General features: G+C 60.4%; 43 protein-coding genes, 1 tRNA gene and 1 riboswitch (1 of these 45 only partly in view). Of the genes, 30 read left to right on the forward strand and 14 right to left on the reverse strand.

Features of this window, described 5'->3' with window-relative positions:
- On the reverse strand, positions 1-76 hold the beginning of the coding sequence (gene purN / locus ACWNZ1_RS16905; protein WP_135846752.1) for a phosphoribosylglycinamide formyltransferase. It extends 575 nt beyond the left edge of the window; the window shows 76 of its 651 coding nt (coding positions 1-76); its start codon is at positions 74-76; its stop codon lies beyond the left edge, outside the window.
- Positions 76-1,134 (reverse strand): phosphoribosylformylglycinamidine cyclo-ligase, encoded by a 1,059-nt coding sequence (purM, locus tag ACWNZ1_RS16910; protein WP_135846751.1) that lies wholly within the window; start codon positions 1,132-1,134, stop codon positions 76-78. The genes purN and purM overlap by 1 nt, the downstream gene beginning before the upstream one ends.
- A 364-nt stretch (positions 1,135-1,498) precedes the next feature.
- Between purM and ACWNZ1_RS16915 the strand changes: the two genes are divergently transcribed.
- The 5 genes from ACWNZ1_RS16915 to ACWNZ1_RS16935 all read left to right on the forward strand — a co-directional run bounded on the left by ACWNZ1_RS16915 (position 1,499) and on the right by ACWNZ1_RS16935 (position 6,091).
- Complete coding sequence (locus ACWNZ1_RS16915; RefSeq protein ID WP_135846750.1) at positions 1,499-2,557, forward strand: DUF2066 domain-containing protein; 1,059 nt, start codon at positions 1,499-1,501, stop codon at positions 2,555-2,557.
- A gap of 33 nt (positions 2,558-2,590) precedes the next feature.
- Positions 2,591-3,664 (forward strand): AI-2E family transporter, encoded by a 1,074-nt coding sequence (locus ACWNZ1_RS16920; RefSeq protein WP_135846749.1) that lies wholly within the window; start codon positions 2,591-2,593, stop codon positions 3,662-3,664.
- Positions 3,665-3,845: 181 nt separating this feature from the next.
- Entirely contained in the window at positions 3,846-4,550 is a 705-nt protein-coding gene (hda, locus tag ACWNZ1_RS16925; protein ID WP_003178999.1) for a DnaA regulatory inactivator Hda, read from the forward strand.
- 212 nt (positions 4,551-4,762) lie between these two features.
- Positions 4,763-5,389, forward strand: a complete 627-nt coding sequence (locus ACWNZ1_RS16930; protein ID WP_135846748.1) for a C40 family peptidase — start codon at positions 4,763-4,765, stop codon at positions 5,387-5,389.
- Between the two features lie 165 nt (positions 5,390-5,554).
- Complete coding sequence (locus ACWNZ1_RS16935) at positions 5,555-6,091, forward strand: C40 family peptidase (RefSeq protein WP_135846747.1); 537 nt, start codon at positions 5,555-5,557, stop codon at positions 6,089-6,091.
- Positions 6,092-6,184: 93 nt separating this feature from the next.
- Here ACWNZ1_RS16935 and ACWNZ1_RS16940 read toward each other — a convergent pair whose 3' ends face one another.
- Together ACWNZ1_RS16940 and ACWNZ1_RS16945 are read right to left on the reverse strand one after the other, a co-directional pair.
- On the reverse strand, positions 6,185-7,495 hold the full coding sequence (locus ACWNZ1_RS16940) for a PQQ-dependent sugar dehydrogenase (protein ID WP_135846746.1): 1,311 nt from the start codon (positions 7,493-7,495) through the stop codon (positions 6,185-6,187).
- A 131-nt stretch (positions 7,496-7,626) separates the two neighbouring features.
- A complete protein-coding gene (locus ACWNZ1_RS16945; RefSeq protein ID WP_256453605.1) occupies positions 7,627-8,211 on the reverse strand; it encodes a hypothetical protein in 585 nt (194 codons plus the stop codon).
- 152 nt (positions 8,212-8,363) lie between these two features.
- Positions 8,364-8,572, forward strand: a riboswitch (cobalamin riboswitch).
- Between the two features lie 81 nt (positions 8,573-8,653).
- Between ACWNZ1_RS16945 and cobO the strand changes: the two genes are divergently transcribed.
- The 13 genes from cobO (at position 8,654) to ACWNZ1_RS17010 (ending at position 23,907) form a co-directional block, all read left to right on the forward strand.
- Entirely contained in the window at positions 8,654-9,280 is a 627-nt protein-coding gene (gene cobO, locus ACWNZ1_RS16950) for a cob(I)yrinic acid a,c-diamide adenosyltransferase (RefSeq protein WP_135846744.1), read from the forward strand.
- Positions 9,277-10,677, forward strand: a complete 1,401-nt coding sequence (locus tag ACWNZ1_RS16955; RefSeq protein WP_135846743.1) for a cobyrinate a,c-diamide synthase — start codon at positions 9,277-9,279, stop codon at positions 10,675-10,677. The genes cobO and ACWNZ1_RS16955 overlap by 4 nt, the downstream gene beginning before the upstream one ends.
- Positions 10,674-11,324, forward strand: coding sequence for a 5,6-dimethylbenzimidazole synthase (bluB, locus tag ACWNZ1_RS16960; RefSeq protein WP_256453604.1), 651 nt, complete (start codon positions 10,674-10,676; stop codon positions 11,322-11,324). Before ACWNZ1_RS16955 ends, bluB begins: the two co-directional genes overlap by 4 nt.
- A complete protein-coding gene (cbiB, locus tag ACWNZ1_RS16965) occupies positions 11,321-12,229 on the forward strand; it encodes an adenosylcobinamide-phosphate synthase CbiB (protein ID WP_135846741.1) in 909 nt (302 codons plus the stop codon). The genes bluB and cbiB overlap by 4 nt, the downstream gene beginning before the upstream one ends.
- Positions 12,222-13,214, forward strand: a complete 993-nt coding sequence (gene cobD, locus ACWNZ1_RS16970; RefSeq protein ID WP_456027754.1) for a threonine-phosphate decarboxylase CobD — start codon at positions 12,222-12,224, stop codon at positions 13,212-13,214. Before cbiB ends, cobD begins: the two co-directional genes overlap by 8 nt.
- Complete coding sequence (locus ACWNZ1_RS16975; RefSeq protein ID WP_265072328.1) at positions 13,211-14,662, forward strand: cobyric acid synthase; 1,452 nt, start codon at positions 13,211-13,213, stop codon at positions 14,660-14,662. Before cobD ends, ACWNZ1_RS16975 begins: the two co-directional genes overlap by 4 nt.
- Positions 14,663-14,794: 132 nt before the next feature.
- Positions 14,795-15,316 carry a bifunctional adenosylcobinamide kinase/adenosylcobinamide-phosphate guanylyltransferase gene (cobU, locus tag ACWNZ1_RS16980; RefSeq protein WP_135846738.1) on the forward strand — a complete coding sequence of 174 codons (522 nt, stop codon included), beginning with the start codon at positions 14,795-14,797 and terminating at the stop codon, positions 15,314-15,316.
- Positions 15,313-16,368 (forward strand): nicotinate-nucleotide--dimethylbenzimidazole phosphoribosyltransferase, encoded by a 1,056-nt coding sequence (gene cobT, locus ACWNZ1_RS16985; RefSeq protein WP_135846737.1) that lies wholly within the window; start codon positions 15,313-15,315, stop codon positions 16,366-16,368. Before cobU ends, cobT begins: the two co-directional genes overlap by 4 nt.
- Positions 16,365-16,940, forward strand: coding sequence for an alpha-ribazole phosphatase family protein (gene cobC, locus ACWNZ1_RS16990; protein WP_135846736.1), 576 nt, complete (start codon positions 16,365-16,367; stop codon positions 16,938-16,940). Before cobT ends, cobC begins: the two co-directional genes overlap by 4 nt.
- 2 nt (positions 16,941-16,942) lie before the next feature.
- Positions 16,943-17,674 (forward strand): adenosylcobinamide-GDP ribazoletransferase, encoded by a 732-nt coding sequence (locus ACWNZ1_RS16995; RefSeq protein ID WP_135846735.1) that lies wholly within the window; start codon positions 16,943-16,945, stop codon positions 17,672-17,674.
- A 191-nt stretch (positions 17,675-17,865) separates the two neighbouring features.
- A complete protein-coding gene (locus tag ACWNZ1_RS17000) occupies positions 17,866-19,881 on the forward strand; it encodes a hypothetical protein (RefSeq protein ID WP_256453603.1) in 2,016 nt (671 codons plus the stop codon).
- 244 nt (positions 19,882-20,125) lie between these two features.
- Positions 20,126-22,339 carry an autotransporter outer membrane beta-barrel domain-containing protein gene (locus ACWNZ1_RS17005; protein WP_456027755.1) on the forward strand — a complete coding sequence of 738 codons (2,214 nt, stop codon included), beginning with the start codon at positions 20,126-20,128 and terminating at the stop codon, positions 22,337-22,339.
- Between the two features lie 101 nt (positions 22,340-22,440).
- The gene (locus ACWNZ1_RS17010) at positions 22,441-23,907 is read left to right on the forward strand and encodes a hypothetical protein (RefSeq protein WP_256453601.1); all 1,467 of its coding nucleotides are present in this window, start codon (positions 22,441-22,443) and stop codon (positions 23,905-23,907) included.
- Between the two features lie 345 nt (positions 23,908-24,252).
- Here ACWNZ1_RS17010 and ACWNZ1_RS17015 read toward each other — a convergent pair whose 3' ends face one another.
- Complete coding sequence (locus ACWNZ1_RS17015; protein WP_265072324.1) at positions 24,253-29,202, reverse strand: RHS repeat domain-containing protein; 4,950 nt, start codon at positions 29,200-29,202, stop codon at positions 24,253-24,255.
- A gap of 704 nt (positions 29,203-29,906) precedes the next feature.
- Here ACWNZ1_RS17015 and ACWNZ1_RS17020 point away from each other — a divergent pair.
- Together ACWNZ1_RS17020 and ACWNZ1_RS17025 are read left to right on the forward strand one after the other, a co-directional pair.
- Positions 29,907-30,110, forward strand: a complete 204-nt coding sequence (locus tag ACWNZ1_RS17020; protein WP_456027756.1) for a hypothetical protein — start codon at positions 29,907-29,909, stop codon at positions 30,108-30,110.
- A gap of 10 nt (positions 30,111-30,120) precedes the next feature.
- A complete protein-coding gene (locus ACWNZ1_RS17025) occupies positions 30,121-31,425 on the forward strand; it encodes an RHS repeat-associated core domain-containing protein (RefSeq protein WP_456027757.1) in 1,305 nt (434 codons plus the stop codon).
- 227 nt (positions 31,426-31,652) lie between these two features.
- On the opposite strand, the gene ACWNZ1_RS17030 is transcribed toward ACWNZ1_RS17025, so the two are convergent.
- Positions 31,653-31,928 (reverse strand): helix-turn-helix transcriptional regulator, encoded by a 276-nt coding sequence (locus ACWNZ1_RS17030; protein WP_135846725.1) that lies wholly within the window; start codon positions 31,926-31,928, stop codon positions 31,653-31,655.
- 315 nt (positions 31,929-32,243) lie between these two features.
- Between ACWNZ1_RS17030 and ACWNZ1_RS17035 the strand changes: the two genes are divergently transcribed.
- From ACWNZ1_RS17035 to ACWNZ1_RS17045, 3 genes are all read left to right on the forward strand, one after another.
- The gene (locus ACWNZ1_RS17035) at positions 32,244-32,648 is read left to right on the forward strand and encodes a MarR family winged helix-turn-helix transcriptional regulator (protein ID WP_256453594.1); all 405 of its coding nucleotides are present in this window, start codon (positions 32,244-32,246) and stop codon (positions 32,646-32,648) included.
- A 52-nt stretch (positions 32,649-32,700) separates the two neighbouring features.
- A complete protein-coding gene (locus ACWNZ1_RS17040) occupies positions 32,701-33,909 on the forward strand; it encodes an MFS transporter (protein ID WP_135846723.1) in 1,209 nt (402 codons plus the stop codon).
- A 183-nt stretch (positions 33,910-34,092) separates the two neighbouring features.
- Complete coding sequence (locus ACWNZ1_RS17045) at positions 34,093-34,644, forward strand: glutathione peroxidase (RefSeq protein ID WP_135846722.1); 552 nt, start codon at positions 34,093-34,095, stop codon at positions 34,642-34,644.
- An 89-nt stretch (positions 34,645-34,733) separates the two neighbouring features.
- Here the strand turns inward: ACWNZ1_RS17045 and ACWNZ1_RS17050 are convergent, their stop codons facing one another.
- The 3 genes from ACWNZ1_RS17050 to ACWNZ1_RS17060 all read right to left on the reverse strand — a co-directional run bounded on the left by ACWNZ1_RS17050 (position 34,734) and on the right by ACWNZ1_RS17060 (position 37,135).
- Positions 34,734-36,008, reverse strand: a complete 1,275-nt coding sequence (locus ACWNZ1_RS17050; protein ID WP_265072320.1) for an OmpP1/FadL family transporter — start codon at positions 36,006-36,008, stop codon at positions 34,734-34,736.
- A gap of 145 nt (positions 36,009-36,153) precedes the next feature.
- Positions 36,154-36,636: a hypothetical protein gene (locus ACWNZ1_RS17055; RefSeq protein ID WP_135846720.1), complete on the reverse strand. Its 483-nt coding sequence runs from the start codon at positions 36,634-36,636 to the stop codon at positions 36,154-36,156.
- A 274-nt stretch (positions 36,637-36,910) separates the two neighbouring features.
- Positions 36,911-37,135 (reverse strand): hypothetical protein, encoded by a 225-nt coding sequence (locus ACWNZ1_RS17060; protein WP_007898912.1) that lies wholly within the window; start codon positions 37,133-37,135, stop codon positions 36,911-36,913.
- A 908-nt stretch (positions 37,136-38,043) separates the two neighbouring features.
- Between ACWNZ1_RS17060 and ACWNZ1_RS17065 the strand changes: the two genes are divergently transcribed.
- Together ACWNZ1_RS17065 and rmuC are read left to right on the forward strand one after the other, a co-directional pair.
- Positions 38,044-38,367 carry an SEL1-like repeat protein gene (locus ACWNZ1_RS17065; RefSeq protein WP_135846719.1) on the forward strand — a complete coding sequence of 108 codons (324 nt, stop codon included), beginning with the start codon at positions 38,044-38,046 and terminating at the stop codon, positions 38,365-38,367.
- 175 nt (positions 38,368-38,542) lie between these two features.
- Entirely contained in the window at positions 38,543-39,931 is a 1,389-nt protein-coding gene (rmuC, locus tag ACWNZ1_RS17070; protein ID WP_178084327.1) for a DNA recombination protein RmuC, read from the forward strand.
- Between the two features lie 133 nt (positions 39,932-40,064).
- Here the strand turns inward: rmuC and ACWNZ1_RS17075 are convergent, their stop codons facing one another.
- Positions 40,065-43,535 (reverse strand): hybrid sensor histidine kinase/response regulator, encoded by a 3,471-nt coding sequence (locus ACWNZ1_RS17075; RefSeq protein WP_256453591.1) that lies wholly within the window; start codon positions 43,533-43,535, stop codon positions 40,065-40,067.
- 177 nt (positions 43,536-43,712) lie between these two features.
- Entirely contained in the window at positions 43,713-44,252 is a 540-nt protein-coding gene (locus tag ACWNZ1_RS17080; RefSeq protein WP_135846716.1) for a TetR/AcrR family transcriptional regulator, read from the reverse strand.
- A 104-nt stretch (positions 44,253-44,356) separates the two neighbouring features.
- Between ACWNZ1_RS17080 and ACWNZ1_RS17085 the strand changes: the two genes are divergently transcribed.
- The 4 genes from ACWNZ1_RS17085 to ACWNZ1_RS17100 all read left to right on the forward strand — a co-directional run bounded on the left by ACWNZ1_RS17085 (position 44,357) and on the right by ACWNZ1_RS17100 (position 49,139).
- The gene (locus tag ACWNZ1_RS17085) at positions 44,357-45,550 is read left to right on the forward strand and encodes an MFS transporter (RefSeq protein WP_456027758.1); all 1,194 of its coding nucleotides are present in this window, start codon (positions 44,357-44,359) and stop codon (positions 45,548-45,550) included.
- A 70-nt stretch (positions 45,551-45,620) separates the two neighbouring features.
- On the forward strand, positions 45,621-45,932 hold the full coding sequence (locus ACWNZ1_RS17090; RefSeq protein WP_178084275.1) for a cupin domain-containing protein: 312 nt from the start codon (positions 45,621-45,623) through the stop codon (positions 45,930-45,932).
- A gap of 103 nt (positions 45,933-46,035) precedes the next feature.
- A complete protein-coding gene (locus ACWNZ1_RS17095) occupies positions 46,036-47,184 on the forward strand; it encodes a TDT family transporter (RefSeq protein WP_135846714.1) in 1,149 nt (382 codons plus the stop codon).
- Between the two features lie 80 nt (positions 47,185-47,264).
- Complete coding sequence (locus ACWNZ1_RS17100; RefSeq protein ID WP_135846713.1) at positions 47,265-49,139, forward strand: MFS transporter; 1,875 nt, start codon at positions 47,265-47,267, stop codon at positions 49,137-49,139.
- A 131-nt stretch (positions 49,140-49,270) separates the two neighbouring features.
- Here ACWNZ1_RS17100 and sugE read toward each other — a convergent pair whose 3' ends face one another.
- From sugE to rdgC, 3 genes are all read right to left on the reverse strand, one after another.
- Positions 49,271-49,585, reverse strand: coding sequence for a quaternary ammonium compound efflux SMR transporter SugE (gene sugE, locus ACWNZ1_RS17105; protein WP_256453589.1), 315 nt, complete (start codon positions 49,583-49,585; stop codon positions 49,271-49,273).
- Positions 49,586-49,702: 117 nt separating this feature from the next.
- A complete protein-coding gene (locus ACWNZ1_RS17110; RefSeq protein WP_456027759.1) occupies positions 49,703-50,668 on the reverse strand; it encodes a bile acid:sodium symporter family protein in 966 nt (321 codons plus the stop codon).
- Positions 50,669-50,858: 190 nt separating this feature from the next.
- Complete coding sequence (gene rdgC, locus ACWNZ1_RS17115) at positions 50,859-51,779, reverse strand: recombination-associated protein RdgC (RefSeq protein ID WP_135846711.1); 921 nt, start codon at positions 51,777-51,779, stop codon at positions 50,859-50,861.
- A 160-nt stretch (positions 51,780-51,939) separates the two neighbouring features.
- Here rdgC and ACWNZ1_RS17120 point away from each other — a divergent pair.
- Positions 51,940-52,012: transfer RNA gene (locus ACWNZ1_RS17120), tRNA-Val, on the forward strand.
- The last annotated feature ends 2 nt before the right edge of the window (positions 52,013-52,014 follow it).

A 52,014-nucleotide genomic window follows, 5' to 3' on the forward strand; every position in this document is an offset into this window, starting at 1 on the left:
GTGTGCTGTCGATCAGGGCCTGCAAGTTGCTGCCGGTGCCAGACAGCAGCACCACCACGTCACAGGTTGCGGACATCAGTGCGCCTTAAGGTTTTTCAGCTCGACCTGGGCAGCGCCTTCGGCGGCGGTGGCGATCTGGCCGATGACCCAAGGCTGCTCGCCGGCTTCACGCAGTACCTTCAGGGCCGTCTCGACGTGCTCCTGGGCCACGCAGATGACCATGCCCACGCCGCAGTTCAGCACGCGGTGCATTTCGGTTTCATCAACGTTGCCTTTCTCTTGCAGCCAGTCGAACACCGCCGGGCGGGTCCAGCTTGCTACGTCGACCACCGCCTGGGCGCCTTTTGGCAGTACGCGCGGGATGTTGTCCAGCAGGCCGCCACCGGTGATGTGGGCCATGGCCTTGACGGCGCCGGTGTCCTTGATCAGCTTGAGCAGCGGCTTGACGTAGATGCGGGTCGGAGCCATCAGCAGGTCGGCCAGTGGCTTGCCGTCGAGCTGGGTGTTCTCGATGTCGGCACCCGAGACTTCGATGATCTTGCGGATCAGCGAGTAGCCGTTGGAGTGCGGGCCGGAGGACGGCAGGGCGAGCAGGGCGTCGCCAGCGGCGACTTTCGAGCCGTCGATGATCTCGGCCTTCTCCACGACGCCGACGCAGAAACCGGCCAGGTCGTAGTCTTCGCCTTCGTACATGCCCGGCATTTCAGCGGTTTCGCCGCCGACCAGGGAGCAGCCGGACAATTCGCAGCCGGCGCCGATGCCGGTCACTACCTGGGCGGCGGTGTCGACGTTGAGTTTGCCGGTGGCGTAGTAGTCGAGGAAGAACAGCGGCTCGGCGCCGCAGACCACCAGGTCGTTCACGCACATGGCCACCAGGTCGATGCCGATGCTGTCGTGCTTGTTCAGGTTCAGTGCCAGGCGCAGCTTGGTGCCGACGCCGTCGGTGCCCGAGACCAGCACCGGTTGCTTGTAGCCGGCCGGGATCTCGCAGAGGGCGCCGAAACCGCCCAGGCCGCCCATGACTTCCGGACGCGCAGTGCGCTTGGCGACGCTCTTGATGCGTTCGACCAATGCTTCACCGGCGTCGATGTCTACACCGGCGTCCTTGTAGCTCAGGGAGGGTTGCTTGCTCATGATCCAGGCCTTTAGGGGGGATTTCTGGGTAACGACCGACGCCGGGGCCATTGAATAACCGTTGTACGAATTATTCCGGGTGCCCAGCCATTGCCGGTCTGCGAAGGCGCGCGATTTTATCAGGCTTGAGGGGCAGCGGCCATCCTCGCGCCGACGGGCAGGGACATATCCACGGAAAAAAACCGATATTTCTTATATTGGTACTGTGTAGCGCGTCTGTATAAGGTGTAGCGGTAACCGGTTATGGTGATGACAGGGCGAAACTTCCATCGGGCGTGTGAATGTTTTGCCGGGTGCTGTGGTCACAGCCATGCTCAATCTTCTTCACGCGGCCTGTTCCAGCCGTTATGTCCGGGAATCTTCCATGCGTTTGTTCAAATTCTTGTCTGTGGGCTGCTTGTCGCTGATCAGCCTGGCGAGCCATGCCGAAACCCTCAATGGCCTTTATCAAGTGCTTGAGCCAGTCAGCAACCAGGCCCCGGAGGAGCGTAACCAGGCGACCCTGCGCGCCCTGGACACCCTGGTTCTGCGCCTGACCGGCGACGCCAAGGCCGCCCAGAATCCTGGCCTGGCGGCGGTCCGCAAGGACCCGCAACAGATCATTCTTCAATATGGCTACGACGCCGGCCCACCGGAAAGCCTCAAGGTCGACTTCGACCCGGTGAGCACTGATCGGGCCTTGCGCACGGCAGGGTTGTCACTGTGGGGGGCGAACCGGCCGTCGATCCTGGGCTGGTGGCTGAACGATTCGACCGAGGGTTCCAGCCTGGTGGGCGATGGCCAGGCCAGCGCCGCGCCATTGCGCCGCGCCGCCCAGCACCGGGGCCTGCCGCTGCGGCTGCCGTTGGCTGACTTGAGCGAGCAGATCGTCGCCACCGCGCCGAACCTGGAGGGCAACGATCCCGCTCCGCTGCGGGATGCCTCGGAGCGCTACGCGGCGGACGCCTTGCTGGCAGTCCACGCCAAGGAAGAGGGCGGTCAGTGGCAGGGGACCTGGCGCTTGTGGCTGGGGGATCAGCGCGAGCAGGGCACAGCCCAGGGCGCCGATCCTGCCGCCCTGGCCGATGCGGTGATGTTGGCGGTGAGCCAGCGCCTGGCGCCGCGCTTCGTCGCCAAGCCGGGCGTGGCCACCGAACAATTGTTGGAAGTGCAGGGCATGAACCTTGAGCGTTATGCGGCGCTTGGGCGTTTGCTCGAGCCGTTTGGTGGGCAATTGCAGCGGGTTGAAGGTGACCGGATCGTCTATCGGGTCAACGGCAGCGCCGAGCAGTTGAAAGCGCAACTGGCCCTGGCGAAATTGCAGGAAGTTCCGCCCGGTGAGGCCGTCGCGCCGGAGCCGGCTGCCCAACCAGTTGCTGATGGTTCGGCGCCGGTCGCAGCGCCAACGCCTGCGCCGATTCCCAGCCTGCGCTTCCGCTGGTAGGTTTTCTTTCTTTTATATAGCTAGGAGTGGTTCATGGGCGATACGCGGCGTTGGTTCTGGTTGGGTGGGGTCGCCCTACTGTTTGCGCTTATCTATTTGCTGCATCCGATCCTCACGCCGTTCCTGGTTGCGTTGCTGTTGGCCTACCTGTTCGATCCGGTGGTGGATCGCCTGGAAAAACTCGGTCTGTCGCGGACTTGGGGCGTGGTGGCGGTGTTTGCGCTGTTCACGCTGATTGTGAGCGCCCTGTTGCTGGTGTTGATACCGATGCTCGCCAAGCAACTGGTGCGTCTGTATGAGCTGGCGCCGCAGATGCTCGATTGGTTGCAGCACAGCGCGGTGCCGTGGGTGCAATCGAAGTTGGGCTTGGCGGACGGTTTCTGGAAGTTCGACAAGGTCAAGGCGGCCATCAGCGAGCACATGGGCCAGACCACTGACATCGTTGGCGTGGTATTGAGCCAGGCCACGGCCTCGGGCTTGGCGTTGATGGGATGGCTGGCGAACCTGGTGCTGATTCCGGTGGTGGCCTTCTATCTGCTGCGGGATTGGGACCTGATGATGGCCAAGATCCGCAGCCTGCTGCCACGGCACCGTGAAGAACGCATCATGACCCTGACCGGCGAATGTCACGAAGTGCTCGGGGCGTTCGTACGCGGGCAGTTGCTGGTGATGGTGGCGCTGGGCTTTATCTACGCGGCCGGGTTGATGCTGGTGGGGCTGGAGTTGGGCCTGCTGATCGGCATGATCGCCGGGCTGGCGGCCATCGTGCCGTACATGGGGTTTGTGATCGGGATTGGCGCGGCGTTGGTCGCCGGGTTGTTCCAGTTCGGTGGCGATTTTTACCCGATGATTGGCATTGTGGCGGTGTTCATGGTTGGCCAGGCCCTGGAGGGCATGGTGCTGACGCCGTTGCTGGTGGGCGATCGCATCGGCCTGCACCCGGTGGCGGTGATCTTCGCGATCCTGGCGGGCGGCGAGTTGTTCGGTTTCACCGGAATCCTGCTGGCGCTGCCAGTGGCGGCGGTCATCATGGTGCTGGTGCGCCATATGCACGATCTGTACAAGGATTCGGACATCTATAGCGGCGCCGAAGACCCTGATCTGTAGGGCGAGTGGCAGGCGTGGCAGTTGCCCCAGCGTCAGGGAAACTGCCGCGCCGCTGTCCTGGCGCTGCAAACCTTTGATTTTGCTCGTGGTCCGGCGCATTGTGCGGTCCGCGCCACGGGTATAAACTTTGCACACTTTACACAGAGGCCACTAACGGTTCCTTTGGAACTGTTCAGTCAGCATGAAACCGATTCAGCTGCCCCTAGGTGTGCGTCTGCGTGATGACGCCACCTTTATCAACTACTACCCAGGCGCCAATGCCGCTGCACTCGGCTATGTCGAGCGGCTTTGCGAAGCCGACGCCGGCTGGACCGAGAGCCTGATTTACCTGTGGGGCAAGGATGGGGTAGGGCGCACGCACTTGTTGCAGGCGGCTTGCCTGCGCTTCGAGCAGTTGGGCGAGCCGGCGGTGTATCTGCCGTTGGCGGAGTTGCTGGATCGCGGCGTTGAAATCCTCGACAACCTTGAGCAGTACGAACTGGTCTGCCTGGACGATCTCCAGGCGGTGGCCGGCAAGGCTGATTGGGAAGAGGCGCTGTTCCACCTGTTCAACCGGTTGCGCGACAGCGGTCGGCGCTTGCTGATCGCCGCCTCGACCTCGCCGCGGGAACTGCCGGTGAAGCTGGCGGACCTCAAGTCCCGTCTCACCCTGGCGCTGATTTTCCAGATGCGCCCGCTGTCCGACGAAGACAAACTCCGTGCATTGCAGCTGCGCGCTTCCCGGCGTGGCCTGCACCTGACCGATGAAGTCGGGCATTTCATTCTCACCCGTGGCACCCGCAGCATGAGCGCATTGTTCGAATTGCTCGAACGTCTCGACCAGGCCTCACTTCAGGCCCAGCGCAAGTTGACTATTCCTTTTTTGAAAGAAACCCTGGGCTGGTAGAACCGTTGCAAATAGTGGCTCATAGCCTTGTCTGGGCGCGGCGAAGCCCGCGGCGCTGCTAGGCTGCAGGCTGCGTGACGTTCAAAACGGGCTTAAGCGCTTAGATGTAAACGTAAAACCGAGAAGTCACATTTGCATCGATTGAATTTGCAAATGAGGTTGATAGAAGGCATAGTCTCGCCATCTTTACTACTTCAGCCACGGTCGTGCCCATGCTAAATCGCTTCGCACCCCTCGTGCCTCTCGCACTCGTTACCCTGTTGTTCGGTTGCGCTGCCCACTCTCCAGTGTCCCAGCAAGCACCACAACCACAGGTCCAGAATTCCGTTACCGCCCAGTCTTCCTCCGTTGCGTTCCAGGAAGAAATGGCCTCCGACAAAGAACTGGCAGCCTTCGCCGGCAGCAAGCCTTATCAACTTCCAGTGCTGGCCGACAGCATCCTGGAACGTGGCATGTCGTTGATCGGTACCCGCTACCGTTTTGGCGGTACCTCTGAAGCCGGCTTCGATTGCAGTGGTTTCATCGGTTACCTGTTCCGCGAAGAGGCCGGCATGAACCTGCCGCGCTCCACTCGCGAAATGATCAACGTGAACGCCCCGTTGGTAGCTCGCAATCAACTGGAGCCCGGTGACCTGCTGTTCTTCAGCACCAACGGTCGTCGTGGTCGCGTCAGTCACGCCGGGATCTACCTGGGTGACAACCAGTTCATCCATTCCAGCAGCCGCCGCAGCGGTGGCGTGCGCATCGACAGCCTGGGCGACAGCTACTGGAACAAGACCTTCATCGAAGCCAAGCGTGCCCTCGCCATGGCACCGACTGTGATCACTGCTCGCAAGTAAGCACACAGTTTGTAAGGCAAACTTAAAGTCTTACTTGAAGTTTGCCGCATAGTCGCTAGAATCCTTGATCATTGATTGATGGCAATCCGCCTGCGTACTACGCAGGCGGATTTGTTTTCATGCCCACGGCAGAAAAGCCGCATCCAGATCAGGATTGTTCTGCATATGTCGACGTCGGCCCGCCTCGCTCTCATCTGTCTCGCCGCGCTGCTCAGCGCCTGTGCCAGCCGTACACCACCGCCACCCGCGCCGGTACGGGCTCCGGTAGTCTTTGCGCCCTCGCAAGCCTTTTCCCCGGCCGCCGAAGATGTGCTCTTCCGTGCCTTGGGGTTGGTGGGCACGCCGTATCGCTGGGGCGGAAATACACCGGACTCGGGTTTTGATTGCAGTGGCCTGATTGGCTACGTCTACCGTGACGCCGCCGGCATTTCCTTGCCGCGTTCCACCCGCGAAATGATCGGCATGCGCGCCCCGAGCGTTGGCAAGGAGGCCTTGCAAACGGGTGATCTGATCTTCTTCGCCACCAACGGCGGCTCCCAGGTCAGTCATGCCGGGATCTATGTCGGGGAGGGCCGCTTTGTCCATGCGCCGGCCACCGGCGGTACGGTCAAGCTCGACAGCCTGTCCAAGGCCTATTGGCAGAAAGCCTATCTGAGCGCCAAGCGGGTGTTGCAGCCGGAGCATCTGGCGCGTAATCCCTGACCATTAAATATATGCGCCGCTAGAAAACCCTTGTGGCGAGGGAGCAAGCTCCCTCGCCACAAGTTTCAGTGTCTGCTCAGCTTTTTCGGTAGGTCATTTAGTCGACACCCGCCAAATCTTGTTCCCCACATCATCGGCCACCAACAACCCGCCCTGTTTATCGATCACCACGCCTACCGGCCGGCCCTGGGCTTTTTCGTCGGCGTTCAGGAACCCGGTCAATACATCCACGGGCTGGCCCACCGGTTTGCCGCCGTTGAACGGTACGAAAATCACTTTATAACCACTGTGGGGCTTGCGGTTCCATGAGCCGTGCTGCCCGATGAACGCGCCTTCGGTAAACGGCGCGGGTAAGGCGCTGCCTTCGGCGAAAGTCAGGCCCAGTGAGGCGGTGTGGGGGCCGACGGCGTAGTCCGGGGCGATGGCCTTGGCCACCAGCGCCGGGTTCTGCGGTTCGACGCGGACATCGACATGCTGCCCGTAATAGCTGTAGGGCCAGCCATAGAACGCGCCGTCCTTGACCGACGTGATGTAGTCCGGCACCAGGTCGCTGCCGAGCTCGTCCCGCTCGTTCACTGCCGTCCACAGCGCCCCACTGCGGGGCTCCCAGGCCAGGCCGTTGGGGTTGCGCAGGCCCGAGGCGAAGATGCGGTGATGACCGCTGGCGCGGTCCACTTCCCAGATGGCGGCGCGGCCTTCTTCAGCCTCCATGCCATTTTCCGCGACGTTGCTGTTGGAGCCGGTGGTGACGTACAGCTTGCTGCCGTCGCGGCTGGCGATGACGTTTTTGGTCCAGTGATGGTTCAGCGTGCCGCCCGGCAAATCGACGACCTTGGTCGGTTGCGCCTTGATTTGCGTGTCCCCCTCCTTGTAAGGGAAGCGGATCAGCCGGTCGGTGTCGGCCACGTACAGGTCATTGCCCACGAGGGTCATGCCAAACGGCGAGTTGAGGTTCTCCAGGAACACCGTTCGGGTTTCAGCGACGCCGTCGTGATTGGTGTCGCGCAGCAGCGTGATGCGGTTGGGGCTGGGCACGCCGGCACCGGCGCGGCCCATGACTTTCTTCATCACCCAGCCACGGATGCCCTTGGCATCATCCGGCTTGGGCGGGGCGTTGGTTTCGGCCACCAGCACATCGCCGTTGGGCAGAACGTAGAGCCAGCGTGGATGGTCCAGGCCTTCGGCGAAGGCGCCCACTTGCAGGCCCTCGGCTGGGGTGGGCTTGGCACCTTCCGGCCAGCCGATCGCTTCGGCGATGTTGACGGTCGGGACCAGGGTCTTGTTCGGTTCGGGCAGCTTCGGCGCAGGACCGGTGCCGTCGGACACTTGCAAGGTGGAAGACTCGCCACAAGCGACAAGCCCGGCGGCAAGGGCGACGATCAGAAGGTGCGGTGGCTTGAGCATGCTGGCTTCCCTATGAATGCATGTAGTTATTCATAGAGAAGCGTAGACAGGCGATGGTTCAACTGCAGGCGCGTGTCAGCAGGTAAGCCCACCTGTGGGAGCGAGCTCCCACAGTTCTAGCGTGGATTGAGTCAGCCGTGGGCCTGTTTGAACAGCACCGCAATGCCAGGATGGTAGTGACCGGCCTCGTTGCGCAACTTGCGGTAGGCGTAAGGGAAATACCAGGCCACGGCGCAGGTGTTCTCCTTCTGCAAGTCGTCGATCATGTCCTGCAATTCTTCGGGCGTGGCACTCTGCTGGGCTTTTTGCGGGGCGACGAACAGGCAGCCCAGCTTCAGGTCACTGGAATAGCTGAGGCGTTTGGCATCGCTGGCGGCCTCCGACAGGGGTTGGGTCAGGTTCAGGTTGTTGACCTTGGGCCAGCGTTGGGTGGCCTGGATGAAGGCGCGTTCGTCGGTGCTGGCGATGAACAAATCGGCGCTGACGTTGCGTTCGCCTTCTTCATTCTGCTTGCGGGTCGGGGTGCTTTGCAGTGTGACCATCTCGGCCATCCAGGCGGCAGCCGACAGCAAGCCGAGGTTGGCTTTTTCATCGAACCAGTAAGGCGTGTCGTTATCACCGCGCACGGCATTGTAGCGATCGATGCAGTCAAACCAACGTTCCAGCACCGGGCGCAGGAATTCCAGTTTTGGATTGCTGATGATCATCCCTTGCATGCTTTGCCCTCTTGTTTTTGTGATATCGGGTCGTAGTGTCGCTTTGATATCACTTGCTGCAGGATCACACAAGATTGGCGTCACTTTATTGATGGGGCCAATGCTTGCCCCGACAGGCGGCTTTAATTGACGCTCCACCCCCAACCCTCTAACCTTCGCCGCTTGTTTCAGGTGCTCTGTGATTGCGATCGACAGAGTGAAACAGGGAAGCCGGTGAGTGCACACGAACCCGGCGCTGCCCCCGCAACGGTAAATGAGTCAACGCTGTGCTTAAGCCACTGTGTCGCAGACATGGGAAGGCGCACAGACCGGCATTGCGCCGCTCATGAGCCCGGAGACCGGCCTGATTCATCCAACGGCATCACGGTGGGCGATGCCAGGCTTGTTGCCGTCTTTTCTTGTGCCCGCCCGCCGTTATCCAGTCCCCAACGGAGGCTTCCCCATGACCGACTCCCCTACCAGCAATGCATCTGATCGCGACGAACGCCACCTGGCGCGCATGCTGCGCAAAAAAGCCGTGATCGACGAGCGCATCGCCAACTCGCCGAACGAATGCGGCCTGCTGCTGGTGCTGACCGGCAACGGCAAGGGCAAGAGCAGCTCGGCGTTCGGCATGCTGGCGCGGTCCATGGGTCACGGCATGCAATGCGGCGTGGTGCAGTTCATCAAGGGCCGCAGCAGCACCGGTGAGGAGCTGTTTTTCCGCCGCTTCCCGGAGCAGGTGCGCTTTCACGTCATGGGCGAAGGCTTCACTTGGGAAACCCAGGATCGCCAGCGCGACATCGCCGCCGCCGAAGCCGCCTGGGCTGTATCGCGGCAATTGCTCAGCGATCCGTCCATTGGCCTGGTGGTGCTCGATGAACTGAACATCGCCCTCAAGCACGGCTACCTCGACCTCGATCAGGTGTTGAGCGATCTGCAAGCCCGTCCACCGATGCAGCATGTGGTGGTGACCGGGCGTGGCGCCAAGCCGGAGATGATCGAGCTGGCCGATACCGTCACTGAAATGGGCATGATCAAGCACGCGTTCCAGGCCGGCATCAAGGCGCAGAAAGGCGTCGAACTGTGAGTGATGCTCGCCACTGCCCGGCGGTGCTGATCGCCGCCCCGGCCTCGGGGCAGGGCAAGACCACCGTCACCGCCGCCCTGGCGCGCTTGCATCGCAACCAGGGACGCAAGGTGCGCGTCTTCAAATGCGGTCCGGACTTCCTCGACCCGATGATCCTCGAACGGGCCAGCGGTGCGCCGGTCTATCAATTGGACATGTGGATGGTCGGCGAGCAGGAAAGCCGCCGGCTGTTGTGGGAAGCCGCCGCCGAGGCGGACCTTATCCTGATTGAAGGGGTGATGGGGTTGTTCGACGGCACGCCGTCCAGCGCCGATCTGGCGCGGCATTTTGGCGTGCCGGTGCTGGCGGTGATCGACGGCACGGCCATGGCCCAGACCTTCGGCGCCCTGGCCTTGGGCCTGGCGCGTTATCAGCCGGACTTGCCGTTTGCCGGGGTCTTGGCCAACCGCGTCGGCACCTTGCGCCACGCGCAATTGCTTGAAGGCAGCCTGACCGAAGGTCTGCGTTGGTACGGCGCGCTGTCCCGGGAAACCGGTATCGAATTACCCAGCCGTCATCTAGGGTTGGTCCAGGCCAGCGAATTGAATGACCTCGACCTGCGCCTCGACGCGGCAGCCGAGGCCTTGGCCGGCAGTTGTGAAGTGGCGCTGCCGCCGGCGGTGGCGTTCGCCGCGCCTGAGCTGATTACCCCGCAGCCGTGGCTCGACGGTGTGCGTATCGCCGTGGCCCGGGACGAAGCGTTTGCCTTCACCTACGGCGCGAGCCTCGATCTGCTGCGGGCCATGGGCGCGCAATTGAGCTTCTTTTCGCCGATCCATGACACCCAACTGCCCGAGGCGGACAGCCTCTATCTACCCGGCGGTTATCCGGAATTGCACCACGTTGCGTTGGCCCGGAACGCGCCGATGCTGGCGGCAATCCGGGCTCACCATGCTGCCGGCAAGCCGTTGCTCGCCGAATGCGGTGGCATGCTGTATCTGCTCGATTCATTGACTGACGTCGACGGCACCCGCGCCGAACTGTTGGGTTTGCTCGCTGGTGATGCGCAGATGCAAAAGCGTCTGGCGGCCCTGGCGTTGCAAGCGGTGGAGTTGCCGGAAGGTGCCTTGCGTGGGCATACCTATCATCATTCCCTGACTAGCACTGAACTTGAACCGATAGCCCGTGGGCATAGCCCCAATGGCGGGCGAGGGGCGGAGGCGGTGTTCCGGCAGGGGCGGATGACGGCTTCTTATGTGCATTTCTATTTTCCGTCGAATCCGCGGGCGATTGCCGGGCTGTTTGCACCTGACCTTGAGGCCGCCTTCGCGAGCAAGCCCGCTCCCACAGGGGATTGTGTGATCTCAAGTGCAGCGCCAGCCAGTGTGGGAGCGAGCTTGCTCGCGAAGAGGCCATGACAGACACCGCTTTCTCCCAGGCCGAACGCGACGCCATTTATCGCGCCATCGCCGAACGCCGTGACATGCGCCACTTCACTGGCGGCACGGTCGAACCGGCCTTGCTGCGCCGTCTGCTGGAAGCCGCGCACCAGGCCCCCAGCGTCGGCCTGATGCAACCCTGGCGGTTCATCCGCATCAGCGACCGCGCCTTGCGCGGGCAGATCCGCCAACTGGTGGAGCAGGAGCGCATCCGCACCGCCGAGGCCCTGGGCGAGCGCAGCGATGAATTCATGAAGCTCAAGGTCGAAGGCATCAACGACTGCGCCGAGGTGCTGGTGGCGGCATTGATGGAGGATCGCGAGCGGCACATCTTCGGTCGCCGGACCTTGCCGGAAATGGACCTGGCTTCGCTGTCCTGCGCGATCCAGAACCTCTGGCTGGCTTCCCGCGCCGAAGGGTTGGGGATGGGTTGGGTGTCGTTGTTCGAACCCCAGGCTTTGGCCGACTTGCTGGGCCTGCCCGACGGTGCCAAGCCACTGGCGATTCTCTGCCTGGGCCCGGTCGAGGCTTTTTACCCGGCGCCGATGCTCGCCCTGGAAGGCTGGGCGCAACCGCGTTCGCTGAATGAACTGCTGTATGAAAACCATTGGGGAGTGAGCCCATGAGTGTGGCGTTGCTCAGTGCCGCCGCGGTGGCGCTGGATGCGCTGTTGGGCGAGCCCCGGCGCTGGCATCCGCTGGTGGCATTCGGCGGCTTTGCCGACCGTATCGAACAACGCTTCAATTCCGGCGGCCGTGGCTGGCGCAGCCACGGGGTGACGGCGTGGATCATCGCTGTGGTGCCGTTGACCTTGCTGGTCACAGCCCTGTCCTGGGCACCGATGGTGGGCTGGCTGGTGGAAATCCTCGCGTTGTATTGCGCCCTAGGCCTGCGCAGCCTCGGTGAACATGTCGAGCCGGTGGCCCGGGCGTTGCGCGGCGGCGATCTGGACGAGGCGCGCAAGCGTGTTGGCTATCTGGTCAGCCGCGAAACCGCTGAACTGGATGAAACCGCCGTGGCCCGCGCCGCCACCGAGTCAGTGCTGGAAAACGGCAGCGACGCGGTGTTTGCCGCGCTGTTCTGGTTCGCCGTGGCCGGTGCGCCCGGCGTGGTGCTCTACCGGCTGAGCAATACCCTCGACGCCATGTGGGGCTATCGCAACGAACGCTTCGAGCGTTTCGGCTGGGCTGCGGCGAAAATCGACGACGTGCTCAACTACATTCCGGCGCGCCTGGTGGCGTTGACCTACGCCGTGCTCGGCCAAACTCGCCTGGCGCTCAAATGCTGGCGCAGCCAGGGCCCGACCTGGGACAGCCCCAATGCCGGGCCGGTGATGGCCGCCGGTGCTGGCGCATTGGGCGTCGAGCTGGGCGGCGCGGCGGTGTATCACGGCGAACTGCACCAACGTCCACCGCTGGGCGAGGGCGTGCCGGCGAGTGCCGATTCCATTGATCGCGGCTGGCAATTGGTCCAGCGCGGGGTATGGTTGTGGTTGCTGATTCTCTGCCTGGGAGCTGAGTTTTATGCTTGAGCACGGTGGACGCCTGCGCAACGCGGCCCGGCAATACGGGATTGCCGAGGCCGACTGGCTCGACTTGTCCAGCGGCCTGGCGCCTTGGCCATTCGACGTCCCGGCGATTCCCCTGCGAGCCTGGGCGCGCCTGCCGGAAACCGATGATGGTTTGGAGCAGGCTGCCTGCGACTACTACGGTGCGTTGAATGTGCTGCCAGTGGCCGGTTCACAGATGGCCATCCAGTTGTTGCCACGCCTGCGTCGGGCCGGCAAGGTCGGCGTGCTCTCGCCGTGTTACGCCGAGCACGCCGAAGCCTGGCGCCGCAGTGGTTACATCGTGCGCGAAGTGCTGGAGCCGGAAGTGGATTTCTTCCTCGATAGCCTCGACGTACTGGTGGTGGTCAACCCGAACAACCCCACCGGCCTGAATCTGACCCCCGAACGCTTGCTGGACTGGCATGCGCGCCTGGCCCAGCGCGGCGGCTGGCTGGTGGTGGATGAGGCCTTCATGGACATCACGCCGCAGTTGAGTCTGGCGGCTCACACCCATCAGGTCGGGCTGATTGTGCTGCGTTCGTTCGGCAAGTTTTTTGGCTTGGCCGGGGTTCGCCTGGGGTTTGTCCTGGCCGAGCGGCGGTTACTCAAGTTGCTTGCTGAGCAGGTCGGGCCGTGGGCCGTGAGCGGACCCACCCGGGTGCTGGGCCAAACCTGTCTGCTGGACACCGGGGCCCAGGTCCGACAGCGCCAACGCTGCGAAGCCACCAGCCAACGCCTGGCGCTGACTCTGGAACGCCATGGCTTCAAACCCCAGGGCGGCTGCGGATTGTTCCAATGGCTGGTCACCGAGCACGCTGTGGGGCTTCACGATTTTATGGCCCATCGCGGCATTCTCCTGCGGTTGTTTGTGAACAACAGCAGCCTGCGCTTCGGGCTCCCGGCGGATGACGCGGAGTTCCTGCGTCTGGAACAGGCGCTTGAGGCTTACACCAAGGACATTCAATGACCACAGTGATGGTGCAAGGCACCACGTCCGATGCCGGCAAAAGTACCCTGGTCACGGCGCTGTGCCGCTGGGTCAGGCGCCAGGGTGTGAGCGTGGTGCCGTTCAAGCCGCAGAACATGGCCCTCAACAGCGCGGTGACCGCCGACGGCGGCGAAATCGGCCGCGCCCAAGCCGTGCAGGCCCAGGCCGCCGGGCTCGAACCGCACACCGACATGAACCCGGTGCTGCTCAAGCCCAACAGTGATACTGGCGCTCAAGTCATCATCCATGGTCGCGCCGTCACCACCATGAACGCCGTGGCTTATCACGATTACAAAGCCATCGCGATGCAAGCGGTGCTGGCCTCGCACCAACGCTTGAGCGCCGCATATCCCGTGGTGATGGTGGAGGGCGCCGGGTCGCCGGCAGAGATCAATCTGCGTGCCGGTGACATCGCCAACATGGGCTTTGCCGAGGCGGTGGACTGCCCGGTGCTGCTGATCGCCGATATCAATCGCGGCGGGGTGTTCGCCCATCTGGTCGGAACCCTGGAGTTGCTTTCACCCAGCGAGCAGGCGCGGATCAAGGGCTTCATCATCAATCGTTTTCGCGGCGACATCGCCTTGCTGCAACCGGGCCTGGACTGGCTGGAGGCGCGCACCGGCAAACCGGTGATCGGCGTGTTGCCCTACGTGATGGACCTGCACCTGGAAGCCGAGGACGGCCTCGACCAACGCCAGATCGACAAGGTCGAGCAGGTACTCAAAGTAGTGGTGCCGGTGTTGCCGCGCATCAGCAACCACACCGATTTCGATCCGCTGCGCCTGCACCCGCAGGTTGACCTGCAATTCATCGGCCCCGGCCAAACCATCCCGCCGGCCGACCTGATCATCCTGCCCGGTTCGAAAAGCGTGCGCAGCGACCTGGCCTACTTGCGCGCCAACGGTTGGGACACGGCGATCCAGCGTCACCTGCGCTACGGTGGCAAGTTGCTGGGCATCTGCGGTGGTTTGCAGATGCTTGGCCAGCAGGTTCACGACCCGCTGGGGCTGGAAGGCGCGGCGGGCTCCAGTGCCGGGCTGGGCCTGCTGGCTTTCGAAACGACCCTGGAACACGAGAAGCAACTGCGCAATGTGCGCGGGCGATTGGCCTTGGAAGAGGCTGAGGTTAGCGGCTACGAAATTCACGCGGGCGTGACCACAGGCCCGGCCCTGGAACACCCGGCGGTGCATCTGGAGGACGGCCGTTGCGACGGCGCCCAGAGCCTCGACGGGCAGATTTTCGGCACCTACCTGCATGGCCTGTTCGAATCGCCTCAGGCCAGCAGTGCGTTGTTGCGGTGGGCCGGGTTGCAGTCTGTGCAGACGGTGGATTACCACGGCTTGCGCGAGCGGGATATCGAGCGGTTGGCGGATCTGGTGGAGCGGCATTTGGATACCGTGGTGTTGCGTGAACTCTGTGGGATTTAGGTCGATTCGGCTGGCGCCATCGCGAGCAAGCTCGCTCCCACATTGGATCTGCGGTGTACATAAGTCCCCTGTGGGAGCGAGCTTGCTCGTGATGGGGCCATCAGCAACACCGCCATTTGAAAGGTAAACAACATGCTGCAACTAATCCTCGGCGGCGCCCGCTCCGGCAAGAGTCGCCTGGCGGAAAAGCTCGCCACGGACACTCGACTGCCGGTGACCTACATCGCCACCAGCCAACCCCTGGACGGCGAGATGAACGAGCGAGTCGCCCAGCACCGCGCCCGCCGTCCGGCCGAATGGGCGCTGGTGGAGGAGCCCTTGGCCCTGGCCCGAGTGCTGCGGGAAAACGCCGCTCCCGGGCAATGCCTGTTGGTGGACTGCCTGACCCTCTGGCTGACCAACCTGCTGATGCTCGACGATCCCGAGCAACTGCATACCGAACGCGAAGCACTGCTGGACTGCCTGGCCGCGTTGCCCGGTGAAGTCATTTTTGTCAGCAACGAGACCGGAATGGGTGTCGTGCCGCTGGGCGAGTTGACTCGCCGTTACGTCGATGAAGCCGGTTGGCTGCATCAAGCCTTGGCCGAACGTTGTCAGCGCGTCGTGCTGACCGTCGCCGGCCTGCCCCTGACTCTCAAAGGTACTGCGTTATGAATCACCGCTGGTGGCTGGACCCATGCAAGCCCCTCGACACCCAGGCTTTGGAGCAGGCCACGGCCCGTCAGCAACAACTGACCAAACCCGCCGGTTCATTGGGCCGACTGGAATCGGTGGCGGTGCAACTGGCGGGCCTGCAAGGGCAGGTCAAGCCGAGCCTGGATCAACTGTGGATCGCCATTTTCGCCGGCGATCATGGCGTGGTGGCCGAAGGCGTATCGGCCTATCCCCAGGAAGTCACTGGGCAGATGCTGCTCAACTTCGTCAGCGGTGGCGCGGCCATCAGCGTCCTGGCGCGGCAACTGGGCGCGTCCCTGGAAGTGGTGGACCTGGGCACCGTGATGCCTTCGCTGGCCCTGCCCGGTGTGCGCCATCTGAATGTCGGCCCCGGTACGGCGAACTTCCTCCAGGGCCCAGCGATGAGCGCGTCCCAGGGCGAACAAGCCTTGCACGCCGGCCGCGACAGCGTGGCCCGGGCCGTCGCTACTGGGGCGCAACTGTTCATCGGCGGCGAGATGGGCATTGGCAATACCACGGCCGCTAGCGCCCTGGCCTGCGCCTTGCTCGATTGCCCAGTGGCGCATCTGGTGGGGCCGGGCACGGGGTTGGACGCGGCGGGTGTCAGCCGCAAGGCCCAGGTCATCGAACGTGCCCTGGCGCTGCACGCTGCCCAGCACAACGACCCGTTGCAGACCTTGTTCAACCTCGGTGGTTTTGAAATCGCAGCCTTGGTCGGTGCTTATCTGGCCTGTGCCCAGCAAGGCGTCGCGGTGCTGGTGGATGGTTTTATCTGCAGTGTTGCGGCCCTGGTGGCCGTGCGGCTCAATCCCGCGTGCCGGCCATGGTTGCTGTTCGGCCATCGCGGCGCCGAACCCGGCCATCGCCACGTGCTGGAAACCCTCAACGCCGAACCTCTGTTGGACCTGGGCCTGCGCCTGGGCGAGGGCAGTGGCGCGGCGCTGGCGGTGCCGCTGTTGCGCCTGGCCTGTGATCTGCACGGGCAGATGGCGACGTTCGCCGAAGCGGCCGTGGCGGATCGCCCGGCATGACCTTGCGCCTGGACCTGCTGCGTCACGGCGAAACCGAACTGGGCGGCGGACTGCGTGGCAGCCTCGACGACGCCTTGACCGCCAAGGGTTGGGAACAGATGCACGCAGCGGTGGAGCAGGGCGGACCGTGGGATCGCTTGGTCAGTTCACCGTTGCAGCGTTGCGCCCGCTTCGCTGAACAACTCGGCGCCCAACTCGGCGTGCCGCTGCACCTGGACAACGACCTGCAAGAACTGCATTTCGGTGCCTGGGAAGGCCGCAGCGCGGCGGCATTGATGGACACCGACGCCGAAGCCTTGGGCCGGTTCTGGGCCGATCCCTACAGCTTCACGCCACCCGATGGCGAACCGGTGCTGGCGTTTTCCAACCGCGTGCTGGCAGCGGTCGAACGCCTGCACGCGGCCTACGCCGGGCAACGTATCTTGCTGATCAGCCATGGCGGCGTGATGCGTTTGCTGCTGGCCCGGGCCCGAGGCCTGCCTCGGGAACAATTGCTCAACGTCGAAGTCGCCCACGGCGCGCTGTTTTCTCTGCAAGTGTCGTCCGACGCCGTGCTGACAGAGGTTGGCTGAAGATGCTGCCATTCTGGATCGCCCTGCAATTTCTCAGCAGCCTGCCGGTACGCCTGCCGGGCATGCCCGAGCCTGAGCAACTGGGCCGTTCGCTGCTGTTCTATCCGTTGGTGGGGCTGTTGTTCGGTGTTTTGCTGTGGGTGCTCAACGCTCTGCTGCTAGGCGCGCCGCCGTTGCTGCACGCCGCGTTGTTGCTGACGGCGTGGGTATTGCTCAGCGGCGGCCTGCACCTGGATGGTCTGGCCGACAGCGCGGACGCCTGGCTGGGCGGCTTCGGCGATCGCGAGCGCACGCTGTTGATCATGAAGGATCCACGCAGCGGGCCGATTGCCGTCATCACGCTGGTGTTGGTGCTGTTGCTCAAATTCACCGCGCTACTGGCGTTGATCGAGCAAGGGCAGGGCGTGATGTTGATCATCGTGCCGGTGTTGGGGCGTGCCGCGTTGCTTGGGCTGTTCCTGACCACGCCTTATGTGCGTGCCGGTGGTTTGGGTCAGGCACTTGCCGATCACTTGCCCCGGCGTGCGGGGTGGCAGGTGTTGTGGGTGTGCGCGCTGGGCTGTGTGCTGGTGGTGGGCTGGGCTGGCGTCGTTGCGCTGCTGGTCGCCGCGGCGGTGTTTATCGGCTTGCGCCAGATGATGCTGCGCAGGCTCGCGGGGTGCACCGGGGATACCGCCGGGGCCTTGCTGGAATTGCTGGAGATGGCGGTGTTGCTGGGGGTGGTGTTGCTCTGAACGGGCGGTAGCACCTGTCAACTCTGACAGTATCGCCTCGTTAAAAACCGGTGCTTAATTCGCTCAAGGCCTTGGCTGCCACGCAGAGCGATGGGAAGCGTTGTGTAGTGTCCGGTGTTATCGATCTGCCAAAAAACTGGATGGCCGTGGGTGTCTCAACGGCTGAACGTTGTCAATGGGAGAGCGATAACATGGCAAATGCGGATAAAAAACTGGCGCGACGTGAGGCAAACAGCGCATATCTCAGGGAGCGCACCGAGCACCAGTCGAGGTTGGGCAACCAATACATCATCATTGATCATCCTATAGTGGACATCGCCACAGGTCTGCTCAGCGGCCCCGAACTGAAGGACGGGTTGAAGGTGCAAATTCGTAAGTGGGATGCCCTACCACCTGTGGGCGTACCGGAGAAAATCCAGGTCATGTTCGATCGTACTGGCAATGGTCGTTTTGAGATCGTGGCAGAACATGAGTTTGTAATACCCGTGGGTGGTAGCGACTTTCCGGAAACCTTCCCCTACCCGATGCTCATCGGGGTCGAGGCTCTTCCGCAAAACTCTCCGTGCCGCGTTAGATATGACCATTGGATCTATAATGCAGAGGTACCAGACGAATCTCCGATAACTCCGCTCATTTGCGACCGCTTGCCACCCTATGATCGTGCCCCGCCGGATGCACTGACCTTTGCAACCACCTACTTCGATGACAGCAACCTGGCCCCCGGCAGCAAGTTGAAGGCCACGATTCCTGGTTATGATGATTGGCAAGCGACTGATCAAATCGCCGTTTATCTGGTGGACGCTGCCCATATTCCTGACGAGCCGACTGGGCTCATCCCGATTTTCTTCGACTATGTCCCCGCCCCGGGCATCTCGGACACCGAGATAGAAATCGATGGCGACCGTGTTCGTGAGTTTGGCGATGCCGAATGCGTGTTCATCTATGTCTTGATCGACAAGGCGACCAATCCCAGCGTTCTGTCGCTTTGGCAGAAAATAAGCCTCACCTTCGGACGGCTACCGACCAACCTGCAAGCACCGGAGGTCCCCCAAGCGGACCCGGGGCCGTTGGTGGTCGAGCATGCTTTGTCGGGGGTGAGTGTCTGGATTCCCCTGTATGACAATCACAAGAGTTATGACTTCATTCGATTGAAGTGGGGGAGCAAGACGCTGGAGGACGTTGCTGTTGGGCCTAACCCGCCGGCCAGGATCGAGATCCCGGTGGAACCGAAACTCCTCATGCTCGAGGAATACGGCGAAAACACCACTGGCGACAAGGTGACCAACATCAGTTATCACGTCGTGCGTAAAAACCGGCTATTCGGACCTGAAGACCTCGATATCGACGTCAACTTCGAGGTGCCGATCCCCTGGGTCCCCTGGCCGTTTCCCGGCTGGCCCAATCCGGTGCATCCAAGCTTGACGATAGGTGTCGTTACGAATTGGGATGGTAGCCGGACCAACCAGTTGACGCGGGACGACAAGGACAAGGCGGCGGATTTCACCTTTACCTGGTACGACGAGGCGGTTGACGGCCATGTCATCGATTTTTTCTGGAATGGCACTCGTGTCGTTGAGGCCCAGATCACCTTCGATGATACGCAGCATACACCTGGCGACGACGAAACCGTCGAGATCCCTTGGACTTACATCAAGAACGGCGGCAATGGCACCAAGGTACCGGTGCACTATCAGTTGAGCGCGCCAGGCATTGAGAATGACCTGGAATCCATCCCAACCGAGGTCAACGTCAATGCCATAGCCGTTGAACTGCCACCTGCGAGTTTTCCTACCATCTCTACCCCTTATCCAGGCTGCTCGGTGCTGGATGACGATGGCGCGCTCCAGGTCGCCATCCCTGACCTCACCGGCGTGCTCGAGGATGGTGACGAAATCAATTTCGTCTTCACCCCCATGAGAGGGGAGTTCCTGAGCGACCCTGAAGATCCGATCACCGCCGCGATATTCAGGCAAGACTACGTGTTGGGCGCTGCCGGTACACCTCTGACCGGCTTCATCATTCGAGTGGCACCTTATGCGGACCATATCCTGCCGCTTTATACCGAGAACGCAGGAACGAATCACAGGGGCCGGGCGAAGATCCAGTATTTCCACGATGACGGCTCGGAAATACTTGAATCGACACCGCACACAACCATCACCGCCTTCCACATGCCGGACACGCCGTGCGAGATCCCAAGGCCTTAGCCTGGAAGCATGCACCCGGGCGTTTGTTGCCCGGGTGTGCATGTTGACGCTCCCTCATGGAGGGACCTCTACATCGATATTTCACACCGAAGCAATGAGAAAAATCTCACGAACACAGGGATAAGTCCTACATATCTTCCGGAAACGAGTGCTTAGGATTGCCGCCTTTTGATCGTCCAGAGCAAGGCAGCAAGGCGCCAGGCAAGGGCGATTGCCAGACAGCTTGTTCACCCAGGAGTTACTCATGTCCGTCAGCCACTCATTCTCCATCACGCCGCTTGCGCGCGTTCTCAAACTTGTGACCCTCGCGCCATTGTTTCTACTGAGTCCGACCGGCCTGGCACAGACGCTCATCGAAAACGGTGCGTCCAAGACCATCGATGCCACCACCACGACTGACGATTACCTGGTGGAGACCGAAAGCAAGCTGACGGCCAATGGCGCCACGACTTACCAGATCCATGCGTCCGGCGGGTCGACGATCAATTTGAGCGATACCCAGGTCACCGCTCAAGGCAATGCCAACGGCGTCAATTTAGTTGGCAGCGAAGCGACCATCGCCAACGGCAGCAAAGTCGTCAGCAGCAACGTCGGGCTGCGCCTGGCAAACTCGGCCGCCGGTGGATCTACCGCGGTGGTCAGCGACAGCGAGATCGTGGGTGGGCGAGCGGGAGCAGTCCTCAGTGCCCGCAGCCAACTGATACTCGAGGCCGGTTCCACCGTGACTGCCAGCAACGCCAATGGCGTCGGCGTACAAAGTTTCGGCGGCAAGATTTCCGCCACCGACAGCACCATCGTTGGGGGGCTCAACGGCGTGTACCTGTATGCCGACCTCAACCTGTCCGCCGACAACGCATTGATCCTGGATAACTCCCGCGTCGAAGGCTTGACCGGTTCGGCGATCGTTGTCGATGGCCAGACCCAGACCAACACCGAGCGGGTGAATATCGAAGTCAACAACGGTTCTACCCTGGTGGGCGGCAACGGCACGCTGCTGGAAGTCGTCAATGGCTCTTCGGCGAACTTCAGCGTCGATAACAGCCAACTGGTCGGCGACATCATCGTGGAAGCAGGCAGCAGCGCCAACGTGGTGCTCGACAACTTCGCGACGCTCACCGGTCGCCTGGAAAACGTCGAGAGCCTGGCCATCAACAACGAAGCCCGGTGGGTGATGGTCGGTGATGGCGAGGTCGAGAAGCTGGACATGAACGGCGGTGGTATTCAGTTCGGCAACCCGGGCGAATTCTACAAATTGACCGTGGGCGAGCTGTCGGGCAACGGCACGTTCTACATGCACACCAACTTCACCACGGGCCAGGTCGATACGCTGACGGTGACCGGCACGGCCACCGGTAATCATCTGGTGGCGCTCGACAGCAGTGGCACCGAGCCGGGGGCTGCGAGCTCCATTCCGGTGGTTCACATCGGCGGTGGCGATGCCCAGTTTTCCTTGCTGGGTGGGGAAGTGGACCTGGGGGCTTTCTCCTACAACCTGATCAAGCAAGGCGACAATGACTGGTACCTGAATACCGCTTCAAAAGTCATCAGTCCCGGTACCCGATCAGTGCTGGCGCTGTTCAATGCCGCACCGACGGTCTGGTACGGCGAACTCAGTACCTTGCGCAGCCGCATGGGCGAAGTGCGCAGAGACACAGGCAAGGCCGGTGGCTGGATGCGTGCCTATGGCAACAAGTTCGATGTCGGCGCAAGTGCTGGCGTGGCTTACAAACAGACCCAGCAGGGCCTGTCGTTGGGTGCCGATGCACCGTTGCCGGTCGGTGATGGGCAGTGGTTGGTGGGGGGGCTGGGTGGCTACAGCAAGTCTGATCTGGACCTTAGCCGTGGCACCACGGGCGAAGTCGACAGTTACTACCTGGGTGCCTACACCACGTGGCTGGATGACGAGAGCGGCTACTACTTCGACGGTGTGCTCAAGTTCAACCGCTTCCAGAACGAGTCCTCGGTCCAATTGAGCGATGGCCGTAAAACCAAGGGCCGCTATGACAGCCACGGCGTCGGTGCATCCCTGGAGTTCGGTCGTCACCTCAAGCTGGCCGACGACTACTTTGTCGAACCCTACACCCAGCTCTCGGGTGTGATCATCCAGGGCAAGGACTATCGCCTGGATAACGGCTTGGCTGCCGAAGGTGACCGCACGCATTCGCTGTTGGGCAAGGTCGGCGCGACAGTCGGACGCAACTTCGACATAGGCGAAGGTTACGTGTTGCAGCCGTACCTGCGTGCAGCGTATGTGCACGAGTTCGCCAACAACAACGAAGTGAAAGTGAACGACAACAAGTTCAGCAATGATCTCTCGGGTTCGCGCGGCGAGTTGGGTGCGGGTGTCTCTGTGACACTGACCGACAAGGTGTCGGTCCACGCCGATTTTGATTACAGCAACGGCAATAAGATCGAGCAACCGTGGGGGGGCAACGTGGGCGTGCGCTATCTCTGGTAATTCAATGGGCTGACGCTGCACGACGCGTTCAATGTTCTTTACACGCTGCGAGGATAACGGCCACGGTCATTGTCCTCGCGCTTCTTTAAGGAGTCTTGTTCATGAGCGAGTCAACGAATACGTCGTCTTCCGATAGCCCTAAAGAGCTGCTTGCACCCAGCGTGGAGGAACTGCTCGATAACATTCCGGGTGGTGAACCCAATTTGCTCCCGGAAGCCGCCACGCACGACGACCTGAAGGTCTGGTTTGAGTTGTGGGAGCACTCTGATCCTAAGCTGGGTGAAGAGTCGGTTGAACTGTTTCTTGACGACAACCCGGACCCGGTAGATCGCCGTACCTGGGAGGGAGCAGATATTGAGCCATCCGACCAGTATGTGACCTTGTTTCAACGATTTCTGCGCGGTAATGACGGGCGTCATCGGTTGCATTACAAGACGCAGGGTTATAACCATGAGACTGATACATCCGCCGTGTTGGTGATCACGCTCGATACCACCGCGCCGATTCTGGCGGTGAATAGTCAATTACTGATCGACCCGGACATCCTCCAGAACGGCCTCTCCGAGCAGTACCTCATCGACCATGGCGGGGTCGTTACCGTGAGGGTTCCTCCTTATACGGAGCCCAATCCCGGCGATAAAATCACGGCAAAATGGCTGAATGAAAACAACGGTCAGTACGAAGAGGTTATCAAGGACCTTACACGGGATGACTATGAAGACCCCATATTCATTGATTTCCCTGAAGCGCTGATCCGTATCGTGGGCGATGGCATGCGCTCGATTTCCTACCACGTGGCCGACAGGGCCGGTAATGAAACAGCCGAGTCCACGGCGGTTTCGTTTCAAGTAGCGGTGGTGCGCGCGCCGCATTACGTGCCTCATCCGTGGATCATCGAGGCTGAAGGAAGCCCCGCGGAGTATGCCGACCTGAACCCACAGAACGTAATAGTCGGTGCCACGGCGAAAATCCCTGACGATGCCGTCTATTACAATGACGATATCGTCCATATGCAGTTTGGTGAGCCAGGTACGGTGGGGGCCATCCCCATTCCCGTGCCCTGGGGCACAAAACAAGTGCGCGTACCACCGGCCAATATTGCGGCGATGTTCCAAAAGCGCGTGACGGTTTATTACGATCTGGTCCTGGCAGACTCCTCGAACAAACAGTCCAGGACCCTGACGGTAGCGATTGGCTCGTACCCTGTGTATCGATTCCACGTGCCTCAGCTTGAGTCCCCTTTTACCGACCCTGTCTCTAAAGCGAGTATTACCGATGCGGGAGTGCCCGTTTATCAACGTGCATGGGCCTTTATCAGCGAGGCGTGCCTGGTGACCATTACGGTGTTGGGTAAGAATGCCCAGGCTCAAAACGTGAGCGAAATTGTGTTGAATGAGCATCGGGTTCAACAGGCGGAAGTCACGGCAGGGATACGTGTCCGGCTGCCGAAGGCCTTTATGTCGTCTCTGATGGCTAATCAAAAATTCACCGTCGAGACCAAAGTCAGCTTCGATGGGGGTGAAAGATGGACACGGTTCGACCTTTTGACGCCGACGCTGATCGAGTGAGTCCGGGTGGTCATTGTGGTAGGTGTTTTGGCTGGATTCGCCAATATGAGCGCCACAGTTTTGCGAGGTGATCACAGCCTCGCATGCAGCCTAACCCTCCTGTGGGAGCTTGCTCGCGATGGCGGTCTTTCTGTGCCGGTGATGTTGTTGGATGTGCCGACCTCATCGCGAGCAAGCTCCCACAGTTTTCCACCGCGTTACTGGAAGGTGATTGTGAAGTTCAACGCTCCCGAGACAGCGCCGATGGGCGCTGTCTCGGGAGCGGATTCTAGGTGGGGGGGGTGAGGGTATGTCTGATATTCTGGGGGCAGATCCAGGCAATTGGAGGGGGCCTAGCTTTATGTTTCAAACCTCGGGCTTGGGCTGGATACGATGGACATATATTATTTCCGCTGGGGTTCCAGCTTCTCTCCCACGGAAATATTGCTGGCCCGACAAAACATCGTTCTTCAACTTACTTTGATCTTCCTCCAGCAGCGTGGCCATCGAAGGACGATTGTCATTATTGAGAGTTGCGCCGGTTTTGTTCTGGGCAGTTTTTGCTTCCTGGAATCTTGCTTTTTCTCCGTATTCAGGGCCGCTGTAGGGTCTTTTTTTGCCTCGACCCGTGAAACCAAGTTTTCTGTCTTGAAAGATCATTCTTCCTTCCTCTGGAAACCGGATGCGTGCGTTGGATGTAGGTTGTATTGCGTTAGGAACCTCTGACTTCGGTCCCTGAGTCTTCGGAATCTCCATCGTAGGTCCCTTGGGCATCGGAAGCTTGGCCGTCGGAATCTTGACCTTAGGCATCGCCAGCGCACCGAGAGCTATCCCAGTCCACAAAGCGGCGCCTTTAAGGTCTTCGTTCTGAAAAAACATAGCTCCAGCATCCGCCCCCAACGATGCACCCATCGACGCCCAAAAAACGGCAGGCGCCGCAGAGTTGATAGTGGTGCTTACGGCCACGGTCGCCAATGTCGCTGTTTGTGCCGACATTCCGACGACTTCCGCAACGGCTGCGATAAGAGGCGCTGGATCAAGTGTCATGACCGATATGGCAATACCCAGGATCATGGTGAACACACCCGCACCTGCATTGAACCAAGGGTTATGGATGATTTGCCCCTGCGCTTGATGCCCTGTCGGATCACTAAAAGCAATCGGATTACCCGCGCAATACATGTAGCAATTGAGGCCGCCTTCGCCGAAGGGACTCATCGAATCCGGGCTATGGAAACGCATCAAACTCGGGTTGTAGACCCGATACCCCTTACCCAACAAGTACCATCCCGTGCTCTCAATTGCTTCACCGTTGAATGCCAGTAGGCTATGCAGACCGTTGTTTTCGTCACGTTCGCCATAGGCCCCGTAAACCACGCTGCGCACGTCGCTGCCCTGGTTCTCGCCGATCACCGACCGCTTGGCGTCGGTCAGCAGCAACAGGGTCTGCCCGTCGCCGCTGGGGGTTTGCTGCCCCAGGGGTTGCCCCTCATGGTAGAGAAACTGAATGTGATGGTCGTCGTGCAAGGTGTCGGTGACCTGTGTTCCCTGATAGAAGCGCAGGGTTTGGGTGTCGCCTTGTGGCTGGACGGCTTGCAAGTTGTTATGGGGGTCATAGCGGTACGCCGTCACGGACTGCCCCGTCGGCGTCGTGACTTGCACCAGGCGCCCCTGGCTGTCATAGCGCAGCCGTAGACCGGTCTCGTCGTGTTCCAGATTGCCGTCGGGGTCGTAACTGAAGCGGCTTTCCAGCTGTTGGTAGTCCAGATGACTGTGGTTGGCGCCGAGTAGTTGGCAAGGGTCATCGTCGGCAAAGGTGAAGTGCGCGATGTCCAGGCTGCCATCGTTGAACACCGTTCGTGTATAGATGATGTTGTCCAGCGTATCGAACTCGAAGTATTGGCTGACGATGGCGTTGCCAAAACGGTCCTTGGGCAAGTCGCTGCCCGAACACCGATAGCGCTCCAGGCGACCGCGCAGGTCGTAGCTGTAGGTTTCCAGCAGGGCGCTGGCGCCGTCGACCCTCAGGTGTCGAGTCTTTACGTTGCTGTCGGCCAGGTAGGTCAGTTCGATGGAGCGCTCGGCTTCGATGGGGCGGCCTTGCGCGTCCAGCATCACCAGGGTGCGCAAGGTTTCGCGCCCCACTTCGTCGAACTCCAGGGTGGTGGTCAGCGTGTTGTTGGTCGTCTTGTCTTTGGTGGTGGTGCGGAACACGCGACCGATCGCATCGTAATCGAAGGCTGCGTGCAATTGCCCTTGTTCCATGCTGAGCAGCCGTCCATTGCGTCGGTCGTAATCCATGAGGGTCTGATGGTTGCCAATGTCGGTGCGGCTCAGGCGTCGACCTTTGAGCGAGGTCTTGTAGCGGGTGGTGTAGGTTTTGTTGTCGACGATGTCCTTCCAGCTCTCGGCGATCAGGCGGCCGGTTTCATCATAGGAAAAATGATATTCGCCCTGGCTGTTTTTCGAGCTGTCGAGCCGGGCGTCCAGCAGGTCGACTTCGAAAGTGGACTCATCATCGGGGGCGGTGACGACGGTCGGCTGTTCACTCAGGCCGTGCTTGTATTGATAGTCGATCTGGTTGCCGGCCGGGGTGATCCGATGTTTGGGTTGGAAATGGCCGGCTTCGTACACCAGTTGTTCGTCCCTAGGGCCCACCTTCAAACCTGTCAGCCGATCCAGGCCGTCGAACCGTTGTTCGCCGAGGCGGCGAGTGGGCAAGTGGGTGTTGCCCGGCTCTACTTCGATGGAGGTGCGCAGTTCGGCCTGGCTGTGCTCGGCGTAAGTGTGACGGACGGTGCTCAGGTCAGGCAGTGTGGTACTGAGCAGGCGGGCGAACGCATCGTAGCGATAGCGGGTGACCTGGCCGAGCGCGTCGACCTCTCGCGTGCAATTGCCCAAGCCATCGTACTTGAACGAGGTCTGGCTGATGCGCTGCCCGTCCACACCGATCCGTTCGACGCTGACGGTTTTTTCGAAACGATTGGTGACGGTTCGGGTGCGTGCAGTGCCGTCGACCCACTCTTCGGTGGCAAAGGCAATCGGGTTGTTGAGGGTCCACTGTTTCACCCCATCGGGCCGGGTGACGCTGTCCTGGAGGCCCCACAGGTCGTAGGTGTAGGACGTCGTCAAGCGAAGGTCGACGGCTTCCAGCCAGTCGATTTCGGTTTCCTCGACCAAAAAGCCCTTGGCGTTGTACTTCGCGCTGTAGATATCGCGATAACTGCCGCCGGAGTGGTCGAGGTCTTCCATCTCCTCACGCACAGCCCGGCTCAAGCCGTCAAAGTGCGTGCGCACCCTGACCCCCTTGACGTCCTCCATTTGCTGGTAGGCCTGGGTGGTGATCGGGTTCTGTCCTGCATCGGCCGGGCGTATCAGGCGGTAGCTGTAGCGACGTGTTGCCGGATAGTCGCTATTGGGCGCCTGGGTTTCGCTCAGCACCCGGTTCAAGGCGTCGTAACGGTAGCTGTGCTCAATGCCGTTTTCAGTGACCAGCAAGGGCTCGCCGTTGAGCATCGAGCGCTCGTCGACCACCGTGCGTGCGGCATTGTCGACATCCGACGAGAACTGCTGCACGGTGCGCAAGGATTGGTTGGTGGGATTCTTCGTGTAGCTGTAATCGATGACCGAAGTCGGCCCCGTGTCATCGCCCATGGTCATGGCTTGCCGAGCGCGCCGGCCGTGGGTCAATGGGGTGCTGGGGGTGTTGATGTAGTCGAAGACAGTGAGTGAAAGTTGTCGCTCCGTCTCGTCGGTCAACTCATACAGGCGCTCCTCCACCACGCACAGCCAGGGCAGCGTGATCGCGCTGCCGCTGATGGCCGGCAACGTCTGATAGCGAAACCGGGTGCGCTTGGCCGACGCGCCGGGTTCGAGGTCCGGGACGCGCTCGGGGTCGCTTGACGGCGTTACCGTTTTCTCGCGGACATGCCGCACGAAGCCGTACGGGTCTGTCGGGCAAAAGCCTGCGACACCGTCGGCGGGGTAGTAGCTGATTGACTCGGTAAGGCCGGTGGGTTCGATGCGCAGCGTTTGGTTGCCATGGATGTCGTATTCGTTGATTTCCGTGTCCAGGCGCCAGAACCGTGGGTCATCACTGATCGACCATAACGTCGACATTTTTCTTGGCAGCTGGCATTGCCGTGGCTGGTTGTCGAAGGACAGCTTGTCGTCATCATCGGCGTAATAACGGGTGCGTATGGTTTTCTGGTGGTTGCCCTGGGCGATGACTTCCTGGGTCTGCAAGTGGAAGCGGTTGAACGTGCGGGTGATGCTGCGCACCGTCTCGGTCCCGCTCATCAGGCTTTCGGTGGTGGTGTAGGTGTAGGGTTCGAGGACTTTGAAGAGGTTGTCCAGGCCGTCGTCATCCCAGTTGATGGCGCTGCCATAGCCGAGGAAATTATGGCTATCGGCCCCGTAGCTGTATGCCACGACAATGGGCGGATTATCGCCGCCCGGGTCGGTGGTGTGGCGGGTCACCCTGGGCAATTTGCGTTGGGTATCCCGGCCGGGGAAACCATGGCCCTCGTCGTTGTACAGGATGGTTTCATGGGTACCCAAAGGCGTCCAGACCGCGCTGATGCAGCTCAGGGTTTTCTCCGTCTGGTATTCGAAGCGCCAGCCGGCGCCTTCGGTGGTCGGCAGGGTGATGCGTTCGACGTGATCATTTATCAGGTTCAGCACCACTTGCGCCGAAGGGATCCCATTGGTGAGGCCCATGGCAAACGTGACGGTATGCGCGGCCGTATCGCGGGTGATCCGCAGCAATGCCCCGGTGCTGTCGAGAAGGGCACTGAGCATCGGTTGGCCACTGGGGGCGGTAATGTACTCAAGGCTGACCTCATGGCCTTGCGGGGAATACATTTTTACCGGCACGGCCACTTGTGGCGAGGCCCCCTTCAATTCGAGCACTTCCACGAGCCCTGATTTGTGCACGACCTTGAATCGGTTATCGTTATCGGGCAGGGTGAATAAATGGAAGCTTTCTATTTTCTGCTCTTTCATCCGCAGGCGATGGGTAAAACCGGGGTAGGGCCCCGTCACCCTGAACGTTTCGCCTGAATGCAACGAGATGATCTGGGTGTCGGACGCATATTGCGTCAGGCCCATTTCCCAACCCAGGCCAAAACCGGCGTCGACGGTGTTGAGAGGGTTGAAGTTGAGTGTCAGGGGCACCACCGGGCCGCTGAGTTCGCAGGTTTTGACTTCTGGTAGAGATAAGGAAACCGTGTATTGGCCCGTGCGCGCGTCGACTCCGGATTGGACGAAACTTAGGAAGTTGAAGGCGTTGGAGTGGACCGCGGTGGTGGTGGCCATATTAATGTCTCTTGAAGAGTAATATTAATATTTCATTTTCCTTCGCTGACAGCTACGCAGCTAAGATGTCCATTGATCTGGCTGTCGCCTGCGCGATGCCTGATCTTCAATACGCCAGGTGCAATGACTGAGTTCAAAGGTGCTGAGTACATTACAGCGAGAGATATGTAGCTGTCAGCGGGAGTGGTGGTCGGGTCTTTTGTCATGCGAACTTCTATTTCCCAACTATCGTTCCATCTGCAGTTACCTCCAGCAGGCCACCGATCATCCAAAAAAGTGATGTGGAGTGCGGACGGTACGTTAACGAAGCGAACGGTATATGCCTGATCATTTGTGCATCCATAGTTTCCAACATAATACTCCCCTGGAATAGCTGGGATGCTGCACTCTCGGACGCCATCACCTTCACGAACCATAATGTATCCTGCGGCATTGCTTGCGGTGATTATGCAATGGGAACCTATTAGACTAAATAAAAGAAGGGTAAAGCTCTTTCTGAAAGTGTTCATATTCTGATCTCAGCTTTTAGAGGATGCGGTTCGCATAAAATATAACCGAAAATTTTTCCGCGTAAACCTAACACTTCTGATAGTTCCAAAGCCGCTCGTTCAGGCGTAAATCTTAAAGACAGGAGCCCAGTAGCTGTCCTTTGCATCGCTGAAAAAACTTCATTAAGTATTTTTAAAGCATAAGGAACCCGGAGCATGACGATTCGGATGCAGCCCAATCCACTGCCGGTGGTGCAGATCAGAGAAGCCCATGACCTTCATCTGGACCTGGAGAAGGCGGAGTTGATCATCACCCCGTGGATGGTGCCGTACCAGGCGATGGCGGTGGGCGATACGGTCACTTTGCATTGCCGCAGGTTTTACCCTGACGGCAGCGAATATTTCCCGGCGCTGGCCTAATCATGAAGAAGTGCGCACGACCTTCATCAAGGGCCAGGCCACTGAAAGCAATACGGCGCGTTTCGAATACAGCGGCCCGGACCCGGTGCAACTGACACGCGTCACCAACAGCCATGCCGATTACCCGAATATCGAACTTGAGTACGATGCCAACGGCAACCTGATCAAGGACGAAGAGGGGCGCTCCTTGTCCTATGATCTGCTGTCCCGTTTGGTTGAAGTGAGTGGGCCCGATTCGGAGGTGAGCCGGTTTTACGCTTACGACGGCGGCGATCAGTTGTCGGCCAGCGGCAGCGATACCCACCGGGAGCAACAGTTTTATCGCGATGGGAAACCCGTCAATTCAGTCAGCCCGACCCAGAGCAGGACTTACCTATCGGCCGATGGAGTGACGCTCGCCGAGCGGCAGGAAGGTGCATCCCCAAAGTCTTTAATACTGGCCGGTGACGGCAGCGGTAGTGTGCTCAGGGAGGTTGAAGGCGGTGAAGTGACTGAAATCGCTTACAGCGCTTATGGGTATCGCGATGCGACCCAGGTGGTGGCTTCACATCCGGGCTATAACGGTGAAGTCAGGGATGAGACCGGGTGGTATTTGCTGGGCAATGGTTACCGGGCGTTCAATCCGTTGCTGATGAGGTTTCATAGTCCGGACAGTTGGAGTCCGTTTGGGGATGGGGGGGTGAATGCTTATGCTTATTGTGACGGGGATCCGATTAGTTTTACGGATCCGACGGGGCATGTGATATATAAAATACCACTTTCATTTACGCGGGGTTCTAGTAGCGGTGGTATTGCACCCTCAATCCGGACGACTGCGGCCGCAGCCGATGCGACTGCGAGAGCTGGTAATCCAGTTATGGTATTGAAAATTGGAGATGCCCCCCGTACTGCTAACGTGCCAACAGTGCCCCCTAGTACTCCAGGAACACCCGCCCCAGGAGTACTCTTTGGGGGGCAGAACATGCTCGATCAAACACGCGGAATTTCAAAGCCCGAAGTTCCTCCGGTCGCAACCCCATCTCCTCCTAGTAGAGCCCAGAAGCTCTACGAAATAAAAAAGATGGCAAGAGACGCTGCTAGAAACGCCGAAACCACCGCTAGAAATACTGCGAGAGAAACCGAAAACATCGCAAAACAAGCCGCTAGAAACTCAGCTATAAACGCCGCTAGAACGAAGGAACAACAACAACTCTTTACTAGCTATACAAGGGCGCTGAATAATGAAGACACACTCTGGAATTTAGAAACGTATTTCAGGCTGGCGAGACGAACAGAAGAACTGGGTGCTCAACTGAGGGGAGTAAGGAGAAAGTAAGTGCTCGTCAAAATACTTTTCTGGTTGGAGTAAAAAGGTCAACCCGCAACCCAATCATTCAAGTAAATGCCACCAGCCCGCCACCATGACCAAGTTCCAACTTGTTCATGGTGGCGAATGTTTTTGGCTGGCGTTTTTTTCACAGCGATTGAGCTGGGCTGCAATTTCCTGCCCGACATCCCAGAATTGCTCGTTTCAGATTTTGCGGTAGATACGCGATCAATCGCTCAGATCAACCCCTGCTCACGCGCAATCTTCCCCGCAAGATGACGTGAACTGACGCCGAATTTTCGGCGGATGTTATTGAAGTGATAATTGACGTTGGCCTCGCTGCAATCGACGATCATGGCAATCTCCCAGGAAGACTTGCCAACCTCGCTCCACTGCAAAAATTCCTTTTCCCGGTTTGTCAGTCGGACGGCTTGAGGCGGTTTGCTTTCGGTGGGTTGGAAGCGGGTCTGGTAGGGCGACGGATGTCCAGGAACAACGGTGGCGTGGTACATGAAAATTCTCCCATTCATCATCATTGATGGCGTGGGGGCGGCGGAATCTTCCTACTGCTTGACGGCATGGTTCACACGGCCCTTCTTCGAAGCCCTGGTGCAGGGCTGGAGGCACGGGTTCGTTATATCTCGATTCAACCCAGCTGAAACCTGTCAGACATTACAGGTGGGGGGCGCTGAGTGATGAATGGTCGCGACAGCTGTCAGGTCGAACTGGTTGATATTTTAGGCTTTTTCAGGGTTTGGTGGATTCACAGGTTTTGTGTTGCGCCATTAAAATTTGCATTCCCTTAATCACGGGTATATACACGCACCATGCTTCCTTCCCAATGTTTGTGCATCAACCTGCGTCGTGCCGCGCGTGGCGTCAGCAGGTATTACGACGGCGCCCTCGATGGCTTCGGGATCAACGTTGCCCAGTATTCTTTGCTGAGCAACCTGGCGCGCCTCGACCAGCCGAGTATTTCCTCTCTGGCCGAGGCCATGGGCCTGGACCGCAGCACCCTGGGGCGTAACCTGCGGGTGCTGGAAGGTGAGGGGTTGGTGGCGTTGGCCGAGGGGGAAGACCTGCGCAACCGCATCGTCGAACTCACCGAAGCCGGGCATGCCCGGTTGGCGGCGGCGTTGCCGGCCTGGGAAGCGGCGCAACAACGGTTGATCGATAAGCTGGGCGCCGAGAAGCGCGCGGCGTTGCTGGCCTTGCTGGATGAACTGGCGTAATGCCGGTTCGTTCGATGATAAGCGGGTATATACCCGCGAGCGGAGAATAACAATGACATCGATGTGGCGTACCTGTGGTTGGGTCCTGGTGGGCAGCGCGCTGATTTTGGCGTTGTCTTTGGGTGTGCGGCATGGCTTCGGCCTGTTCCTGGCGCCGATGAGCGCCGAGTTCGGCTGGGGGCGCGAGGTGTTCGCCTTCGCCATTGCCTTGCAGAACCTGATCTGGGGCTTGGCGCAGCCCTTCACCGGCGCGCTGGCCGACCGCTTCGGTGCGGCGAAAGTGGTGCTGATCGGTGGCGTTCTCTATGCCGTCGGCCTGCTGTTCATGGGCATGGCCGACTCGCCTTGGTCGCTGTCGTTGAGCGCGGGTCTGTTGATTGGTATCGGCCTGTCCGGCACCTCGTTCTCGGTGATCCTCGGCGTGGTCGGACGCGCCGTGCCGCCGGAAAAACGCAGCATGGGCATGGGCATCGCCAGTGCCGCCGGCTCCTTCGGTCAGTTCGCCATGTTGCCCGGTACGCTGGGGTTGATTGGTTGGCTCGGTTGGTCTGCCGCCCTGTTGGCGCTGGGGCTGCTGGTGGCCTTGATCGTGCCGTTGGTGAGCATGCTCAAGGACGTGCCGGCGCCGCTTATGGGCCATGAGCAAACCTTGTCCGAGGCGTTGCGCGAGGCCTGCAGCCATTCCGGGTTTTGGCTGTTGGCGATTGGCTTTTTTGTCTGTGGTTTCCAAGTGGTGTTCATCGGCGTGCATTTGCCGGCCTACCTGGTGGACCAACACCTGCCGGCCAGCGTCGGCACGACCGTGCTCGCCCTGGTGGGGTTGTTCAACATCTTCGGCACCTACACCGCAGGCTGGCTGGGCGGGCGCATGTCCAAGCCGCGGCTGCTGACTGGGTTGTACCTGGTGCGGGCGGTGGTGATCGGCTTGTTCCTGTGGCTGCCGGTGACGACCACCACGGCCTATGCGTTCGGGATGGCGATGGGCTTCTTGTGGTTGTCGACGGTGCCGTTGACCAACGGCACGGTCGCAACCTTGTTCGGCGTACGAAATCTCTCGATGCTGGGTGGGATCGTGTTCCTGTTCCACCAGTTGGGCTCGTTCCTCGGTGGCTGGTTGGGCGGGGTGGTGTACGACCGCACCGGTAGTTATGACTTGATCTGGCAGGTGTCGATCCTGCTCAGCCTGTTGGCGGCGGCGTTGAATTGGCCGGTGCGCGAACGTCCGGTGGCGCGTCTGCAAGTCCAGGCAGGTGCGGCATGAGTCGCGTCGGCCCATGGTTGATTGCCGTTGGCGCCGGTCTGCTGCTGGCGTTTGCCTGGTGGGGCTGGCATCAGGGCGGGTTGGCCTTGATGCAATTGGGCATGGGCAACTGCTGAGCGGTGGACGGGGTCAGGCGCTGCGGAGTAACGTCGTGGTCTGAGGTGCTTTCAAGGAGATTGCGACATGCTGATGCGCAGGCTTGCTGTTCCCGCTCTGTTGCTGGCTGTGACCGGGCACGTATGGGCGGCCGATTGCCCACCAATGCTGGAGGGTTCGTTGCCCAAGCTGCGGGCCAAGGAAACCATCGATCTGTGCCAACGCTTCGCCGGCAAGCCGTTGGTAGTGGTCAACACCGCCAGCTTCTGTGGCTTCGCCCCACAATTCAAAGGCCTCGAGGCGCTTAACCAGCGCTACAAAGACCAAGGGCTGCAAGTGCTGGGCGTGCCGTCCAACGATTTCAAGCAGGAATCCAAGGATGGCGCGGAAACGGCCAAGGTCTGCTACGTCAACTACGGCGTGACCTTCACCATGACCGAACCGCAACCGGTGCGCGGTGCTGATGCCATACCGTTGTTCAAGCACCTGGCCGAACAATCCGCAGCGCCGAAATGGAATTTCTACAAGTACGTGGTGGATCGCCAGGGCAAGGTCGTGGGCAGTTTTTCCAGCCGGATCAAACCTGACGATCCTGAGTTCATCAAGGCGGTAGAGACGGCCATCGCCTCCAAACCCTGACCGCCAGCCACGAAAAAGCCCCGGCTCTTTGCAGAGTGCGGGGCTTTTTTCGTTTCAGCGGGCGAGCGGTTCAGCTTCGCCGTAAATCATCAGAAGCGGTAGGTCGCACCGACACCGAAACCGTTGGCGCTGTTTTCGTATTCAGCATTGTAGGACTGGCCCAGGGCGTTGCTTCGATTGATATTGACCTTCTCTTCCTTGAGGTAGGAGTAAGCCACGTCGATGGTCAGGTCTTCGGTCGGGCTCCAACCGGCACCCAGGCTGAAGATGGTCCGGTCGCCGGTAGGGATACGCGGCGAACGGTCGGTGTTGTTGGTTGGCGACTGGTCGAAGGTCAGGCCGGTACGCAGCACCCATTGCTTGTTCAACTGGTAGGACGTACCGATGGCGTAGGCCCAGGTGTCGTGCCAGTTCTGTTCTTCGGTGATGGTGCCGAAGAGGGTTGGGTTCAGCGCACCACCGCCCGTGACGTCATTGTTCACGGTGATGTCTTTCAGGCGGCTCCAGCGGGTCCAGGTGCTACCGGCGTAGACGGTCCAGGCATCATTGATTTGCTGGGTGACCGAAAAGTCCACGGACTCAGGCGTCGTGATGTCCAGTGAGGCGTCGTAGCGTCCGTCACTCAGCAAGAACCCAGGTGTGCCTGCGCCTGCGTCCACTTCGGTATGGCCTTCAAGCTTGTACTTGACCTTGGAGTGATAGGTCAGGCCAACGCGAGTGGTGTCGGTCGCCTGGACCAAAAGACCAACGTTATAGCCGTAGCCAATGTCGTCACCCTTGATCTTCACGTTACCGTCGTTAGGCGAAAACGGCGTGGTCAGCGACGACTCCAAAGACCCGGAAATCCGGTTGATAGTCGGTCCAAAACCAATCGACACCTTGTCATTGAAGGCGTAGCTGACGGTTGGCTGGAAGGTCACGACCTTCACTTCGCTCTTGCTGCCGAAGTTACGGCCCTGGAAGTTGTTATCGTAGTCGGTGATCAGGCCGAACGGTGCGTAGACACCCAGGCCGAAAGCCCATTGATCATCGATAGGCTTGACGTAATAGCCCATCGGCACGCCGGTGAGCGGCACCATGTCGCCCTTGTTGGTACCGGATTGGGTGCCGCTGGCATCGTTGATGTCGGTGGAGGCGTCAATGGCGGCGAAGCCACCGGTCACTTGCTGGCGCTTGAGGCGCGACATGCCGGCAGGGTTGCCAAATACAGTGCTTGCGTCGTCGGCAGCGGAAGAGCGACCCGCGAAACCAGTGCCCATGCCACTGATGCTTTGTTCGTTCAAGGCAAAGCCACTGGCGAAAAGTTGTGTGGATGCCAAGGTCACGGCAAGGCCAAGGGTGGTTTTGAGCATGATTTTTTTCATTGTTAGAAACTCCTGATGATCACCGGGGCGAAAATTACCAACATTTTCGTTCAAGCGCTATAGCCTGTTTCGCTTGATTTAGAGCGGTTTTGTAGGACAATCCGACCAAATTCGCGAACGTTGTAGGAAGTTTCTAAATTTCCTGTCAGCAAGCGACCTGATTCAGCGGTGAGACACAGTTTTGCCAGGCGCAGGTGAAATCTCGCAGGCGCCCTTGAGGGTGAAACGTCTGGCGCCAGATCCGGGCCATACCCAGTAGATCGTCGGCGTCGGGGAGCGGGGTGTTCTGTTCCTCAACCAGCAGCCAGGCAATGGCCGTGGCGTAGCGCAGGTTGACGGTCAATTCCAGGTGCGGGCCGCTGAGAAAGGCATGCTGGCTGGCGAGGCCGCGCACCAGGCTGGCACGTTCCGGGTCCAGCGCCAGGTAATGGTCCCAAAGCGCTTGGTGGCGGGGCTCGGGAATGCGATAGAGGCCATGGCCGCGACGGTCATGCAGGGCCGAACCCAGGGCCGACTGGCTGGCGGCAATGCCTAGCAGCAGGGATTCCGCCGTTGTGCTGTGGCGCCCCAGGTAAAGGAGCGTCGGGCGGATCACATATCGACACAGTTCGCTGGCAGCGATACCCATAAAACCCTCGAAGTGTGAAAGGGGCGGGGCCTGAAAGGTGTGGGCTTGGCAGCAGTGGATCGGTCAGGCCCCACCGTAAGCGGTTCATGCCGCTTGACTTGAAGTGTAGTGTCATATTTCCGCTGTAAAGGACTGTTTTTAAAACATCTTCAGCGAACGGTTATAACTGTTATATCCCCCAGTGCTTAAGCCGTTGCGCTTGGTTGAGAAATTCCAGGCAACAAAAAGCCCCGCTTTTTCGGCGGGGCTTTTGGGTTTCAGCCTTTCTGGTGTGTCAGGCAACCAGTGCCTGACGGGTACGCTCAATCACGGCCTGCAGCGGTTCGGCGCTGGAGTATTGATCGGGGTACAGGCGTTCGCTGTGACGAGCGATGCCGTGTTCGTTGACCAGGGTGAAGCTGAAGCAGCCTTTGCGAGCGGCCATGATCAGGCAGTTCATTGGGGCAAAAGCGTTGGTCAGGGTGCGGATAGCGTCCTGGGTATGGATTTGAGTAGACATGTTATGGGTGTTCCTACAAATGACACGGTTAAGAACCGTGCAACGTTAAAACGTTCCAGTAACGTCGACCACCATTGGTCGAACGAAGAACCCGACTGGAACAAAGCAGCCAGTTTGAGCGCTATATAAAGTGCGCGCTTGGGCTGGCAGGTAGGTACTTAGGAGGGCAGGCAACACATCAAGGGCAAAGGTTCTGGGCCCGGGGTGAAGATCCTGATCAATTTGCAGGCTGGTTCGGTCAGAGTAATGTGCTTGGCAACACCCTTTGCATTGGGTCAAAGGCTGTGTTGGTGCAAGGTTTACCTGGAAACCATCGAGGGGGTCGGTCTCTTTTTATCGGTGAGGGCTTCTCTTGAGGGAAGGCTGACCGCGGAGATGTGTTCGACCCGGAATTGACTTTCAGCTTGGTACTAACGCTGCGGATACTAACGGATCACCCCTCTGAAGGGAAGGGCGTTGGTTAAAAAATATTCAAATAGGGCGTAACCCTGATGCCGGTCAGCCGGGAGAAAAGCCACTCCACGGGTTATCCCCAGGTTTTTACCCCCGGATGCGCCAAGAAATCGCGGCGTTATAACCAGTTTAGGTGTTACTTGTGCACACTCGCTATGGGGCTTGTCACCGTACTGTCATGTGCAAACAATCTGGGGTAGGTGCCTGTATCCAAAATTTAAGTCAATGAAAAACATCGCTTTTTTTTACTGGTGAAAAAATCGTCAGTTTGAGCGCAGGCCCCATTCCATAGGGCTTGCGGCGAGTTCAGGGTCGGTTGTCCACTGAGTTATCCACAGCTTCTGTGGATTGTCCCAAGCGCTTGCTCTAGGACGGGCGTGCTGGTTTTTTTCGACTTTACCCGTGCGAAAAAAGGAGTAGAGTGGCGCGCCTTCTGATCTGTCCCGCAGTGCTTTATGAAGTTTCGCTCAGTATCAAATCCTGTTACTTCCACACCCTCCGGTGTTACCTCACCCAAGCGTATGTCGATGCGTGTAGCCGAGTGGCTGCTCGACAGCCCGCGCCTGGGAGACAGCCCCAGTGTCAAACACCTGGCCGGTCGTCTGCTCAAGCAACCAGCCCGTGAAGGCGTGGTGGCTGCACAAAGTCGCCTCGGGCAGTTGATGTGCCGTGAATGCGGGAACGCCCGGGACCGACGCATTGGTCACGAGCTGCTGCGCCAAGCTGCCCGGGCCGGGGATCACCGTGCCCGCCAGGCTCTGGGTGAAATCGAAGACTGAGCTGGGCAACCCCCGGCCGCTTGGTTAACCTTCGGGCTTTATTGGATCGGCAGGAATTGTCATGGCTATGGATTTGACCAGCCTGTTGTTTGGCCTGGCCGGCGCTGCGGTGCCGTTGCTCGCACTGGCCTGGCACCTGCAACGCCAGGCCAGCGCCGCGCAGAATGAACAGGCCTTGCTGGAAGAGCGCCTGGCCACCGCCCACATGGCCCACGACGGCCTCAACGCCCAGCTCGATGCCTGCCGTGACGAAATCAGCGACCTGAGCCAGGCCAATGCCGCCAAGCAAGCCGAGCTCGCCGCTGCCTGTCGCGAAGTCGAATTGCTGCAGATCGAGCGCGACAATGCCCGGGATGCGGCCCACGCCTGGAATCTGGAGCGCGCCAATAAGGAAGCGGAACTGCGGCGGCTCGATGTCCAGGCGGCGTCGTTGCATGCTGAATTGCGCGAGCAACAGGAAAGCCATCAGCAACGCCTGGATGACCTGCAAGGTTCGCGGGATGAGCTGCGGGCACAGTTCGCCGAGCTTGCCGGAAAAATCTTCGACGAGCGTGAGCAGCGCTTCGCCGAGACCAGCCAACAGCGCCTGGGCCAGTTGCTCGATCCGTTGAAAGAACGCATCCAGTCTTTCGAAAAACGCGTCGAAGAAAGTTATCAGGCCGAGGCCCGGGAACGTTTCTCCCTGGGCAAGGAACTGGAGCGGCTGCAACAGCTGAACCTGCGCCTGAGCGATGAAGCGACCAACCTGACCCGTGCCCTCAAGGGCCAGAAGACCCAGGGTAACTGGGGCGAATTGATCCTGGAGCGGGTGCTTGAGCACGCCGGCCTGGAGAAGGGCCGCGAATATCAGACCCAGGTCAGCCTCAAGGGCCCGGATGGCGAGCGCTTCCAGCCTGACGTGTTGATTTATCTGCCCGGCGACAAGCAAGTGGTGGTCGATTCCAAGGTCAGCCTCACGGCTTATCAGCAGTATGTGGCCGCCGAGGACGACGCCATTGGCCAGCTCGCCCTCAAGCAACACGTGGTGTCGTTGCGCGCCCACGTCAAAGGCTTGGCTGGTAAGGATTACAAGCGTCTGGATGGGCTGCACAGCCTGGATTTCGTGTTGTTGTTCGTACCGATCGAAGCCGCGTTTTCCGCCGCCTTGCAGGCTGAGCCGAACCTGTTCCAGGAAGCCTTTGACCGCAACATCGTGATCGTCAGTCCGACCACGCTGCTGGCGACCTTGCGGGTGATCGACAGCTTGTGGAAGCAGGAACGCCAGAGCCAGAACGCCCGGGAAATCGCCGAGCGAGCGGGGTGGCTGTATGACAAATTCGTCCTGTTCATCCAGGACCTGGACGAGATCGGCAGCCGCCTTCAGCAGTTGGACAAAGCCTACAGCGCGGCGCGCAATAAGCTGACAGAAGGGCGTGGGAATCTGATCAGCCGCAGCGAACAGCTCAAGTTGCTTGGCGCCCGGGCCAGCAAGAGTTTGCCCGCCGAATTGCTTGAGCGTGCAATGGAAGACGCGGATGGGTTGCCTGGGTTGCCTGAAGAAACCAGCGCGAAAACCCAGGGCTGAGCAGAAACTTGTGGAGAGGGAATCTTGTGGGAGCAAAGCTTGCTCGCGATGACTTCCTTGAGACCGCCATCGCGGGCAAGCCTTGCTCCCACAGGGCTCCCTCGCCACAGGTGGCACAATCACAGCTTGTTTGTTACAACGGCAAATGCCGACTCAACAACGCCCTCAGCGCTGCCGGTTTCACCGGCTTGGCCAGGTAATCCAGGCCCGCCGCATGCACCTGGGCGACCATTTCGGGCCGGCCATCGGCGCTGATGACCACGCCGGGGATCGGCAGGCCCATGCGGGTGCGCAACCAGGCCATCAGCTCGGTGCCGGTTTCGCCGTTATCCAGATGAAAGTCCACCAGGGCCAGTTGGGGCCGGCAGCCCTGGGCGAGCCAGCGCTCGCATTCTTCACGGTTACGCGCCGTCCACACCTGGCAACCCCAACGGCTCAGCAGGCTGTTCATGCCGATCAGAATGCTGTCTTCGTTATCGACACACAGCACCTGGGCGCCGCTGGGTAAATGGCCGTTGGGCTCGGCCACCGAACTCGGCAGGACGGCTTGTGTGCTGGCCAGCGGTACGCTGACGCTGAATACGCTGCCGCGCCCCGGCCAGGAACGCACGCGCAGGGTATGGCCGAGCACGCGGCACAGCCCGTCGGCGATTGCCAGGCCCAGGCCCAGGCCTTTTTCGGCGCGGGTCTGGTGGCTGTCCAGGCGTTTGAATTCTTCGAAAATCACCTGCAGTTTGTCTTCGGCAATGCCCGGTCCGCGGTCCCAAACTTCCAGGCACAACTCGCCGTTGCGCCGACGTACCCCCAGCAGCACCGGGCCTTTGGCGTAGCGAAAGGCATTGGTCAGGAAGTTCTGCAAAACCCGTCGCAGCAGCTTGATGTCGCTGTCCACGCGCAGTCGCGAGCCGCGCACGCGGAACTTCAATCCCTGTTCCTGGGCCAGCGCCGTGAACTCCGCACCCAAGGTGTCGAACAGTTCGTTGAGAGCGAATGGCTTGCGCTCCGGGTTGATCTTGCCGTTTTCCAGGCGGGAAATGTCCAGCAGGTCGGTGATCAGGTCTTCGGCCGAGCGCAGCGAGCTGTCCAGGTGATGCACCAGTTGCCGGGCTTCACTGGGCAAACCTTCGTGCTGGTGGGACAGGGCGGCGGAGAACAGGCGCGCGGCGTTGAGTGGTTGCATCAAGTCATGGCTGACGGCCGCCAGGAAACGGGTCTTGGATTGATAGGCCGCCTCGGCGGTGCTTTTCGCCGCGGTCAGCGCCAGGTTCAGTTGTGACAATTCCCGGGTGCGCTCGGCGACCCGTTGCTCCAGGCCTTCGTTGGCGTCGGTCAAGGCCTTTTCGGCTTCGCGGAACGCAGTGATGTCGGTGAAACTCATGACAAAACCGCCGCCGGGCATCGGGTTACCGATCAGCTCGATCACCCGGCCATTGGGGAACAGTCGTTCCGAGGTATGGGCGCGGCCCTGGCGCATCCAGTGCAGGCGTCGGGCGACGTGGACTTCCGCCTCGCCCGGGCCGCAGAGGCCGCGTTCGGCGTTGTAGCGGATGATGTCGGCAATCGGCCGACCGACGCTGATCAAGCCGTCCGGGTACTTGAACAGCTCCAGGTAGCGACGGTTCCACGCCACCAGCCGCAGGGACTGGTCGACCACGCTGATGCCTTGGGTGATGTTCTCGATGGCGCCTTGCAGCAGGGCGCGGTTGAACTGCAGCACTTCGGAGGCTTCGTCGGCGATGCGCACGACGTCTTCGAGTTGCATCTCCCGACCTTCAATCGCAGCCTTTACCACTGCCCGTGTCGATGAGGCCCCCAGCACACCGGCCAGCAGGCGTTCGGTGTGGGCGATCCACTCGCTGTCGGCATTCTGGCTTGGGTTGAAGCCTTTGCCCTGGCGGTAGGCAAAGCGGATGAAACTCTGGCGCGCGCGCTCTTCGCCGACGAAGCGCGCGGCCAGTTGCAACAGGTCTTCAATGTGTACCGCCAGCATCGAGCGGGGGTTGGGGCGGGCGCTGATTTCCTGGCCGATGAAACGTCCGGCCTGCCAGTGTTCCGACACGCGGGTGCGCGACAGTACGGAAATCCAGGCAAACAGGGTGAAGTTGCCAGTCAGGGACAGCACGACGCCTTGGGTCAGCGGGGTAATCGGCAGGTTCAAAGGATTGCCGTGCAACCAGGCCAGCCCTGGGAAGCTGTTCAGCGACCAGCCGAGGCTGTGGGCGGCGATCGGCAACACCAGGGTGTAGAACCACAGGAAAATCCCGGTGGCGAGGCCGGCGAACACACCACGACGGTTAGCCTGTTTCCAGTACAGCGCGCCGAGCATGGCGGGGGCCAGTTGGGTCACGGCGGCGAAGGCGATCTGGCCGATGGTCGCCAGGCTCGCCGTCGACCCCAGCAGCCGGTAGCTGACGTAGGCCAGCAGCAGGATCACCACGATGCTCACCCGGCGGACCGAGAGCATCCACTGGCGGAACACTTCGAAGGGCCGCTCGGCGTTGTTGCGGCGCAACAGCCAGGGCAACAGCATGTCGTTGGAGACCATGGTGGACAGCGCCACGCTCGCGACGATCACCATGCCGGTGGCCGCCGAGGCGCCGCCAATGAACGCCAGTACCGCCAGGGCCGGGTGGGCCTGGGCCAGCGGCAGGCTGATGACGAACGAATCTGGCAGCACCGAGCTGGGCAGCATCATTTGCCCGGCGAGGGCGATGGGCACCACGAACAACGCTGCCAAGGCCAGGTAGGCGGGGAACACCCACTTGGCCAGGCGCAGGTCCTGGGGCTCGATGTTCTCCACTACGGTCACGTGGAACTGTCGCGGCAAGCAAATGATCGCCATCATCGCCACCCCGGTCTGCACCACCATGGACGGCCAATTGATGGTTTCTTTCCAGTATTGCTCCAGGCGCGGTGCAAGCATCGCCTGGTTGAACAGGTCGTCGAAACCGTCGTAAAGCCCGTAGGTCACGAATGCGCCAACGGCGAGGAAGGCGAGCAGCTTGACCACTGACTCAAAGGCAATCGCCAGCACCATGCCGCGGTGGTGTTCCGTGGCGTCGAGGTTGCGCGTGCCGAACAGGATGGTGAACAGCGCCAGGATCAGCGAGACGATCAGCGCGGTATCCTGGGCGCGGGTGCCCATGGCGTCGGCGCCGGCGCCGATCAACAGGTTCACCCCGAGCACGATGCCCTTGAGTTGCAAGGCGATGTACGGCAGCACGCCCACCAGGCAGATCAATGCGACCACCACCGCCAGGGATTGGGACTTGCCGTAGCGGGCGGCGATGAAGTCGGCGATGGAGGTGATGTTCTCCTGTTTGCTGATCATCACCATCTTCTGCAGGACCCACGGCGCCAGCACCAGCAGCAGGATCGGCCCGAGGTAGATCGGCAGGAAGGACCAGAGCTGTTCGGCAGCCTGGCCCACGGCGCCAAAGAACGTCCAACTGGTGCAGTACACCGCCAGCGACAGGCTGTAGACCCACGCGCGCACTCGCGGCGGCAGCGGCGTGCTGCGCCGGTCGCCGTAGAAGGCGATGGCGAACATGATGGCCATATAGGCCAGGGCGACAACGGCGATCAGCCCGCTGGACAACGACATGGAAACTCCCGGACAAAGACACCGGGACTTGAGCCCGGCAGGACAGTCTCGCATGCCCGCTCGGGTTCGTCAGTGTCGACCAAGGTCGAGGCGTGGCGGGGTGTCGCGGGTTGCGATCAGCATTGGGTTATGGGGGGCCTGGCGGACCTCATCGCGAGCTTGCTCGCGATGGCGGCGTTACTGACCCAACGCCACATCCACCAACCGATACAACTCCTCGACCGCCAACGGCGCGGTAGCGAAGAGGATGCGAAACACCGTCGGCGCCACCACTACATTGATCAGCCGATCGACGCCCGGGTTCGGCGCATCGGGGTAGCGATCCAGGATGATCTGCAACTGGCTGCTGATGATCCCCACGCAATACCCCGGCGTGGCGCAGGCCTGGATGTCGCGCATCATGTTACGACCGGGCTCGGAGCTCATTTCGTCCAGGTATTGCTCGGCCCAGGCGCGCAGGTCGCCGCGCAGGCTGCCGGTGTTGGCCGGTTCGCTGTCGGGGCGCATGCGGGCGATGGCGACGTCGGCCAGCAGCGCCGGCAGATCGCCCCAGCGCCGGTAGATGGTGGACGGCGTTACGCCTGCGCGCGCAGCAATTTGCGGCACGGTCAGGCTGGCGCGATCCTGCTCTTGCAGCAGCTCGCGGACCGCCGAATGAATCGATTCTTGGACCCGGGCGCTTCTGCCGCCGGGGCGTAAACCTTCTTTAATAGCCATGCATCGGACCTTAACACAAAGAATTTGCTTTAAGCGCATACCAGTAGCACACTCGGCAAAAGCTAAAAATTAGCTTTTGCCGAAGGCTTTTGTGGAGCGTGCCCATGTCCCGTCCAGCTTCAACCGGTGCCAGCCTGATATTCCTGGCGATTACCTTGCTCGGTTTTCTCGCCGCGTCCAGTGCGCCGACGCCGTTGTATCACCTCTACCAGGAGCAATTGCAGTTTTCCCCAGCGATCCTGACGCTGATATTCGGTGTGTACGCCTTCAGTCTGTTGGCTGCCCTGCTGATCGTGGGTTCGCTGTCGGACTACCTGGGCCGCAAACCGGTGATCTTCGTGGCGCTGTTGCTCAATATGCTGGCGATGCTGCTGTTCATCAACGCTGACAGTGTCGCCTGGCTGATCGGTGCCCGGTTGATCCAGGGCTTCGCCACAGGCATGGCGACCAGTGTGCTGGGCGCTGCGTTGTTGGACTTCGACCGTCGGCAAGGCCCGCTGATTACCAGCGTCGCGCCCTTGTTGGGCATGGCGTGCGGGGCGCTGGGCTGTGGCCTGCTGGCTGAGTTCGCGCCGCGGCCGTTGCAACTGACGTATTGGATTCTGCTCGGGCTGTTCCTGGCCCAGGCCCTTTATCTCTGGCGCCTGGCTGAAAGCGTCAGCCCGCAACCCGGGGCCTGGCAGTCCCTGCGTCCGACCTTGCATGTGCCGCTCCAGGCGCGACGGGCCTTGTGGTTGGTACTGCCGCTGAACCTGGCGGCCTGGGCGGTGGGCGGCTTCTATCTGTCACTGGCGCCTTCCCTGGTACGGGCAGCGACCGGATCGACGTCCAACCTGATCGGTGGGGCGTTGGTGGCGGTGTTGACACTCACCGGCGCGTTGTCCATCTATACGCTACGCAACCAGGAAGCCGACAAAATGCTGCGCCTGTCCGCGAGCCTGTTGGTGATCGGCCTGGCGCTGCTGCTGGTCGCGGTACACGGCGCCAGCTTGCCGTTGTTCTTCGCCGGTACGCTGGTCACCGGCAGCGGTTTCGGCGCAGGGTTCCTGGGCGCCTTGCGCAGCATCATGCCGCTGGCCTTGCCCCACGAGCGGGCCGGCTTGATGTCGGCGTTTTATGTCCTCAGCTACCTGGCGTTCAGCCTGCCATCGCTGCTGGCCGGGAACCTGACGCGGGTGTTCGGGTTGATCCCGACCACCGATGGCTATGGTGCAGTGTTAATTGTGTTATCGGCCGCTGCGCTACTGGGGCTGGTGCGTCAGTCGGTAAAACCGGCGGGCGAGGGTGTTCGGCCTTGAAACCAGGAGTGCAGGCGCCGCTGGCAGTGGGTTAGTCTTGGCGTCTCATCATTTTTGCCGGACGATTTCCTTGAAAATTATTCGCAGCAAATCCTTCACTGGCGAGCGTGCCTGGGCGGCGCTGGATATTGCCAACATGAACGGCATCACCACGCGCCTGCACTGGACTGATCAGCCGTACAAATGGCACATCAATGACGGTCAGGAAGTTTTCGTGGTGCTCGATGGGCAGGTGCAGATGTGCTATCGGGAGCAGGGCGTGGAAAAAGATACGTTGCTGCAGACGGGGGATATTTTCTACGCCTCGGTGGGCACCGAGCATGTGGCCAAGCCGTTGGGAGAAGCCCGAATTCTAGTGATCGAAACCGAAGGCAGTGTTTAATGGTTATCTGTAAAACCGATTACATATAGAGAAATTACCCGTTATATAGATATTCGATCCGGATCTAGCATGGCTCCACCTCATCCGAGGACAGGAGTTCGCCATGACATGCTGCACCGCCAAGACCCGCTTTCGTCCCTTGAGTCATTTGCCCAGGCCACTGGAAGCCATTCGCCAATTCACGCCTAACTGGTTTGCCGTGGTCATGGGCACCGGTGTCCTGGCGCTGGCCTTGGCGCAATGGCCTGGGAATGTTCCGGGCCTGCGCCTCCTGGGCGAAGGGTTGTGGTTGTTCAACATCGTGCTGTTCGTGTTGTTCACCGGGTTGTACAGCGCACGGTGGGTGTTGTTCTTCGACGAGGCGCGGCGGATTTTCGGCCATTCAACGGTTTCGATGTTTTTCGGCACGATTCCCATGGGGCTGGCGACGATCATCAATGGCTTTCTGGTGTTTGGCCTGCCGCGCTGGGGCGACGGTGTGCTGCCGTTGGCGGAGGCGTTATGGTGGATCGACGTGGTCATGTCTCTGGCCTGCGGCGTGCTGATTCCGTTCCTGATGTTCACTCGCCAGGAACACCGCATCGACCAGATGACCGCCGTGTGGCTGTTGCCGGTGGTGGCCGCCGAAGTCGCTGCCGCCAGCGGCGGGCTGTTGGCACCGCATCTGGCCGACGCACATGCGCAACTGGTCATGCTGGTAACCAGCTACGTACTCTGGGCCTTTTCCCTACCGGTGGCGTTCAGCATTCTGACGATTTTGCTGTTGCGCATGGCCCTGCACAAACTGCCCCACGAAAACATGGCCGCCTCGAGCTGGCTGGCCCTCGGCCCGATCGGCACCGGTGCCTTGGGCATGTTGCTGCTGGGAAGCGATGCCCCCATGATCTTTACTGCCAATGGTTTGCCTGGCGTCGGCGACATCGCCGCCGGCTTGGGCCTGGTGGCCGGCATCACGCTATGGGGCCTGGGGTTCTGGTGGATGTTGATGGCAATGCTGATCACCGCACGCTATCTGCGCGCCGGTATCCCGTTCAACCTCGGCTGGTGGGGCTTTACCTTCCCCTTGGGGGTGTATGCGCTGACCACGTTGAAGCTGGCGGACCTGCTGAACCTGGGTTTTTTCAGCGTGTTCGGTTGCGGGTTGGTGGCGATGCTGGTGGTGATGTGGCTGATCGTGGCTCGGCGTACCGTTCTCGGGGCCTGGCACGGTGAGTTGTTCGTGTCACCGTGTATTGCGGGGCTGGCGAAATAATCGCTAAAGACAGGTAATGTGTGGCCTGGATCGAAAAGCTTCATTCCAATAAGCGTCCACGCCACTCAGGAACATGGAAGATGAGTCACCCTTCGCAGTTCACCTTGCTTCGCACGCGGCGCTTCCTGCCGTTCTTCATCACGCAGTCCCTGGGCGCGTTCAACGACAACATTTTCAAGCAGTCGCTGATTCTCGCCATCCTCTACAAGTTGACCATCGACGGTGACCGCTCGATCTGGGTCAACCTCTGTGCGTTGCTGTTTATCCTGCCATTCTTTCTGTTCTCGGCGCTGGCGGGGCAGTTCGGGGAAAAATTCGCCAAGGACGCGTTGATTCGTCTGATCAAGCTCGGCGAAATCGCCATCATGGTGGTCGGCGCGGTGGGTTTTCTGTTCGATCATCTATGGTTGATGCTGGTGGCGCTGTTCGCCATGGGCACCCATTCGGCGCTGTTCGGCCCGGTGAAATATTCGATCCTGCCGCAAGCGTTGCGCGAGGATGAACTGGTCGGCGGCAATGGGCTGGTGGAGATGGGCACGTTCCTGGCGATCCTCGCCGGCACCATCGGCGCCGGGATCATGATGTCCTCGGCGCATTACGCCCCCGTCGTCTCGACCGCGATTATCGGCGTGGCCGTGCTTGGTTACCTGGCCAGCCGCAGCATTCCGCGGGCGGCCGCCGCCTCGCCGCAAATGCGCCTGAACTGGAACATCTTCAGCCAATCCTGGGCCACTCTGAAACTGGGCTTGGGACAGACCCCGGCAGTGTCGCGTTCCATTGTCGGCAACTCCTGGTTCTGGTTCGTCGGGGCGATTTATCTGACGCAGATCCCGGCCTATGCCAAGGAATGGATGCACGGCGACGAAACCGTGGTGACCTTGATCCTGACCGTGTTTTCGGTGGGCATCGCCTTGGGTTCGATGCTCTGCGAACGGCTCTCCGGGCGTAAAGTCGAGATCGGCCTGGTGCCGTTCGGCTCCTTCGGCCTGACCGTATTCGGGTTGCTGTTGTGGTGGCATTCCGGTGGGATTCCCGACAGCGTCGAGGGGCACAGTTGGCTCCAAGTGCTCGGCTTCGGCCACGCCTGGCTGGTACTGATCGACATCCTCGGCCTTGGCATTTTCGGCGGTTTCTACATCGTGCCGCTGTACGCGCTGATCCAGTCGCGCACCGTCGAGAACGAACGGGCGCGGGTGATCGCCGCCAACAACATTCTCAACGCGTTGTTCATGGTGGTCTCGGCGATTGTCTCCATCGTCTTGCTGAGCCTGGCCAAACTGACGATCCCGCAGCTGTTCCTGGTGGTGTCGCTGCTGAACATCGGCGTCAACGCCTACATCTTCAAGATCGTCCCCGAGTTCAGCATGCGTTTCATGATCTGGCTGCTCAGCCATTCCATGTACCGCGTGGAGCATCGCAACCTCGACGCGATTCCCGATGAGGGGGCGGCGCTGTTGGTCTGCAATCACGTGTCCTTCGTCGATGCCTTGCTGATTGGCGGTGCGGTGCGTCGGCCGATTCGCTTCGTGATGTACTACAAGATCTACAACCTGCCGGTGTTGAATTTCATCTTCCGCACAGCCGGGACGATTCCGATTGCCGGGCGTCAGGAAGATATTCACATCTACGAAAAGGCCTTCACGCGAATCGCCCAATACCTGAAGGACGGTGAGTTGGTGTGCATCTTCCCTGAAGGAAAACTGACGGCTGACGGTGAGATCAATGAGTTTAAGAGTGGATTGACGCGCATCCTCCAGGAGACCCCTGTGCCGGTGATTCCCTTGGCATTGCAAGGCTTGTGGGGCAGTTTCTTCAGTCGTGACCCGGCCAAGGGCCTGTTTCGCCGGTTTTGGTCGCGGGTGACGCTGGTGGCGGGGTCGGCGATAGCGGTCGAGACGGCAACGCCTTCGCAGTTGCAGGCGTTGGTGGGAGAGTTGCGCGGGACTGTCCGCTAGAACGAAAAACGGTGGGAGCAAAAGGCTTGTGGGATTAAAACCTGTGGGAGCAACGCTTGCTCGCGATGCGTCCTTGCGATCGCTATCGCGGGCAAGCCTTGCTCCCACAGACTTTGCTCCTGCAGGAGCATTCAGACGCTGACCTTGAGCCCGATCAACCCGGCAACGATCAACGCCACGCTGGCCAACCGAACCAACGCCATCGATTCCCCAAACAAAATGATCCCAGCGATCACCGTGCCCACGGCACCGACCCCGGTCCAGATCGCATAGGCCGTGCCCAAGGGCAATTCCTTCATCGCCAGGCCGAGCAGGCCTAGGCTGATCGCCATGGCGGCAATGGTCAGTGCAGTGGGGAGCGGGCGGCTGAAGCCGTCAGTGTACTTCAGGCCGACCGCCCAGCCGACTTCGAACAGGCCGGCAAAAAACAGAATGATCCAGGACATCACACACCTCCATCGATGGATGGGGTCGTCCCCGGATAGAGCTTGATCGAGTGGCGGGGTCGTCCCCGCGCTGGGCGATAGAGTGCCAATTATTGACCGCTCGATCAAGTCTGCCTGTCAGTCCGCTGTTTGTCGGGCGAGCAGTTCACGGTCCTGTTTTTCGCTCATGCGCCGGAAATAGGTCGAGAGCAATGCCCCGGAAATGTTGTGCCAGACGCTGAACAGCGCGCTGGGCACTGCCGCCAGTGGCGAGAAATGCGCGCTGGCCAACGCGGCGCCCAGGCCGGAATTCTGCATGCCCACTTCCAGCGACAGGGTCTTGCGCTGGGCCAGTGGCAACCCGAACAGGCGCCCGGTGAAATACCCCAGCAGGTAACCGAAGCTGTTGTGCAGCATCACGATGGCCATGATCAGCAGGCCGGATTCGGCGATTTTCGCCTGACTGGCCGCTACCACCGCCGCGACGATGATTACGATGCTCACCACGGATATCAGCGGCAGGACTTCTACGGCATGACGAACCCGGGCACCCAACAGGCGTTGGGCAATGATGCCCAATGCGATCGGCAACAGGACGATTTGCAGGATCGACCAGAACAGCGCCGAGAACGACACCGGTAACCAGGCCGAGGCCAGCAGCCAGATCAGCGCGGGGGTCAGCAGAGGGGCGAGCAGGGTGGTGATGGCGGAAATCGCCACGGCCAGGGCCAGGTCACCGCGCGCCAGCCAGGCCATGACATTGGAGGATGTACCGCTCGGGCAGCAACCCACCAGGATCACGCCGACGGCGATCTCCGGTAGCAGGCTGAACACTTGGCACAGCAGCCACGCCGTACCGGGCATGATCACGAATTGAGCAACCACTCCCAGGGCGACGCGGCCCGGATGACGGGCCACTTCGGCGAAGTCTTCCACCTTGAGCGCCAGGCCCATGCCGAACATCACCAGCCCCAGCAAGGGCACGATGGCGACTTTCAGGCCGACGAACCACTGCGGCTGTAAGAAGGCCAGCACCGCGAAAATCAGTACCCAGTAAGCGAAGGTGTTGCCGACAAAGCGACTCAATGCAGCCAATGCGCGCATGACCTGATCCTTATTTTTAATAACACCACAAAAACCAATGTGGGAGCGGGCTTGCTCGCGAAGGCGGCGTGTCAGTCAACATTTCTGTGACTGTCCCACCGCCTTCGCGAGCAAGCCCGCTCCCACAAGGGTAACCATTTGGCTTTTAGATCCCCTGTGGAATCTTCCACAAGGGTAACCAATCTGGCCTTTAGATCCCCTGCGGAATCTCTTCCCCGCCCAACGCCTCAACCAGCGCCGGCAGGAACTCGCCGAACGTCAGCATCATCAGGGTGAAGCTGGCGTCCAGTTGGCCGAGGGCTTCGTCGCCACCGTCCTGTTCCGCCTGGTCCTGCAACAAGTCTTCGAACTTCAGGCGCTTGACCACCATTTTGTCGTCGAGCACGAAGGACAGCTTGTCCTGCCAGGCCAGCGACAATTGCGTCACCACCTTGCCGGTGTTCAGGTGCAGCTGGATTTCGTCGCTGGTCAGGTCCTGGCGCTTGCAGCGCACGATGCCGCCGTCTTCGTGGGTGTCGCGCAGTTCGCATTCGTCCAGCACGAAGAAGTCGTCCGCGGCTTTCTGGGTCTTGACCCAGTCGGTCATGGTGGCGCTCGGGGCCATTTTGACTGTCAGTGGGCGCACTGGCAGCGAGCCGATGACTTCGCGCAGGGTCGACAGCAGGTCTTCGGCGCGTTTCGGGCTGGCGGAGTTCACCAGAATCAGGCCCTGTTTCGGCGCGATGGCGGCGAAGGTGGACGAGCGACGAATGAACGCACGCGGCAGGAACGCCTGGATGATTTCATCCTTGAGCTGGTCTCGTTCCTTTTTATAGACCTTGCGCATTTGCTCGGCTTCGATCTCTTCGACCTTTTCCTTCAGGGCATCGCGTACGACGCTGCCAGGCAATATGCGTTCCTCCTTGCGCGCGGCGATCAGCAGGAAGTCCTGGCTGATATGCACCAGGGGGGCGTCTTCGCCTTTGCCAAACGGCGCGACGAAACCGTAAGTGGTCAACTCCTGGCTTGCACATGGACGCGCCAGTTTGCTGGCCAGTGCAGTTTCCAACGCCTCGGCATCAAAAGGCAGATCTTGGGTCAGGCGATAGATAAGCAGGTTTTTGAACCACATGGGGTGAGTCTCTCCTTTATACAAAGGGGGGCATTATTCTCTTCGCAGCGCCATAGGCCAACCCTTCGCTAAGCCTTTGGAAGGCCTGAAAAAATTAATTTAAAAAGTGCTTGCCAGCTTTGGGAGTGCTCCGTAGAATGCGCGCCACACCGAAAGCGAAGGGTGATTAGCTCAGCTGGGAGAGCGTCTGCCTTACAAGCAGAATGTCGGCGGTTCGATCCCGTCATCACCCACC

This window comes from Pseudomonas sp. CFBP 5748 (assembly GCF_053850495.1).

What these genes read in the sequence shown, in the direction of transcription:
- purM (WP_135846751.1), bottom strand. Translation starts at nt 1,134, where the DNA reads ATGAGCAAGCAACCCTCCCTGAGCTACAAGGACGCCGGTGTAGACATC.
- ACWNZ1_RS16915 (WP_135846750.1), top strand. Translation starts at nt 1,499, where the DNA reads ATGCGTTTGTTCAAATTCTTGTCTGTGGGCTGCTTGTCGCTGATCAGC.
- ACWNZ1_RS16920 (WP_135846749.1), top strand. Translation starts at nt 2,591, where the DNA reads ATGGGCGATACGCGGCGTTGGTTCTGGTTGGGTGGGGTCGCCCTACTG.
- hda (WP_003178999.1), top strand. Translation starts at nt 3,846, where the DNA reads ATGAAACCGATTCAGCTGCCCCTAGGTGTGCGTCTGCGTGATGACGCC.
- ACWNZ1_RS16930 (WP_135846748.1), top strand. Translation starts at nt 4,763, where the DNA reads ATGCTAAATCGCTTCGCACCCCTCGTGCCTCTCGCACTCGTTACCCTG.
- ACWNZ1_RS16935 (WP_135846747.1), top strand. Translation starts at nt 5,555, where the DNA reads ATGTCGACGTCGGCCCGCCTCGCTCTCATCTGTCTCGCCGCGCTGCTC.
- ACWNZ1_RS16940 (WP_135846746.1), bottom strand. Translation starts at nt 7,495, where the DNA reads ATGCTCAAGCCACCGCACCTTCTGATCGTCGCCCTTGCCGCCGGGCTT.
- ACWNZ1_RS16945 (WP_256453605.1), bottom strand. Translation starts at nt 8,211, where the DNA reads ATGCAAGGGATGATCATCAGCAATCCAAAACTGGAATTCCTGCGCCCG.
- cobO (WP_135846744.1), top strand. Translation starts at nt 8,654, where the DNA reads ATGACCGACTCCCCTACCAGCAATGCATCTGATCGCGACGAACGCCAC.
- bluB (WP_256453604.1), top strand. Translation starts at nt 10,674, where the DNA reads ATGACAGACACCGCTTTCTCCCAGGCCGAACGCGACGCCATTTATCGC.
- cbiB (WP_135846741.1), top strand. Translation starts at nt 11,321, where the DNA reads ATGAGTGTGGCGTTGCTCAGTGCCGCCGCGGTGGCGCTGGATGCGCTG.
- cobD (WP_456027754.1), top strand. Translation starts at nt 12,222, where the DNA reads ATGCTTGAGCACGGTGGACGCCTGCGCAACGCGGCCCGGCAATACGGG.
- ACWNZ1_RS16975 (WP_265072328.1), top strand. Translation starts at nt 13,211, where the DNA reads ATGACCACAGTGATGGTGCAAGGCACCACGTCCGATGCCGGCAAAAGT.
- cobU (WP_135846738.1), top strand. Translation starts at nt 14,795, where the DNA reads ATGCTGCAACTAATCCTCGGCGGCGCCCGCTCCGGCAAGAGTCGCCTG.
- cobT (WP_135846737.1), top strand. Translation starts at nt 15,313, where the DNA reads ATGAATCACCGCTGGTGGCTGGACCCATGCAAGCCCCTCGACACCCAG.
- cobC (WP_135846736.1), top strand. Translation starts at nt 16,365, where the DNA reads ATGACCTTGCGCCTGGACCTGCTGCGTCACGGCGAAACCGAACTGGGC.
- ACWNZ1_RS16995 (WP_135846735.1), top strand. Translation starts at nt 16,943, where the DNA reads ATGCTGCCATTCTGGATCGCCCTGCAATTTCTCAGCAGCCTGCCGGTA.
- ACWNZ1_RS17000 (WP_256453603.1), top strand. Translation starts at nt 17,866, where the DNA reads ATGGCAAATGCGGATAAAAAACTGGCGCGACGTGAGGCAAACAGCGCA.
- ACWNZ1_RS17005 (WP_456027755.1), top strand. Translation starts at nt 20,126, where the DNA reads ATGTCCGTCAGCCACTCATTCTCCATCACGCCGCTTGCGCGCGTTCTC.
- ACWNZ1_RS17010 (WP_256453601.1), top strand. Translation starts at nt 22,441, where the DNA reads ATGAGCGAGTCAACGAATACGTCGTCTTCCGATAGCCCTAAAGAGCTG.
- ACWNZ1_RS17015 (WP_265072324.1), bottom strand. Translation starts at nt 29,202, where the DNA reads ATGGCCACCACCACCGCGGTCCACTCCAACGCCTTCAACTTCCTAAGT.
- ACWNZ1_RS17020 (WP_456027756.1), top strand. Translation starts at nt 29,907, where the DNA reads ATGACGATTCGGATGCAGCCCAATCCACTGCCGGTGGTGCAGATCAGA.
- ACWNZ1_RS17030 (WP_135846725.1), bottom strand. Translation starts at nt 31,928, where the DNA reads ATGTACCACGCCACCGTTGTTCCTGGACATCCGTCGCCCTACCAGACC.
- ACWNZ1_RS17035 (WP_256453594.1), top strand. Translation starts at nt 32,244, where the DNA reads ATGCTTCCTTCCCAATGTTTGTGCATCAACCTGCGTCGTGCCGCGCGT.
- ACWNZ1_RS17040 (WP_135846723.1), top strand. Translation starts at nt 32,701, where the DNA reads ATGACATCGATGTGGCGTACCTGTGGTTGGGTCCTGGTGGGCAGCGCG.
- ACWNZ1_RS17045 (WP_135846722.1), top strand. Translation starts at nt 34,093, where the DNA reads ATGCTGATGCGCAGGCTTGCTGTTCCCGCTCTGTTGCTGGCTGTGACC.
- ACWNZ1_RS17050 (WP_265072320.1), bottom strand. Translation starts at nt 36,008, where the DNA reads ATGAAAAAAATCATGCTCAAAACCACCCTTGGCCTTGCCGTGACCTTG.
- ACWNZ1_RS17055 (WP_135846720.1), bottom strand. Translation starts at nt 36,636, where the DNA reads ATGGGTATCGCTGCCAGCGAACTGTGTCGATATGTGATCCGCCCGACG.
- ACWNZ1_RS17060 (WP_007898912.1), bottom strand. Translation starts at nt 37,135, where the DNA reads ATGTCTACTCAAATCCATACCCAGGACGCTATCCGCACCCTGACCAAC.
- ACWNZ1_RS17065 (WP_135846719.1), top strand. Translation starts at nt 38,044, where the DNA reads ATGAAGTTTCGCTCAGTATCAAATCCTGTTACTTCCACACCCTCCGGT.
- ACWNZ1_RS17075 (WP_256453591.1), bottom strand. Translation starts at nt 43,535, where the DNA reads ATGTCGTTGTCCAGCGGGCTGATCGCCGTTGTCGCCCTGGCCTATATG.
- ACWNZ1_RS17080 (WP_135846716.1), bottom strand. Translation starts at nt 44,252, where the DNA reads ATGGCTATTAAAGAAGGTTTACGCCCCGGCGGCAGAAGCGCCCGGGTC.
- ACWNZ1_RS17085 (WP_456027758.1), top strand. Translation starts at nt 44,357, where the DNA reads ATGTCCCGTCCAGCTTCAACCGGTGCCAGCCTGATATTCCTGGCGATT.
- ACWNZ1_RS17095 (WP_135846714.1), top strand. Translation starts at nt 46,036, where the DNA reads ATGACATGCTGCACCGCCAAGACCCGCTTTCGTCCCTTGAGTCATTTG.
- ACWNZ1_RS17100 (WP_135846713.1), top strand. Translation starts at nt 47,265, where the DNA reads ATGAGTCACCCTTCGCAGTTCACCTTGCTTCGCACGCGGCGCTTCCTG.
- sugE (WP_256453589.1), bottom strand. Translation starts at nt 49,585, where the DNA reads ATGTCCTGGATCATTCTGTTTTTTGCCGGCCTGTTCGAAGTCGGCTGG.
- ACWNZ1_RS17110 (WP_456027759.1), bottom strand. Translation starts at nt 50,668, where the DNA reads ATGCGCGCATTGGCTGCATTGAGTCGCTTTGTCGGCAACACCTTCGCT.
- rdgC (WP_135846711.1), bottom strand. Translation starts at nt 51,779, where the DNA reads ATGTGGTTCAAAAACCTGCTTATCTATCGCCTGACCCAAGATCTGCCT.